50 protein-coding genes (2 of these 50 only partly in view) are annotated in these 57,671 nt (G+C 63.3%); 29 read left to right on the forward strand and 21 right to left on the reverse strand.

The window, feature by feature from the left end:
- Together bcp and ACNKU3_RS05710 are read left to right on the forward strand one after the other, a co-directional pair.
- Nucleotides 1-366 carry the 3' portion of a thioredoxin-dependent thiol peroxidase gene (gene bcp, locus ACNKU3_RS05705; protein ID WP_418258451.1) on the forward strand. 120 nt of this gene lie to the left of the window's left edge, so the window shows 366 of its 486 coding nt (coding positions 121-486); its start codon lies beyond the left edge, outside the window; the stop codon is at nucleotides 364-366.
- A 2-nt stretch (nucleotides 367-368) separates the two neighbouring features.
- Nucleotides 369-1,463: an MBL fold metallo-hydrolase gene (locus ACNKU3_RS05710; protein ID WP_418258452.1), complete on the forward strand. Its 1,095-nt coding sequence runs from the start codon at nucleotides 369-371 to the stop codon at nucleotides 1,461-1,463.
- 56 nt (nucleotides 1,464-1,519) lie between these two features.
- Here the strand turns inward: ACNKU3_RS05710 and ACNKU3_RS05715 are convergent, their stop codons facing one another.
- Entirely contained in the window at nucleotides 1,520-1,975 is a 456-nt protein-coding gene (locus tag ACNKU3_RS05715; RefSeq protein WP_418258453.1) for a MarR family winged helix-turn-helix transcriptional regulator, read from the reverse strand.
- Nucleotides 1,976-2,282: 307 nt separating this feature from the next.
- Between ACNKU3_RS05715 and yajC the strand changes: the two genes are divergently transcribed.
- The 8 genes from yajC (at nucleotide 2,283) to thrH (ending at nucleotide 9,426) form a co-directional block, all read left to right on the forward strand.
- Nucleotides 2,283-2,624 (forward strand): preprotein translocase subunit YajC, encoded by a 342-nt coding sequence (yajC, locus tag ACNKU3_RS05720; RefSeq protein ID WP_418258454.1) that lies wholly within the window; start codon nucleotides 2,283-2,285, stop codon nucleotides 2,622-2,624.
- A gap of 8 nt (nucleotides 2,625-2,632) precedes the next feature.
- Entirely contained in the window at nucleotides 2,633-3,634 is a 1,002-nt protein-coding gene (locus ACNKU3_RS05725) for a 1-aminocyclopropane-1-carboxylate deaminase/D-cysteine desulfhydrase (protein WP_418258455.1), read from the forward strand.
- Nucleotides 3,635-3,694: 60 nt separating this feature from the next.
- Nucleotides 3,695-5,032, forward strand: a complete 1,338-nt coding sequence (locus tag ACNKU3_RS05730) for an alanine/glycine:cation symporter family protein (protein ID WP_418258456.1) — start codon at nucleotides 3,695-3,697, stop codon at nucleotides 5,030-5,032.
- A 95-nt stretch (nucleotides 5,033-5,127) separates the two neighbouring features.
- Nucleotides 5,128-5,769: a DUF1326 domain-containing protein gene (locus ACNKU3_RS05735; RefSeq protein WP_418258457.1), complete on the forward strand. Its 642-nt coding sequence runs from the start codon at nucleotides 5,128-5,130 to the stop codon at nucleotides 5,767-5,769.
- A 23-nt stretch (nucleotides 5,770-5,792) separates the two neighbouring features.
- Entirely contained in the window at nucleotides 5,793-6,650 is an 858-nt protein-coding gene (locus tag ACNKU3_RS05740) for a DUF2182 domain-containing protein (RefSeq protein ID WP_418258458.1), read from the forward strand.
- Nucleotides 6,651-6,659: 9 nt separating this feature from the next.
- On the forward strand, nucleotides 6,660-7,556 hold the full coding sequence (locus ACNKU3_RS05745; RefSeq protein ID WP_418258459.1) for a 5'-nucleotidase: 897 nt from the start codon (nucleotides 6,660-6,662) through the stop codon (nucleotides 7,554-7,556).
- Nucleotides 7,557-7,710: 154 nt separating this feature from the next.
- The gene (gene cysB, locus ACNKU3_RS05750; RefSeq protein WP_418258460.1) at nucleotides 7,711-8,685 is read left to right on the forward strand and encodes an HTH-type transcriptional regulator CysB; all 975 of its coding nucleotides are present in this window, start codon (nucleotides 7,711-7,713) and stop codon (nucleotides 8,683-8,685) included.
- A 123-nt stretch (nucleotides 8,686-8,808) separates the two neighbouring features.
- The gene (gene thrH / locus ACNKU3_RS05755) at nucleotides 8,809-9,426 is read left to right on the forward strand and encodes a bifunctional phosphoserine phosphatase/homoserine phosphotransferase ThrH (RefSeq protein ID WP_418258461.1); all 618 of its coding nucleotides are present in this window, start codon (nucleotides 8,809-8,811) and stop codon (nucleotides 9,424-9,426) included.
- Nucleotides 9,427-10,040: 614 nt separating this feature from the next.
- On the opposite strand, the gene pabB is transcribed toward thrH, so the two are convergent.
- A complete protein-coding gene (gene pabB / locus ACNKU3_RS05760; RefSeq protein WP_418258462.1) occupies nucleotides 10,041-11,396 on the reverse strand; it encodes an aminodeoxychorismate synthase component I in 1,356 nt (451 codons plus the stop codon).
- Between the two features lie 311 nt (nucleotides 11,397-11,707).
- Here pabB and ACNKU3_RS05765 point away from each other — a divergent pair, with 311 nt between their 5' ends.
- From ACNKU3_RS05765 to ACNKU3_RS05795, 7 genes are all read left to right on the forward strand, one after another.
- The gene (locus tag ACNKU3_RS05765) at nucleotides 11,708-13,441 is read left to right on the forward strand and encodes an acyl-CoA carboxylase subunit beta (RefSeq protein WP_418258463.1); all 1,734 of its coding nucleotides are present in this window, start codon (nucleotides 11,708-11,710) and stop codon (nucleotides 13,439-13,441) included.
- Nucleotides 13,442-13,476: 35 nt separating this feature from the next.
- Nucleotides 13,477-16,290, forward strand: coding sequence for a biotin/lipoyl-containing protein (locus ACNKU3_RS05770; RefSeq protein ID WP_418258464.1), 2,814 nt, complete (start codon nucleotides 13,477-13,479; stop codon nucleotides 16,288-16,290).
- An 11-nt stretch (nucleotides 16,291-16,301) separates the two neighbouring features.
- Nucleotides 16,302-16,712, forward strand: coding sequence for a methylmalonyl-CoA epimerase (gene mce / locus ACNKU3_RS05775; RefSeq protein WP_418258465.1), 411 nt, complete (start codon nucleotides 16,302-16,304; stop codon nucleotides 16,710-16,712).
- A 124-nt stretch (nucleotides 16,713-16,836) separates the two neighbouring features.
- Entirely contained in the window at nucleotides 16,837-18,996 is a 2,160-nt protein-coding gene (gene scpA, locus ACNKU3_RS05780) for a methylmalonyl-CoA mutase (RefSeq protein ID WP_418258466.1), read from the forward strand.
- Nucleotides 18,997-19,524: 528 nt separating this feature from the next.
- A complete protein-coding gene (gene meaB / locus ACNKU3_RS05785) occupies nucleotides 19,525-20,484 on the forward strand; it encodes a methylmalonyl Co-A mutase-associated GTPase MeaB (protein WP_418258467.1) in 960 nt (319 codons plus the stop codon).
- A gap of 128 nt (nucleotides 20,485-20,612) precedes the next feature.
- Entirely contained in the window at nucleotides 20,613-21,560 is a 948-nt protein-coding gene (locus ACNKU3_RS05790; protein ID WP_418258468.1) for a PKD domain-containing protein, read from the forward strand.
- A gap of 250 nt (nucleotides 21,561-21,810) precedes the next feature.
- The gene (locus ACNKU3_RS05795; protein WP_418258469.1) at nucleotides 21,811-22,134 is read left to right on the forward strand and encodes a Rieske (2Fe-2S) protein; all 324 of its coding nucleotides are present in this window, start codon (nucleotides 21,811-21,813) and stop codon (nucleotides 22,132-22,134) included.
- 59 nt (nucleotides 22,135-22,193) lie between these two features.
- On the opposite strand, the gene ACNKU3_RS05800 is transcribed toward ACNKU3_RS05795, so the two are convergent.
- Genes ACNKU3_RS05800 through ACNKU3_RS05830 form a run of 7 tightly spaced genes read right to left on the reverse strand, consistent with a single transcriptional unit; the run spans nucleotide 22,194 to nucleotide 28,028 of the window.
- Entirely contained in the window at nucleotides 22,194-22,682 is a 489-nt protein-coding gene (locus tag ACNKU3_RS05800; RefSeq protein ID WP_418258470.1) for a hypothetical protein, read from the reverse strand.
- Nucleotides 22,660-23,796, reverse strand: coding sequence for a JmjC domain-containing protein (locus ACNKU3_RS05805; protein ID WP_418258471.1), 1,137 nt, complete (start codon nucleotides 23,794-23,796; stop codon nucleotides 22,660-22,662). Before ACNKU3_RS05805 ends, ACNKU3_RS05800 begins: the two co-directional genes overlap by 23 nt.
- A 7-nt stretch (nucleotides 23,797-23,803) precedes the next feature.
- Nucleotides 23,804-25,171 (reverse strand): adenylosuccinate lyase, encoded by a 1,368-nt coding sequence (gene purB, locus ACNKU3_RS05810; protein ID WP_418258472.1) that lies wholly within the window; start codon nucleotides 25,169-25,171, stop codon nucleotides 23,804-23,806.
- A 35-nt stretch (nucleotides 25,172-25,206) separates the two neighbouring features.
- A complete protein-coding gene (hflD, locus tag ACNKU3_RS05815; RefSeq protein WP_418258473.1) occupies nucleotides 25,207-25,848 on the reverse strand; it encodes a high frequency lysogenization protein HflD in 642 nt (213 codons plus the stop codon).
- A 1-nt stretch (nucleotide 25,849) separates the two neighbouring features.
- Entirely contained in the window at nucleotides 25,850-26,941 is a 1,092-nt protein-coding gene (mnmA, locus tag ACNKU3_RS05820) for a tRNA 2-thiouridine(34) synthase MnmA (protein ID WP_418258474.1), read from the reverse strand.
- Nucleotides 26,938-27,399 carry an NUDIX domain-containing protein gene (locus ACNKU3_RS05825; RefSeq protein WP_418258475.1) on the reverse strand — a complete coding sequence of 154 codons (462 nt, stop codon included), beginning with the start codon at nucleotides 27,397-27,399 and terminating at the stop codon, nucleotides 26,938-26,940. The genes mnmA and ACNKU3_RS05825 overlap by 4 nt, the downstream gene beginning before the upstream one ends.
- Nucleotides 27,396-28,028: a pseudouridine synthase gene (locus ACNKU3_RS05830; RefSeq protein ID WP_418258476.1), complete on the reverse strand. Its 633-nt coding sequence runs from the start codon at nucleotides 28,026-28,028 to the stop codon at nucleotides 27,396-27,398. Before ACNKU3_RS05830 ends, ACNKU3_RS05825 begins: the two co-directional genes overlap by 4 nt.
- 146 nt (nucleotides 28,029-28,174) lie before the next feature.
- Between ACNKU3_RS05830 and icd the strand changes: the two genes are divergently transcribed.
- The 3 genes from icd to clpA all read left to right on the forward strand — a co-directional run bounded on the left by icd (nucleotide 28,175) and on the right by clpA (nucleotide 32,351).
- A complete protein-coding gene (gene icd, locus ACNKU3_RS05835) occupies nucleotides 28,175-29,428 on the forward strand; it encodes an NADP-dependent isocitrate dehydrogenase (RefSeq protein ID WP_418258477.1) in 1,254 nt (417 codons plus the stop codon).
- Between the two features lie 291 nt (nucleotides 29,429-29,719).
- Complete coding sequence (clpS, locus tag ACNKU3_RS05840; RefSeq protein WP_418258478.1) at nucleotides 29,720-30,046, forward strand: ATP-dependent Clp protease adapter ClpS; 327 nt, start codon at nucleotides 29,720-29,722, stop codon at nucleotides 30,044-30,046.
- Between the two features lie 16 nt (nucleotides 30,047-30,062).
- A complete protein-coding gene (gene clpA, locus ACNKU3_RS05845) occupies nucleotides 30,063-32,351 on the forward strand; it encodes an ATP-dependent Clp protease ATP-binding subunit ClpA (protein ID WP_418258479.1) in 2,289 nt (762 codons plus the stop codon).
- A gap of 38 nt (nucleotides 32,352-32,389) precedes the next feature.
- On the opposite strand, the gene infA is transcribed toward clpA, so the two are convergent.
- The 4 genes from infA to trxB form a co-directional block, all read right to left on the reverse strand.
- On the reverse strand, nucleotides 32,390-32,608 hold the full coding sequence (gene infA / locus ACNKU3_RS05850; RefSeq protein ID WP_027948202.1) for a translation initiation factor IF-1: 219 nt from the start codon (nucleotides 32,606-32,608) through the stop codon (nucleotides 32,390-32,392).
- Between the two features lie 105 nt (nucleotides 32,609-32,713).
- A complete protein-coding gene (locus ACNKU3_RS05855) occupies nucleotides 32,714-33,424 on the reverse strand; it encodes an arginyltransferase (protein WP_418258480.1) in 711 nt (236 codons plus the stop codon).
- On the reverse strand, nucleotides 33,421-34,134 hold the full coding sequence (gene aat, locus ACNKU3_RS05860; RefSeq protein WP_418258481.1) for a leucyl/phenylalanyl-tRNA--protein transferase: 714 nt from the start codon (nucleotides 34,132-34,134) through the stop codon (nucleotides 33,421-33,423). The genes ACNKU3_RS05855 and aat overlap by 4 nt, the downstream gene beginning before the upstream one ends.
- A gap of 151 nt (nucleotides 34,135-34,285) precedes the next feature.
- Nucleotides 34,286-35,233, reverse strand: a complete 948-nt coding sequence (gene trxB / locus ACNKU3_RS05865; RefSeq protein ID WP_418258482.1) for a thioredoxin-disulfide reductase — start codon at nucleotides 35,231-35,233, stop codon at nucleotides 34,286-34,288.
- Between the two features lie 249 nt (nucleotides 35,234-35,482).
- Here trxB and ACNKU3_RS05870 point away from each other — a divergent pair, with 249 nt between their 5' ends.
- Genes ACNKU3_RS05870 through cysG form a run of 6 tightly spaced genes read left to right on the forward strand, consistent with a single transcriptional unit; the run spans nucleotide 35,483 to nucleotide 42,893 of the window.
- Nucleotides 35,483-37,831, forward strand: a complete 2,349-nt coding sequence (locus ACNKU3_RS05870) for a DNA translocase FtsK (RefSeq protein ID WP_418258483.1) — start codon at nucleotides 35,483-35,485, stop codon at nucleotides 37,829-37,831.
- Between the two features lie 8 nt (nucleotides 37,832-37,839).
- Entirely contained in the window at nucleotides 37,840-38,463 is a 624-nt protein-coding gene (gene lolA, locus ACNKU3_RS05875) for an outer membrane lipoprotein chaperone LolA (RefSeq protein WP_418258484.1), read from the forward strand.
- Entirely contained in the window at nucleotides 38,453-39,769 is a 1,317-nt protein-coding gene (locus ACNKU3_RS05880; RefSeq protein WP_418258485.1) for a replication-associated recombination protein A, read from the forward strand. The genes lolA and ACNKU3_RS05880 overlap by 11 nt, the downstream gene beginning before the upstream one ends.
- 14 nt (nucleotides 39,770-39,783) lie before the next feature.
- The gene (gene crcB, locus ACNKU3_RS05885; protein WP_418258486.1) at nucleotides 39,784-40,158 is read left to right on the forward strand and encodes a fluoride efflux transporter CrcB; all 375 of its coding nucleotides are present in this window, start codon (nucleotides 39,784-39,786) and stop codon (nucleotides 40,156-40,158) included.
- A gap of 51 nt (nucleotides 40,159-40,209) precedes the next feature.
- Nucleotides 40,210-41,508 carry a serine--tRNA ligase gene (gene serS, locus ACNKU3_RS05890; protein WP_418258487.1) on the forward strand — a complete coding sequence of 433 codons (1,299 nt, stop codon included), beginning with the start codon at nucleotides 40,210-40,212 and terminating at the stop codon, nucleotides 41,506-41,508.
- A gap of 2 nt (nucleotides 41,509-41,510) precedes the next feature.
- A complete protein-coding gene (gene cysG / locus ACNKU3_RS05895; protein WP_418258488.1) occupies nucleotides 41,511-42,893 on the forward strand; it encodes a siroheme synthase CysG in 1,383 nt (460 codons plus the stop codon).
- Nucleotides 42,894-42,917: 24 nt separating this feature from the next.
- On the opposite strand, the gene ACNKU3_RS05900 is transcribed toward cysG, so the two are convergent.
- Both ACNKU3_RS05900 and nagA read right to left on the reverse strand, forming a co-directional pair.
- The gene (locus ACNKU3_RS05900; RefSeq protein ID WP_418258489.1) at nucleotides 42,918-45,017 is read right to left on the reverse strand and encodes a carboxy terminal-processing peptidase; all 2,100 of its coding nucleotides are present in this window, start codon (nucleotides 45,015-45,017) and stop codon (nucleotides 42,918-42,920) included.
- A gap of 123 nt (nucleotides 45,018-45,140) precedes the next feature.
- Nucleotides 45,141-46,301 (reverse strand): N-acetylglucosamine-6-phosphate deacetylase, encoded by a 1,161-nt coding sequence (nagA, locus tag ACNKU3_RS05905; RefSeq protein WP_418258490.1) that lies wholly within the window; start codon nucleotides 46,299-46,301, stop codon nucleotides 45,141-45,143.
- Nucleotides 46,302-46,460: 159 nt separating this feature from the next.
- On the opposite strand from nagA, the gene ACNKU3_RS05910 reads away from it, so the two are divergent.
- Both ACNKU3_RS05910 and ACNKU3_RS05915 read left to right on the forward strand, forming a co-directional pair.
- Nucleotides 46,461-48,647 (forward strand): FdhF/YdeP family oxidoreductase, encoded by a 2,187-nt coding sequence (locus ACNKU3_RS05910; protein WP_418258491.1) that lies wholly within the window; start codon nucleotides 46,461-46,463, stop codon nucleotides 48,645-48,647.
- A gap of 256 nt (nucleotides 48,648-48,903) precedes the next feature.
- Entirely contained in the window at nucleotides 48,904-51,138 is a 2,235-nt protein-coding gene (locus ACNKU3_RS05915; RefSeq protein ID WP_418258492.1) for an NADP-dependent isocitrate dehydrogenase, read from the forward strand.
- A 1,038-nt stretch (nucleotides 51,139-52,176) separates the two neighbouring features.
- Here the strand turns inward: ACNKU3_RS05915 and ACNKU3_RS05920 are convergent.
- The 6 genes from ACNKU3_RS05920 to ACNKU3_RS05945 all read right to left on the reverse strand — a co-directional run bounded on the left by ACNKU3_RS05920 (nucleotide 52,177) and on the right by ACNKU3_RS05945 (nucleotide 57,349).
- Nucleotides 52,177-52,959 (reverse strand): SDR family NAD(P)-dependent oxidoreductase, encoded by a 783-nt coding sequence (locus ACNKU3_RS05920; protein WP_418258493.1) that lies wholly within the window; start codon nucleotides 52,957-52,959, stop codon nucleotides 52,177-52,179.
- A 202-nt stretch (nucleotides 52,960-53,161) separates the two neighbouring features.
- Nucleotides 53,162-53,563 (reverse strand): nuclear transport factor 2 family protein, encoded by a 402-nt coding sequence (locus ACNKU3_RS05925; RefSeq protein WP_418258494.1) that lies wholly within the window; start codon nucleotides 53,561-53,563, stop codon nucleotides 53,162-53,164.
- Nucleotides 53,564-53,723: 160 nt separating this feature from the next.
- Entirely contained in the window at nucleotides 53,724-55,220 is a 1,497-nt protein-coding gene (locus ACNKU3_RS05930) for a class I adenylate-forming enzyme family protein (RefSeq protein WP_418258495.1), read from the reverse strand.
- Between the two features lie 69 nt (nucleotides 55,221-55,289).
- On the reverse strand, nucleotides 55,290-56,177 hold the full coding sequence (locus ACNKU3_RS05935) for an HpcH/HpaI aldolase/citrate lyase family protein (RefSeq protein WP_418258496.1): 888 nt from the start codon (nucleotides 56,175-56,177) through the stop codon (nucleotides 55,290-55,292).
- 23 nt (nucleotides 56,178-56,200) lie between these two features.
- Complete coding sequence (locus ACNKU3_RS05940; protein ID WP_418258497.1) at nucleotides 56,201-56,500, reverse strand: YciI family protein; 300 nt, start codon at nucleotides 56,498-56,500, stop codon at nucleotides 56,201-56,203.
- A gap of 48 nt (nucleotides 56,501-56,548) precedes the next feature.
- A complete protein-coding gene (locus tag ACNKU3_RS05945; protein WP_418258498.1) occupies nucleotides 56,549-57,349 on the reverse strand; it encodes an enoyl-CoA hydratase in 801 nt (266 codons plus the stop codon).
- Nucleotides 57,350-57,665: 316 nt separating this feature from the next.
- Between ACNKU3_RS05945 and ACNKU3_RS05950 the strand changes: the two genes are divergently transcribed.
- On the forward strand, nucleotides 57,666-57,671 hold the 5' end (the start) of the coding sequence (locus ACNKU3_RS05950) for an OmpP1/FadL family transporter (protein WP_418258499.1). The gene runs 1,212 nt beyond the window's last position; 6 of the gene's 1,218 nt are visible here — the first part of the coding sequence; it begins with the start codon at nucleotides 57,666-57,668; its stop codon lies off the right edge, out of view.

Consider the following 57,671-nt stretch of genomic DNA (forward strand, 5'->3'; position numbering starts at 1 on the left):
AAGGCCATGACCCCCGGTTGCACGGTGCAAGCCTGCGGCATTCGCGACAGCCAGAAAGCCCTGGCCAAGGTGGATACTGTGGTACTGGGCGTGAGCCCCGACCCGGTGGCCCGGCTGGGTAAATTCATCGAGAAGCAGGGCCTCAACTTCACCCTGCTGTCCGACGAGGACCACGCTGTGACCGAAAAATACGGCGCCTGGGGCCTGAAGAAATTCATGGGCCGGGAATTCATGGGCGTCCTGCGCACCACCTTTATCATCGGCAAGGACGGCCGACTCAAGTACGTCATGGACAAGGTCAAGACCAAGTCCCACCACGATGACGTGCTGGCACTGATCAAAGAGCTCGGGCTCGACAAGGCCTGATCGTGCTCGACTACCCCTTTGGCCGGCAGCTGCCGGAGCCTGGCAAACTGCTCGAAGTCGCCAGCGGCATCTACTGGTTGCGCATGCCACTGCCGATGGCGCTGGACCATATCAACCTCTACCTGCTGGAAGACAGCGACGGCTGGTGGGTGGTGGATACCGGGATGTCCCTGCAGCCCACCCAGGAGCTGTGGCAGGAGATCTTCGCCAACCAACTCCAGGACAAACCGATCAAGGCGGTGGTCTGCACCCACTGGCACCCGGACCACACCGGCAACGCCGGCTGGCTGTGTGAGCGCTGGAACGCCCCCCTGTATATCTCGCGCACCGAATACCTGACCGGCATGTTCTACACCCGCTCGGACCCCGAGGACCTGAGCGCCGCCAGCGAACAACACCAGCTGCGGCTCGGGCGCAGGGGAGAGGACATCCACGCCTTCCGCAAGACCATGGGTGGCCTGCGCGACATGGTGTCACCACTGCCGGGGTCCTATCGGCGACTGGTGGACGGTGCCGTGCTGTCCATCAACGGGCAGCGCTGGCGCGTGGTGATCGGCCGGGGCCATTCACCGGAGCACGCCTGCCTGTTTAGCGATTCACTCAACGTACTCATCTCCGGCGACCAGGTGATTCCCCGGATCTCCAGCAATATTGCGGTGGGCCCGGAAGAGCCGGAAGCCAACCCGCTGCGCGAGTGGCTGCAGTCGCTGGAACATTTTCTCGATGTCCTGCCCGCCGACGCCCTGGTGCTGCCGGCCCACAATGTACCCTTTACCGGCCTGCACCACCGCCTGCGCCACCTGATCGAACACCACGAGGACGGCCTGCTCTCGCTGGAGGAGGCCTGCGTGGACCAGCCGCGTGCGGCGCTCGAACTGCTGCCGGCGCTGTTCCAGCGGGAACTCAACGAAGAGCAGGTGAACATGGCCCTGGGGGAGTGCCTTGCGCACCTCAATTACCTGGTGCAGCGCGGGCAGGTGGCCCGCCACAGTGACGAAGCGGGGGTTTACCGCTACCGCTCCGTGGACGATACCCTGCCTCTGCGGCTGCGCCAGCGGAAGACACCCCGGGACGGGCGTCAGCCACTTCAGGTTTGAAAATTCAATAGCTTACGCTGCTTTGTTAAAGCAAGAACTGGCTTGAAGTAGGGGGATCAGCTACCGTCGGCCCAGGATTCCGGCAGGTAATCCAGGTCCAGCCTGGCCACCGCGTCGCGCAGGTTGTTCTCCAGTTCGGCGAGGCGGCGCACGCCAATTTTACTGGCGTAGTAATCGCGTACCTCGTCGACCACTTCGAGGGCGTCGGCAACCAGTTGCAAGCCGCGCGCGGTAAAGCGGATTTCCTTGGCGCGCTTGTCTTCACTGTCGATGGCGCGGTCGACATAGCCCATGCGCTCGAGCTCCTTCAGCAGCTTGCCCATCGCCTGCTGGGTGACCCGGGCCCGTTCCGCCAGCTCAGTGACCCGCACCGAGCCGGTGCCCAGGTTCGCCAGCACCTGGCTGTGCGAGGGGCGGATATCGGTGTAGCCGCGGGCGGCGATGCCGTCCAGGACCCGGCGATCGTAGTCGCGAAAAAATTCCCGCAACAGGCGCGGCAGGTTGTTGGACAAGCGGAAGGCGATTTCCCTATTGGACTCAGCGGCCGATTTTCCCAAGACGTGGTCTCCGTTCCGTGGTGCGGTAAGTGCCCCATTTATTGGAATTCGCGGGCAATTTTCCCAGCGAATAAGTGTAGCCTGTTTCACCCGCCGGCGGTGCGAAAAGATCGCTCCAGTCGCAAAAGAAAGGCCGCGCCACTTCCAGCGGTAGCGGGAACCCGGCCGCTTCAATTGCTAGCGCCAGGGAAACCCGGTAAATTTACCCCGCGAACTATCCCGCGATTCAATTCACTACAATTAATTTATCAAGGTATTTCTCATGAGCCTGTTTATTGCCAGTGCCCACGCCCAGGCCGCCGGCGGCCAGCCCCCGCCCGGCGGCGAACTGTTCCAGATCGGTTTCCTGGTGCTGCTGTTTGTGCTGTTCTATTTCATCGCCATCCGCCCCCAGCGCAAGCGGCAGAAGGAGCACGCGGAACTGGTGTCCAACCTGTCCAAGGGCGATGAAGTGGTTACCAGCGCCGGTATCATCGGCAAGGTAACCGCCCTTGACGACAACTACATGGTGCTCAACGTGGCCAGCAACGTGGATATGAAATTCCAGCGCATCCACGTCCACGCCGTGCTGCCCAAGGGCACGCTGAAGTCCATCGGCTCCTGAGGCCATCCATGGCGCGCGCCGGGCTGAACTTTCCACCCAGGATTTCACTGGCGCGCACCCCGACACCACTGCAGTACCTGTCACGCGCAACCGATCGCTGGGGCGGCGAGCACCGGCTGTGGATCAAGCGCGACGACCTCACCGGCTGCACGCTCAGCGGCAACAAGGTGCGCAAGCTCGAGTTCATCACCGCCTTCGCCCGCGACAATGGCTATGACGTGCTGATGACCTGCGGCGGCATCCAGTCCAACCACGCCCGGGCAACTGCCTTCGCCGGAGCGCAGCTGGGCATGCCGGTGCACCTGGTGCTGCGGGGCGAGGCCTCCGGGCCCGCGGAGGGCAACCTGCTGCTGGACCGTCTCGCCGGCGCGCAGGTGAGCTGCTACTCCCTGCCCGAATACCTTTCCGGCCTCGAGCAGATATTCCGGCACTGGGAATCCCACTACGCGGAGCAGGGCCTGAAAGCCCTGGCGATTCCTACCGGTGGCAGTGACGGGCTCGGCGTCTGGGGTTATATCGCCGCCAGCGAGGAACTGGCGGGCGATTTTGCCCGGGTCGGCATTGAAAACGCCCATATCGTCTGCGCCACCGGTTCCGGCGGCACCCAGGCCGGGCTGACCCTCGGCGTGCAATTATTTGAACTGGATGCCCCGGTCTGGGGCGTCAATGTATGCGATGACGAACAGTATTTCCTGGACAAGGTGGCACACGACACCGCGGACTGGCGCCAGCGGTTTCCGCAGGCACCTGCCATCCATCCCGAAACACGGGTCATCGACGGCTATGTCGGCGCCGGTTACGCGAAAGCCGGACCTGCAATATTCGATCTTATAGCGGAATTCGCCGCACTGGAGGGGATAGTCCTCGACCCGGTTTACACTGGCAAGGCTTTTGCAGGCATGGTTGAGGAAATCGCCGCGGGGCGCTTCGCCGGCGTACGCGATATCGTCTTCGTCCATACCGGCGGCATTTTCGGGCTGTTCCCGCAAAGCGGGGGCTTTCGCTGGTAGGCCCTCGGAACCCGGCAATTCGGGGTTCGATAACAACACATCTGATCAGGGGAATATTTAATGGCGGATATTATCGCTACCATCAACGGCTGGGCCTGGGGACCGGTCATGCTCGTCCTGTTGCTGGGTACCGGGTTCTACCTCAGTCTGGGCCTGGGCTTCCTGACACTGCGCAAACTACCCACGGCATTTGCCATGCTGTTCCGCGGCCGCACCGGCAGCGGTGCCGGCGACATCTCCCCCTTCAGCGCCCTGATGACCTCGCTGTCCGCCACCATCGGCACCGGCAATATCGCTGGGGTAGCCACGGCGGTGGCCCTCGGCGGCCCCGGGGCGCTGTTCTGGATGTGGATGACCGCCCTGGTCGGGATGGCCACCAAGTACTCCGAAGCGGTTTGCGCGGTGACCTTCCGCGAGCAGGACGAGGCGGGGAATTACAGCGGCGGCCCCATGTACTACATCCGCAACGGCCTGCACAAACGCTGGCACTGGCTGGCCTATGCCTTCGCCCTGTTCGGCTCCCTCGCCGGTTTCGGCCTCGCCAATACCGTGCAGTCCAATTCCGTCTCCCACATACTCCACGATTCCTTCGGCGTCCTGCCGATCATTACGGGTGGCGTGCTGATGGTACTGGTGGGCTCGGTCATCCTCGGCGGCATCCAGCGTATCGCCCACGTGGCCAGCGTTCTGGTGCCTTTCATGGCGGTGACCTATTTCGCCGCCAGCCTGCTGGTTATCCTGATGAACATCACTGCGGTACCGGGCGCCATCGTCACCATCGTCGACAGCGCCATGAGCGGTTCCGCGGCGGCGGGCGGCTTTGCCGGCGCCTCGGTCTGGGCGGCCCTGCGCTTCGGTGTCGCCCGCGGCATTTTTTCCAACGAAGCGGGGCTCGGCAGCGCACCTATCGCCCACGCCGCGGCGCGCACCAACCAGCCGGTAGAACAGGGACTGGTAGCGATGCTCGGCACCTTCATCGACACCATCCTCATCTGCACCATGACCGGACTGGTCATCGTGATCATGGATGTCCTGCCCAGCGGCCAGAGTGGCGCGGCGCTGACCGCCATGGCCTTTGCCCAGGCCATTCCCGGCGGCGAATACGTGGTGACCTTCGGCCTGTGCCTGTTCGCGCTGACCACCATGATCGGCTGGTCGTTTTACGGCGAGCGCTGCGTGGTATTCCTGCTCGGCGCCCGCGCCGTGCTGCCGTTCCGCATTCTCTGGGTGCTGGCGATACCGGTGGGCACGGTCGTGCAACTCGACCTGGTCTGGCTGATCGCCGATACCCTGAATGCCTTCATGGCCATCCCCAACCTGATCGCCCTGCTGTTGCTGGGGCCCCTGGTGTTCCGGGTGAGCCGGGAGTACTTCGCCGCGCGGCGCAACAAAGCGTGAACCGCCGCCAGCCAGGGAGCTGGCAGTTTGGCGAGCCTGGCGTATAGTTAGCGGATAAGCGCCTGTCGATGGCCCCTGGCCGAGGAGGAATGGCGATGACGCCCTGGGAAATCGAAGCGGTAGAACTCGTCACCTGCAACTGCGCCTACGGCTGCCCCTGCCAGTTCAATGCACTGCCCACCCACGGCAACTGCGAGGCCGTGGCGGGCATGGAAATCAAGCGGGGATTCTTTGCTGATACCACCCTCGACGGACTGAAGACCGTGGCGGTGATGTGGTGGCCGGGGCCGATCCACGAGGGTGGTGGCAAGGCCCTCATCATCGTCGATGAACGCGCCTCGGATGCGCAGCGCGACGCCTTGCTGGCGATCCTCAGCGGCATGGAGACCGAGCCGGGCGCAACCATCTGGAACGTGTTTGCCGCGACCCTCGAGGAAGTGTTCGAACCGGTTTTCAGGTCCATCGACTTTGCCGCGGATGTCGATGCGCGCCTCGGGCACGTCCGGGTCGAAGGTCTGGTCTCCACCAGCGGCAAACCCATTCGCAATCCCGTTACCGGTGAGGAACACCGCGTGCGGATCGACCTGCCGAACGGATTCGAGTACACCCTGGCGGAAATGGGTGCCTCAACGATCCACACCAACGGGCCGATCAAAATGGATTTCGAAAACCGCTATGCCCAGTTCGCGCATATCCACCTGAACAACCAGGGCGTCGTCAGGGACCGGGCTGCCTGATCCAGCCGGGCAGGGCAGGGCAGGTGAACGTTACACCGGGCAGTCCCCACAGGCAGTTGTCGACAGTCACCGAAAAGCTGCTGCGCCAGGAACGCCTGGTGGTAGTGGCCGGTATCTGCCTGCTCCTGCTGCTCAGTTGGTGGTACCTGCTTGGCGGCGCCGGAACCGGCATGGACCCGCGCCACATGACCACCTCCGCCTTCCCGCCACCACCGTTGCGCGGGCGTACCAGCGCCTGGGGAATCGACTACTGGCTGCTGATGCTGCTGATGTGGTGGGTGATGATGATTGCCATGATGCTGCCCAGCGCGGCGCCCACCGTGCTGCTGTTCGCCCGGGTGCAGCGCCACAACCAGGCCGGCCAGGCAGCGGTCTCCGCGGCGCCAACCGGTAGTTTCCTTGCCGGTTACCTGCTGGCCTGGCTGCTGTTCAGCGCCGCCGCGACATTCCTGCAATGGTTGCTGGAGCGGGCAGGCCTGCTGCACAGCATGCTGATGTGGAGCAGCAGTACCACACTGTCGGCCATCGTACTGCTGCTGGCCGGCGCCTACCAGTTCACACCCGCCAAGCGCACCTGCCTGCGCCACTGCCGCGGTCCGGCGGTGTTCCTCAGCCGCCACTGGCGGCCGGGGGCGAGGGGGGCGCTGGCGATGGGCCTGCACCACGGCCTGTTCTGCGTCGCCTGCTGCTGGGCAATGATGCTGCTGTTGTTTGTCGGCGGGGTCATGAACCTGCTGTGGATCGCGGGCCTTGCCCTGCTGGTCCTGCTGGAGAAACTGCTGCCCAACGGGGAAAGGCTGTCCCGGGTGTTCGGCCTGGCCGCGCTGCTGGCGGGCCTTTACCTGTTGCTGCTATGGACGCCGGCACCGGCAACTGGTTAAGCTCTGCCCATGCCCGAATCTATCTCCGACAAACTGGTACTCGCCATTTCCTCGCGCGCGCTCTTCGACCTGAGCGAGAGTCACCGCGTGTACGAAAACGAGGGGCTGGAAGCCTATTCCGCCTACCAGATCGATCGCGAGGAGGACCCCCTGGGCCCGGGCGAGGCCTTTCCGCTGGTCAATAAACTGCTGCGCATCAACGAATTGCTGGGAGAGCAGCGGGTAGAAGTCGTACTGCTCTCCCGCAACAGCGCCGATACCGGACTGCGGGTGTTCAACTCCATAGAGCACTACGGCCTGGCCATTCGCCGCGCGGCCTTCTGCGGCGGCGAGAGTCCCTGGCGCTACATCCAGGCCTTCGGCTGCCAGCTGTTTCTCTCCAACGAGGCCGAAGACGTCCGCTACGCCCTGGATTGCGGCGTGGCCGCGGCCACCCTGATGTCCGGGCGCAGCCAGGACACTGGCAACGATCAACTGCGCTTCGCCTTCGACGGTGACGCCGTGCTGTTCTCCGACGAGGCCGAGCGGGTGTTCAAGAGCGAGGGGCTGGACGCCTTCACCGCCAGCGAGAAAGCCGCCGCGAGGGAACCGCTGGCCGGCGGCCCGTTCAAGGCCTTCCTCGCGGCCCTGCACCAGTTGCAGCAGGCCTTTCCCGCCAGTGAGGCGCCAATCCGCACCGCGCTGGTCACCGCGCGCTCCGCGCCTGCCCACGAGCGGGTTATCCGCACCCTGCGGGCCTGGAATATCCGCATCGACGAGTCGATCTTCCTCGGCGGCCTGGACAAGGGCGACTTCCTGCGCGCCTACCGCGCCGACGTGTTTTTCGATGACCAGCAGGCCCACTGCAAATCGGCCAGCGCGCATGTCGCCACCGGCCATGTACCCCACGGCGTGGCCAATACCTGAATCCCGGGCTGTAAATGTTATTCCTTTTGCCCGTGGCATATAGCGTCTTCTATGGCTATTCTTTATAAGAATTTTTCGGAATGGGCGCGGTAGCCGGCACCGGCGACCGCGTTTACGTCCACCTTGATCGAAGTTCCTCTTGCCGGAGGGCGGTATGAAGCTACAACAATTGCGGTACATCTGGGAGGTGGCCCACCACGATCTCAACGTTTCAGCCACGGCGCAGAGCCTGTATACCTCCCAGCCCGGTATCAGCAAGCAGATCCGCCTGCTGGAGGACGAGCTGGGCGTGGAAGTGTTCGCCCGCAGCGGCAAGCACCTCACCCACATCACCCCTGCGGGCGAGGCCATACTGGCCGCTGCGGGTGAAGTGCTGCGCAAGGTCGAAAGCATCAAGCAGGTCGCCCAGGAATACTCCAACGAGAAAAAGGGCAGTCTCTCCATCGCCACCACCCACACCCAGGCGCGCTATGCGCTGCCGGCGACCATCCGCGGCTTCATCGAGCGCTACCCGGACGTCTCCCTGCACATGCACCAGGGCACGCCAATGCAGATTTCCCAGATGGCCGCGGACGGCACCGTCGATTTCGCCATCGCCACCGAGGCGCTGGAGTTGTTCTCGGACCTCATCATGATGCCCTGCTACCGCTGGAACCGCTGCATCCTGGTGCCGAAAGACCATCCGCTGGCACAGGTTTCACAGCTCAAACTGGAAGATGTGGCCGCGCACCCCATTGTCACCTACGTATTTGGTTTCACCGGCCGCTCCCGGCTGGACGAGGCCTTCGTCGAGAAAGGCCTGATTCCGCGCGTCGTCTTCACCGCCGCCGATGCCGACGTGATCAAGACCTACGTCCGCCTCGGCCTCGGCATCGGCATCGTCGCCGCCATGGCCCACGATCCGGAAATCGACGAAGATCTGGTGGCGCTGGATGCCAGCCACCTGTTTTCCAGCAGCGTCACCAAGATCGGCTGCCGCCGCGGCACCTTCCTGCGCGGTTACATGTACGAATTCATCGAGGATTTCGCCCCCCACCTGACCCGCGACGTCGTCGACGACGCCTTCCAGAGCCGCACCAAGGCGGAAGTGGAAGAGCTGTTCTCACACCTCGACCTGCCGGTCTTCTGAGCCGGCACGGCCGCGCCCAAAGGCCGGCCGGCGAACGGCCAATTCACCTTTCCCCCTTGTACCGCGCCGCCCAAATCCGTAGATTGGGCGGCTGTTTTGCTACCCCCCTCAAGGAGATTAACTGTGGAACTGGCCTGTCTCGACCTGGAAGGAGTCCTCGTCCCGGAAATCTGGATCGCATTTGCCGAGAAAACCGGCATCGAGGAACTGCGGGCCACTACCCGTGACATCCCCGACTACAACGTACTCATGCGCCAGCGCCTGGCCCTGCTGGACCAGCACAACCTCAAGCTCGACGATATCCAGGCGGTCATCGCCACCCTGGAACCGCTCCCCGGCGCCATCGACTTCGTCAACTGGGTGCGCGAGCGCTTCCAGCTGGTCATCCTGTCGGACACGTTCTACGAATTCTCCCAGCCGCTGATGCGCCAGCTGGGCTGGCCGACGCTGTTCTGCCACCGCCTGATCACCGACGAGTCGGGCAGGGTGGTCGACTACAAGCTGCGCCAGGAAGACCCGAAGCGCGCCTCGGTAAAAGCCCTGCACAGCCTGCACTACCGGGTGATCGCGGCGGGCGATTCCTACAACGACACCACGATGCTGGGCGAGGCGGACGTGGGCATCCTGATCCACGCGCCGCAGAATGTGATCGACGAGTTTCCGCAGTTCCGTTCGGTTGAGTCGCTGGCGGAGCTGAAGGTTGCGTTTGTCGAGGCGAGCCAGCGCGATTTGACTGTCTAGGATTCACCCTCGGCTCAGGGATTTTGTGGCCCGGCCCAAGGTGCAAGGTTCAAGGTTCAAGGTTCAAGGTTCAAGGTTCAAGGTTCAAGGTAATGGTCAGGGCTTTGGGCTGGGCGCGAGAGTCAGGGCCTGAAAACGTAATACGGGTCCCGAAAAACGCAAAAGCGCCATCCATGGCAGCTCGGCCTCGGACATCCGTGTCCTCGGACGTTTTCGTGACCCGTATTACGTCTTCAGACCCGGTCTGGAGTAAACCATAGCCGCTGTGGTATCTGTTCATCTGATTTTGGAGCAATGCATGCTCTGGTCAGTATTCGATGAGCGCTGGAAACCAGCTTTAAATCCGGATTTTTGGAAAAAACGAAGCGCATCCAAACGCTGCGGCAACCAATTCGATATTTGCTTGATACCACGCTTTTGGGAACGCTTGACTGTGTGATCCGTTCGAGGCACACAGGTAGGACTGAATGCGTGGTATGGCCTCACGAAAACGTCTGAGGCCATGGATGGCCGAAGCCGAGCTGCCATGGATGGCGCTTTTGCGTTTTTCGGGAGGCCATACCACGCATTCAGGCCGGCACTCTTCTGCCCAACCAAAATCCACCCAACCAAACCTACATATCTTCAAGCACCCGCAAAAACCGTCCGACCTTGTCGAAGGTCTCCTGGTACTCCGCCTCGCACACCGAATCGGCGACAATCCCGCCGCCGCCCCAGCAGCGAATCTCGCCCCCGGAACACAGCAGCGTACGAATGGCGATATTGCTATCCATCCGCCCATCCGCACTGACATAGAACACGCTGCCACAGTAGGCCTCGCGGGAATCCGGCTCGAGTTCCGCGATGATCTCCATCGCCCGCCGCTTCGGCGCCCCGGTGATCGAGCCGCCGGGAAAGGCGTCGCGCAGCAGGTCGAAGGCGGAGCGGCCGGGGAGCAGTTCGCCGCTGATCGAGCTGACCAGGTGGTGGACCGTGGGGAAGCTCTGCACCTCGAACAGCGCGTCCACGTGGATGCTGCCCGGCAGGCAGTTGCGGCCAAGGTCGTTGCGCAGCAGGTCGACGATCATCAGGTTCTCCGCGCGGTCCTTGACCGACCTGCGCAGCTCCTGCGCGTTGCGCTGGTCGCGTTCGGGGTCGCTGTCGCGGGGCCGCGTGCCCTTGATGGGCGCGGTTTGCACATGGCTGCCGTGGACGGCGATAAAGCGCTCCGGAGACAGGCTGAGCAGTGCTTCGCCGGGCGCTGCGGCCAGGTAGGCGGACCAGGGAGCGGCGGCAGCTTCGCGCAGCAGCAGGTAGGCCGCCCAGGGGTCGCCCTGGCAGGGCGCCTGGAAACGCTGGGCCAGGTTGATCTGGTAGCAGTCGCCGGCCTGGATGTAATCGCTGATTGCGGCAAACGCGGTGCGGTAGGCGTCTTCGCTGAAGTTGGAGCGGAAAGGTTCCAGCAGGCTGAATGACCCCGCCGGGCGTGGCGCCGATTGCAGTCGCCTGCGGATATCGCCGCGTCGCTGTACTGGCACATCCGGCTGGAATACCAGCGTAGCGCGTTGCAGCAGGTGATCCTGGACCACCGCCCAGTCGTAGGCGCCGACGCTGGGGGAGGGTGCGCCGCCGGTTTGCGCTGGCGGCGATCCAATGCCATGCAGCGCGTTGCCGGTGTCGTAGTCCAGAACGCCGAGCAGGCCGCCGCAGAAGGGGATGTCCGCGGAGGCAGTATGCACCTCCCGGTAGCGCTCGCTGTGAAACTCCGCGAGGGCGCTGAACCAGGCCCGCCATTGCGCGGTCGACGCCGCGGCTTGCGGTGCGGCGGGCGCCGGCTCCGGCTGTGCACATATAATGTCGTAGCGCCCGCGCTGGCTGTGGGGCTGGCTGGAATCGAGGAAGGCGGCCCCGGGCAAATCGACGATGGTCGCGAACAACTCGGCCCCGTCCGGTCGGTAGTCGATCTCTTCCAGCGCGACCGTTTTATTCATGCGAGGGGGCTCACTTCATGTTAACAATGATAACAATGCAGCAGTTGCACGCTGTAGTCAGTTTGGGCGGGCGCTATTGTAAACTATCCGCGAATGTGCGTATGTCGGCCAGGTTAATTTGCAGTTAAAACATGGCTTTACGTGCGCTCTGTGATTGACTTTGGGACCCCATGGAAATAAAGTGTGACGCCGAATTTCTGGTGGTTCCGGCAATGTAGCCGAGTCACCTGTCCCGTCTTGCAATTCCAGTGCCTCGTAAGAAGGTCGCGCAAGCTTCCCCGGCCCATGGCCGACTTTTGGATCAAGGAAATATGACAACAGACAGCAGCCAAGACCTGATCGCCAGCCTTGAGAACCCATTTGCGGAAAAGGATGAACAGGAATTCCGTGTTCCAGGACAGGTGGATTCCGAACCGGGCTTGTTCGAGAAGGCGATGAAGCACGGCTGGGACCTGCAGCAGCGTCCCTACGAAGCCGCCGGCGTGAAGAACATCCAGCGCCAGCACCTGAAGAACCGCATGACCGTATGGGAGCGGATCCAGTGCCTCGCGGACGGCGAACCGACAGTCCTCTACCAGAACTGGGGTCCGAACCTCGACGGCGCCTCACTGGTGACCGCGCTGATCAAGGTCAACGGCCGCGACGTGGCGATCTACGGCCACGATTTCACCGTGCGCGCCGGTTCCATGGACGCCACCAACGGCGAAAAGCTGGCGCGCCTGTTTGAACTGGCCGCCAAGCGCCGCATCCCGCTGGTCGGCATGAACGATTCCGCCGGCGCCTACATTCCCGCGGGTGTGGGTGGCCTCGACGGCTATGCCGACGCCTTCACCGCGTTGCGCAAGATTTCCGGCGTGGTGCCCAGCATCATGTGCATGTTCGGCTTCAACGCCGGCGGCGGTTCCTACCTGCCGCGCCAGGGCTCTTTCCTGATCCAGCCGAATGAAACCTTCTTCGGCCTGACCGGCCCCGGTGTCGTGAAGTCGGTGCTGGGTGAAGACGTCACCCCGGACGAACTCGGCGGCCCCGGCGTGCACAGCCAGAGCGGCGTGACCGACTTCGTGGTACCGGACGAAGTGGCGGCCCTGCGCAAGGTGCGCGCGCTGCTCGAATACCTGCCGAGCAACAACGCCGAACTCGCGCCGCACCGCAAGTCTTCCGACCCGGTCTCGCGCAAGACCTGGGACATCGACATCCTGTTGAAGAAAGCCTTCAACTCGCCGACCGGTTTCAACACCCCGTTCGACATCACCATCATGATCCAGCAACTCTGCGACCACGGCGACTTCCTCGAAGTCCAGCCGGAACGGGCGCGCAACACCATTACCGCGCTGGGTCGCATGGGCGGCAACGTGGTCGGCTTCGTCGCCAACAACTCAGCGGTTGCCTCCGGCCAGATCGATATCGCCGCGGCTTACAAGAACGCGCGCTTTATCCGCTTCTGCAACCTGTACAACATCCCGATGATCTTCCTCGAGGACACAACCGGCTTCCTGCCCGGCAAGGAACAGGAAGCGGGCGGTATCGTGCAGGCCGGCCGCGCCATGCTCGACGCCATCGTCGACCTGCGCACCCCGCGCTTCCTGGTGCTGGTGCGCAACGCCTTCGGCGGCGCCTACGCCTCCTACAACAACTACCCCACCGGCGCCGACTTCGTCGTTGCGCTGCCCACCACCCGCGTGGCGGTCATGGGCCCGGCCGGTGTCGACTACGTCTACAAGGACGAACTGAAGAAAATCCGCGGCTCGGTGAAGGAGCGCATCGCCAAGGAGACCGAAGCCCAGAAAGGCGCCGGCCTCAGCGACAGCGAAGCCAAAGCCGCAGCGGAACAACTGGTTGCCGGCTGGGTGAAATCCGAAGAGGCGCTGCTGGCGCAACGCTACGAACGCGAACTCATGAACCCCGACGAAGCGCTGAGCCTGGGATCCATCTCCCAGATCGTCATGCCTTCCGACCTGCGCCAGGTACTGGCGGAGCACATGGACTTCTGCCTGCGTCACTACCAGCCGGAACCGCTGCAGGGTGTGCAGCGCGAATTCCACTGACCGGCCGCCAGAGAACTGATTTCGAGGAATACTACGTGTCCAACGAACACTACCTGAACAACTCGCTGATCCACCGTGACCGCCGGCTGGGCCGTCGCCACAGCGCCTGGGTCAACCAGTTTGACTGCTCGCACATGCGGCCGCTGATCATCTGCCGCGGTCCGATTCGCAAGGAAGCCATGGACGTGTTTGCCGAGATGGGCATCACTGACTACGGCATCCTGCTGTCGGAAAAGGACTCCATCGTCTACCAGAACGCGCTGGCCCCCGAACTGCGCACCCTGACCGAGCCGGAGCGTATCCACCGGGTACCGGATTACACCGGCGCCAACAAGGAGGAGCGCGACCAGCGCATCCGCCAGATCATCTCCATCGCCCGCGAAAACGGCTACAACTCGATCTTCGCCGGCTACGGCTTCATGGCGGAAGACGAGACCATGGTTGCGGCCATGGAAGCGGCCGGCCTCAACTTTATCGGCCCCTGCTCGCGCACCGTGCACGACGCCGGCCTGAAAGACGAAGCCAAGCGCACCGCGCTGAAAGCGGGCGTGTCAGTCACCCCGGGTATCGATAATGGCACCGCGCTGACCCTGCTGAAGAAGCACCCGGATATCGCCGCGCTGAAAGCGCTGGTTGCCGAACACGGCCTCGCCGTCGAGGCTTCCGTACTGGACGACAGCAGCATCGAACTGGCGGACAAGGCGGACATCGTCCTCGCCGCATCCTACGACAAGGGCGTCGACCTCTACACCGTCGACGAACTCTGTGACACGCTGACCGAAGCCGTGCAAAAGATGCAGGCCGACTACCCCGAGAACCGGGTGCGCCTGAAAGCCATTTCCGGTGGCGGCGGCAAGGGCCAGCGTATCCTGGCCATCGGCGAAGCCAGGCGCACCCCGGAAATGGTGCGTGAAATCCTCAACGAGGTGAAAACGACCGGTGTCGGCGACAACAAGAACGTCCTGGTGGAACTGAACATCGAAACCACCCGTCACCAGGAAATCCAGGTGATCGGCAACGGCGAGTGGTGCATGACCATGGGCGGCCGCGACTGTTCCCTGCAGATGCACGAGCAGAAGCTGCTGGAAGTCTCGGTCACCGTCGAATCCCTGAAATCCGCGCTGGCGCAGGCGGAAAACACCGGCAACGCGGTTGAGGCCCGGGTGCTGAAGCAGGACCTCAAGACACTCGAGACCATGGAAGACGAGGCCGCGCGCTTCGGCGCCGCGGTGGGACTGGACTCCGTGTCCACCTTCGAGTGTATCGTCGACCGCGACAAGCACTTCTTCATGGAGATGAACACCCGCATCCAGGTGGAACACCGGGTAACCGAACTGTGCTACGCGCTGGAATTCGCCAACCCGGAAAATCCCGAAGACAACTTCATCGTGGAATCACTGGTTGAAGCGATGGTCCTGCTGGCGGCCCACGGTCCCAAACTGCCGCGCCCGACCCGCATCCTGCGCCACGACGATTCCGTGGAGGCGCGCCTCAACGCCACCAACCAGGCGCTGCAGCCCAGCGCCGGCGGCGTCATCGAGTTCTGGTCCGACGCCTCCGACGGCGAGATCCGCGACGACCAGGGTATCAGTCTGCACAACCCGGATACCGACCAGTTCATGAAATACACCCTGGCCGGCGCCTACGACTCCAACATCGCGCTGTTGCTGACTGTCGGCGAGTCCCGTCTCGATACCTACGAGCGGATGGCCGAGGTGATTCGCCGCACCACCATGCGCGGCAAGGACCTGGCCACCAACCTCGAATTCCACTACGGGCTGGTCAACTGGTTCATCGGCCAGAACATCAACGCGCGCCCGACCACGCGATTCATCGTTCCCTACCTGACCGCGGTGGGCGAACTGAAACAGCAGGCCAACAATATCGATCTCGAGTATGCCTGGAACAAAATCTGCGCTGCCGCGCTGGCGAACGAGGGCGAGGGCGGTACAGCCGCACTGCGCAGGACCCTGGAGCGCAAGCAGACCCTGTTCCTGCGCCCGCTGCAGAAGTTGCTGGCCCAGGCCCACACCCTGAGTGGCTGGCTGAGCGTCAACCGCGACAGCTATACGTTGATTGACGGCAGCGTCAGCTGGAATGAAAACCCGCTGGAACTTCTGGCCGATACCTACCACTTCCTGAACATGGATTACATCCCCGGCGCGCCGGCGGCCAGCATGATCTGGGATCACGACCACGAGGTCCTGCAGTCCGCGCTGGACTTCTACAACGACCTGAACAATCGCCTGAAGGCCGGCGACTGGATCGAGCTGCAATCCATGCTTGCCGAGGCCGAAGCGCCCGAAGGTTTCAGCCCGGAACTGTGGGCCCAGGCCCGCGCGGCACACAAGGGCTACCAGGCCGGCGCCGAGATTCTCGCGGTGCTGCCCAGCATCGCCGAGTTCACCGGCTTCTTCGCCCTGACTGTCAACGAAGACCTGACCATTCACATCCCGGCAAGCCTGCTCGACGGCGACCACCAGAGCGCCATGGCCAAGGTACTGGCACCGCCGCCGGTGGCCAAGTCCGACGAAATCGTCGCGGCCAGCGGCGGCATGTTCTACAGCCGCGAGACACCTGCACACGAGGTGTACGTGAAGAAGGGCGATCACTTCGAGGCCGGCGACCCGCTGTTCATCATCGAAGTCATGAAGATGTTCAACAAGGTCTATGCGCCCTTTGCCGGAACGGTCGACGAAATCCTGGTAGACACCGACGGACTCATCGTCCACAAGGGCCAGGCGATCTTCAAGGTGACCCCGGACGAGAAGATCGTCGTGGAAACCCCAGAGGAAATCGCCAGGCGCCGTCGCAGCGCAACCGATACATTCCTGGCGCAGATTGCCTGAGGAGCACACCCATGATTACAGCACTGGATCATATCGCCATCGCGGTACCCGACCTGGAAAAGGCGATCAAACGCTTCATGGAAGATTTCGGCCTGGATTACAAGGGTTCCGAGGATGTCGAGGCGGCCAGGACCTCCACCGCGTTTTTCCCGGTTCCCCCGACCCAGATCGAACTGGTACACCCGCTGAACGGGGAGGGTCCGATCGCCAAGTACCTGGAGAAAAAGCCCGGCGGACTGCACCACATCTGCTTCCGCTCGGACAACATCGACGAGGACGTGGAGCGACTGAAGGCGAAGGGCTACCAGTTCCTCAGCGACGCACCCAGCCCCGGCGCGCACGGCTGCCAGGTGATTTTCATCCACCCCAAGTGCTGTGACGGGGTACTGGTGGAGATCAACCAACCGGGCGAGGAGCATTGATCAGGGGGTCGATTCCATGGGGTCAGAGCCCTTTTTTGCCAAGCAAAAAGGGCTCTGACCCCAGTACTCCAATCTACACCGCGGGCAGCAGGCCCAGAAGACGCAGCAGCGCAGAGATCGAACGATGAGTGACAAGATTTACGACAAGAGCAAAGCCACCCCGGAAACCTGGGCGGCCCTCGCCGAGAAACAGATGCGCGGCAAGCCGCTCGCCGACCTGAACTGGCAGACTCCCGAAGGAATCGAGGTAAAACCGCTGTATACCGCCGCGGATACCGCCAACCTCGAGTTCGCCGACACCATGCCCGGCATGTCACCCTACATCCGCGGTCCCCAGGCCACCATGTACGCCGGCCGGCCCTGGACCATTCGCCAGTACGCGGGCTTCTCCACCGCCGAGGAATCCAACGCCTTCTACCGCAAGGCGCTGGCCGCAGGCGGGCAGGGCATATCCGTCGCCTTCGACCTGGCGACGCACCGCGGCTACGACTCCGACCACCCGCGGGTGACCGGTGACGTCGGCAAGGCCGGCGTGGCCATCGACTCGGTCGAAGACATGAAGGTCCTGTTCGACGCCATCCCCCTGGACAAGGTCTCCGTCTCCATGACCATGAACGGCGCTGTACTGCCGGTACTGGCCGGCTACATCGTCGCCGCCGAGGAGCAGGGCGTTTCCCAGGACCAGCTGGCGGGCACCATCCAGAACGACATCCTCAAAGAGTTCATGGTGCGCAACACCTACATCTACCCGCCGGCGCCGAGCATGAAGATCATCGGCGACATCATCGCCTACTGCTCCGAGCACATGCCCAAGTTCAACACCATTTCGATCTCGGGCTACCACATCCAGGAAGCCGGGGCGAACGCCGCACTGGAACTGGCCTACACCCTGGCAGACGGCAAGGAATACATCCGCACCGCGATTGCCGCGGGCCTGGGCATCGACCAGTTCGCGCCGCGCCTGTCCTTCTTCTGGGGCATCGGCATGAACTTCTACATGGAAATCGCCAAGATGCGTGCCGCTCGCCTGCTGTGGGCGAAAATCGTCGGCGAGTTCGACCCGCAGGACCCGAAAAGCTCCATGCTGCGCACCCACAGCCAGACCTCCGGCTGGTCGCTCACCGAGCAGGACCCCTACAACAACGTCGTGCGTACCACCATCGAGGCCATGGCAGCCGTGTTCGGCGGCACCCAGTCCCTGCACACCAACGCCCTCGACGAAGCCATCGCGCTGCCCACCGAGTTCTCCGCGCGTATCGCGCGTAATACCCAGCTGATCATCCAGGAAGAAACCGGCATCACCAAGGTGGTCGATCCCTGGGGCGGCTCCTACATGATGGAGAGCCTGACCAAGGAAATCGCCGACAAGGCCTGGGAACTGATCGAGGAGATCGAGGCAGCCGGCGGCATGGCCAAGGCCATCGAAACCGGCATGCCCAAGCTGCGTATCGAGGAAGCCGCCGCACTGAAGCAGGCGCGCATCGACCGCGGTGACGACGTTATCGTCGGCGTCAACAAGTACAAGCTGGCCTCCGAAGAGGAAGTCGACGTCCTCGAGATCGACAACGAAGCCGTGCGCAAGTCGCAGATCGCTCGCCTGGAAAAACTGCGCGCCGACCGTGACGAGGCCGCCGTCGAGGACATTCTCGAACAGATCTACGCCGCCGCACACAGCGGCCAGGGCAACCTGCTGGCACTGGCCGTCGAAGCCACCCGCCGCCGCGCCTCCGTCGGTGAAATCTCCTTCGCCATGGAGCGCGAGTTCGGCCGCTTCAACGCCCAGGCGCAGACTGTTTCAGGCGTCTACGGCAGCGCCTTCCAGGAGGACGAGAGCTGGATGAGTATTCAGAAAGACATCGACACCTTCGTCGAGCAACACGGCCGCCGCCCGCGTATGCTGGTGTGCAAGATGGGCCAGGACGGCCACGACCGCGGCGCCAAGGTTGTCGCCACGGCTTTCGCTGACGTCGGCTTCGACATCGACCTCTCGCCGATGTTCTCCACCCCGGCAGAGGTCGCCCGCCAGGCCATCGAGAACGATGTCCACGTGGTTGGCGCATCTTCATTGGCCGCCGGTCACAAAACGCTGGTGCCGGAACTGATCGCGGAGCTCCGCAAGCAGGGCGCTGACGACATCGTGGTCATCGCCGGCGGCGTGATTCCGCGCCAGGACTACGATCACCTGTACAAGGCCGGCGTGAAGTGCATCTTCGGCCCGGGCACGCCGATTCCGGATTGTGCGCGGCAGGTGCTGGATGCGGTGAACGAGGCGCAGTCGGCTTAAGCATTACGTTGCTGAATGCGGCCGGGGAGTAAAGCGCATTCTACGAGCCCGCGCCGCGTCAACGCAGTTTGGCTGGCCGGACACGCCAAAAAGCGCACATGCCCGAAAAAGAGGGGCAGGCTCTCCATGTGCAGGCTCGGCGGCGGCCGTCCATGGCCGCCGACGGTCCGGCCAGCCAAACTGCGTTGCCACGTCGCTATGTGCTAGTTCCCAGCTTGTTGCGTGTTCGATGTGATTACTCGAACTATGCTTTTTACTGGCTTAACGAGCGCAACAGACCAATCGTTACTTCCGGACCAGCGACCTGGCACCGGCTAATCCCTTGGCGGAACGTCGGCGGCCAAGGATGGCCGCCGCCGAGCCTGTACATGGATGTACGCTTTTTGGCGTTTCCGCCAAGGGATTAGCCGGTGTCAGGGCGCGGCAAAGAATGGGACAATGCCCAACGCAGGTAAACATTTCTAAACTGGTCCACTGAACTGCAATTCAGCCGCAACCAGATATCCAAGAGCGAGTAATAACAACACGATGCAAGTATTCGACCTGGAACAACTCCTCAGCGGCAACCGCCGGGCCCTCGCCAAGGCCATTACACTGGTCGAGAGTAAACTCCCGACCCACCGCGAGCAGGCCCAGCAAATCCTCGAGCAGGTCCTGCCCCACAGCGGCAACAGCATTCGCATCGGCATTACCGGCGTGCCCGGCGTCGGCAAGTCCACCTTTATCGAAGCCTTCGGCCTTTACCTGATCGGGCAGGGCAAGAAAGTCGCCGTGCTGGCCGTCGATCCCAGCTCGCCCATCGCCGGTGGCTCCATCCTCGGCGACAAGACCCGTATGGAAGAACTCTCCCGCGCCGAGGGCGCGTTTATCCGGCCTTCGCCCTCCGAGGGCGCCCTCGGCGGCGTCGCGCAGAAGACCCGGGAAACCATGCTGCTGTGCGAGGCCGCCGGCTATGACGTGATCCTCGTCGAGACCGTGGGAGTAGGGCAGAGCGAGTACGAAGTCGCCGGCATGGTGGATTTCTTCATGGTGCTGATGCTGCCCGGCGGCGGTGACGAACTGCAGGGCATCAAGAAAGGCATCATGGAACTGGCCGACGCGCTGGTGATCAACAAGGCGGACGGCGACAGCGAGCGGCTGGCGCAACTGACCCGGCAGCAGTACACCAGCGCCATGAACCTGCTGCGCCATACCAGTTTCTGGACGCCGCGGGTGATGACCTGTTCCGCGCTGAAAAACATCAACATCGACGCGGTCTGGGGCATGCTGGTCGATTACTGCAGCCAGTCGAAGCAGGAGGGCGCCTTCGACGCCAAGCGCGCCAGGCAGAACCGCGACTGGATGCACCACCTGGTCAGGGAGATGCTGATGCTGAAGCTGCAGCAGAATCCCGCGGTGAAGGGCATGCTGCCCGGCCTGGAAAAGGATGTCGCCCAGGGCCAGACCACCGCCTACGCCGCCGCACGGCAGATCATGGACGCCCTGTAGGACGAGTGACCCGTATGGGTGATATCAGCTAAAACCGGGGCATTTTCCGCTTTGCTCTTTTGAGAATCGCGCCCGCAAGTGCGAAACTGGCGTGTCTGGTGGCAGCTCTGGTGACAAGGATGTCTTGCATGCGTTTCCTCTGTATTTTTTTCCTGGTGATGGCCCTGAACCTGGCAGGTAGCGGGGAGATTTACGCCTTCGGCAATCCCAGTACCAGCGGTGTCACGTACCAGCTGCTTGGCAAGAGCCTGTCGCCCGCCTGCGCCTTCGAACCCCGTAACGATCCCTCCGCCACGGAGGCGGAAATTGTCTTTCATCGTCCAGGGGCGCCGGACAACATGTCCGCCGGCGGGACTTATTATCTCGGCGGTTCCATCCAGACCAGCACCGGCGGCCCGATTATGGCAGGCGCGCTCGCCAGCGATTGTGACTTCAGCAGTGTCACGATCATCTCCCAGAACGGCGCGGACAGCACCTATGCGGCGGACAACTATATTGGGATTGTTTTCGAGGCGATAACCAATGGCGATACCGCCACCTATCGCTACGAGGTGGCGCTGGCGGGCGCTACAAGCACAACGTTCATCATTACCCGAGCACTGGTGCCCGGCAATACCCCTCCCACGGCCAATGCCGGGCCAGACCAGAGCGTCGCATCCGGGGCCGCCGTGTCGCTGGACGGTAGCGGGTCCTCGGCCAACGATGCAGGCCAGAGCCTCACTTACGCCTGGACCCAGACCGGTGGAATGGCGGTCTCCCTCGTCAGCGCGGCGACCTCCAGCCCCGGCTTCACGGCACCGACTCTGGCCGCGGGTGCGCCGACGGAATTGCTGACCTTCGAGTTGGTCGTGAATGACGGCATCGTGGCCTCCGCCGCCGATAGTGTGGAGGTCAGCGTGAGCGCGCCCACCGCGCCAGAGCCAGCAGCGCCTCCACCCGGGGCACCGGGCACGCCGCCAGTGGCAGCGGCGCAGCCAGTACCGCTTGGCGCGCACTGGATGTTGTGGGTCCTGGCATTATCGCTGGGTACATCCGGCATGGCGGTTTCCCGCCGGCGGCGGCGAGCGCCCGAATAGGGCGATAGCATTCGTCTCCGTATCCCGGCGCAAGCTGCCAGACTCACGTCCAGCAGGCTGTCCGGCGCTGCATTGCGGCCATGCCGGGCTCGGCGTATGCTTCCACGCAGGCAGCCTGTAGACGCCTGGTACACAAGGGCCCCTCCCGGTGAGGTGACCGGGGTCGGGCCTCCGGTTCGATCGAGCCCGGACACCGCGGGCTCGCGGACACCACACCTGCAACCGCTAGCGAGTCAGCAGCCAACGAATCATGCGTTTCTACCCGCTGGAAAAACTCATCAACCTGCACGACGGCTATACCGGCCAGTTCAAGATCGATCACCGGCAGATTCTGCTGATGCAGCGCGACAACCGCTGCTACGCCCTCGAAGCCCGCTGCCCGCATCGTGCGCACCCGCTGGATACCGCCAGCATAAGTGGTGAGCTTATCCAGTGCCCCCTGCACCAGTACCGCTTTTCACTCCGCGACGGCAGTCTGATCCAGGCCACGGAGGAGCCCTGCCGGGCCCTGCGCACCTACGAACTGGTCTACGAGGGCAACGAGGTGGGTGTGATGCTGGAGGAAGACGGTTGAGTCTCGCAGGCTTGCCCGCGTCCCACCCGCCGGGGCAAGACTAGCTGTAATCCTGTGGCCTAGACCGACAAGCCGCGGATATCGGGATCTTCCTCCGCGTAGCGCCACAGGCTGTCGAACAGCTCCAGGCGCTGCTGCGCTGACGCCGGCGCCTCCTGCTCCCAGAAGGCACGGTCGAGGGAGCCCGCGGGCTTGAACAGGACCGCGTCGCGGTCGAAGATCATGACGGTCTCGTCCTTCCAGTCCGGGTGCTCGCGCAGACGCCGCACGTGGATACGGCTGGGCAGGCGCCGGGCGAGATAGAGCAGGCGATGGCCGCGACCGAGCATCGCGGCGGGGTTGCGTATGAGGATGCGGACCTCGCTCTGGGCGCTCTCGGTCAGGAGCTTGCGCAGGGCATCCGCCAGCGCCTCGCAGTCGAAGGCGGCGGGATCGAGTTCCGGGCTGAGGATGGCGACGTAGCGGCGGGTCGACTGGCAAAGCCTCGCCGCGGCCTCGTCGAAAGGGTGCGGATAATCTACCGCTTCAAAAGTCGTCTCGTTCTGCATGGATACACCCGACCTCCAGCAGGAAGTCTAGCAGCTCCACAGCGTCTTCGTCGCGGGCCAGTTCGGCCAGTCGTGAGGCTTCAATGATGCCGTTATCCGACAGCTCCCTGAGCAGTGCAAGGTGCTGCAGCGGGGAGGGCACGCTCTCGCCGTTGGCGAACACCGTGAGCTGCCGGTCGTCCGGCAACCAGGCCAGCTTGGCGCCGCCCGCCAGCACTGCCGCGCAGCGGCCCGCCAGCAGATCATCACGGTCCTCCCGCCAGTTTTCGCGGTGCATTTCGTAGCGCGGTTCCGTGACCAGCTCGCCGAACCAGCGGTCGTCACTGCTGTCGTCCAGGGCACGCTGCACCGCCTGCCGGGCGAGTTGCAGGTCCTGAAGCGAGATTTCACCGGTACAGGCCGCCACCGGCCTGCCGGGATCGGTGAAAAATACCTGGTCGTCCAGCGACTCCAGCACGCTGTCGCTCAACCGGCAAACGAGTTCGTTGACCCGCGGCGCACGGAAGCCGATGGAAAAGGTCGTACATTCGCCCTCGGCAATACCCCAGTGGGCGACGCGCGGCGGCACGTACAGCACATCACCGGGTTCCAGCAGATATTCCTCGGTCTGCTCGAAATGCTCGAGGATACGCAGCTCCTCATGGGGAAGCAGTCCGGACTGCGGGCCGCAGGTCTGGCCGATACGCCAGCGGCGCCGGCCCTCGCCCTGCACCAGGAAGACATCGTAGTTGTCGTAATGGGGGCCGACACTGCCGCCGTCCACCGCGTAGCTGACCATGACATCGTCCATGCGCCACTGGGGGATGAAACCGACACTGCGACGCAGGGCTTCCACTTCCGGCAGGTAGTGATCCACCGCCTGGACCAGCAGGGTCCAGGGCGTATCGCGCCGGAAGTCCTCGACGGCAAAGGGGCCGTGGTGGAGCTGCCAGCGGCCCGCGGCAAACTCGATGATCCGCGATTCGATGTCCTCCTCCAGCGCGAGGCCGGCGAGGGTATCGCTGTCGATGGGCGGTTCGAAGTCGCGGAAGCCACCGCGAATCAGCAGGGGCTTGCGCTGCCAGTAGCGGGCCAGAAACTCCTGCGGAGAAATGCCGAGCTGAAGAACGTCCACCGCGGGATTACTCGATGGCCGAGGCCTGGCTGACCGCGTTGCCGATATAGCTGGCCGGGGTCATCGCCAGCAGTTCCTGCTTCGCGGCCGGGGGAATATCCAGCTTCTCGACGAAGTCCTGGATGGTCTGTTTGTTCATGGCCTGGCCGCGGGTGAGCGCCTTGAGTTTCTCGTAGGGCTTCTCGATGCCGTAGCGGCGCATGACGGTCTGGATCGGCTCGGCCAGCACTTCCCAGCTGTTGTCGAGATCCTCGGCCAGGCGGTTGGCGTCCAGTTCCAGCTTGCCGATACCCTTGAGGCAGGCCTGGTAGGCGATCATGCCGTAGCCGAAACCGACACCCATGTTGCGCAGCACGGTGGAATCGGTGAGGTCGCGCTGCCAGCGGCTGATCGGCAGTTTGGCCGACAGGTGGCCGAACACCGCGTTGGCAATGCCGAGGTTGCCCTCGGAGTTTTCAAAGTCGATGGGGTTGACCTTGTGCGGCATGGTGGATGAACCCACTTCCCCGGCCACGGTTTTCTGGCGGAAGTAACCGAGGGAGATATAGGCCCAGATATCCCGGTTGAAGTCGACCAGGATGGTGTTGAAGCGGGCCACGGCGTCGAACAGTTCGGCCATGTAGTCGTGGGGTTCGATCTGCGTGGTATAGGGGTTCCAGGTCAGGCCCAGCGAACTGACGAACTGTTCCGCGTTGGACTGCCAGTCCACCTCGGGATAGGCCGAGAGATGGGCGTTGTAGTTCCCCACCGCGCCGTTGATCTTGCCGAGGAATTCGACCCGGCCGACCTGTGCCAGCTGGCGGCGCAGGCGCGCGACCACGTTGGCGATTTCCTTGCCCATGGTGGTGGGGCTGGCGGTCTGCCCGTGGGTGCGCGACAGCATCGGCACCGCCGCGTGTTCGCGCGCCAGGGCAGCGAGGGCATCGGCGATTTTTTCCATGTCCGGCAGTACCGCCGCCAGTCCGTCACGCAGCATCAGGGCATGGGACAGGTTGTTGATGTCCTCGGAGGTGCAGGCGAAATGCACAAATTCCTCGATCGCCTCCAGTTCCTCGTCGCCGGCGAAACGCTCCTTGAGGAAATACTCCACCGCCTTGACGTCGTGGTTGGTGGTCGCCTCGATATCCTTGATGCGGCGCGCATCCACCTCGCCAAAACCATCGGCAATGGCGTTGAGGCGTTTGCGAGCGGCGGGGGAGAGCGGCGGCACTTCGCTGATGCCCGGGTGCGCGGCGAGGCATTCCAGCCAGCGCACCTCGACCAGCACCCGGCGCTGGATCAGCCCGAACTCACTGAAAATCCCGCGCAGGGCAGCGGTTTTCCCGGCGTAGCGACCGTCGATGGGAGAGATGGCGGTGAGGGCTGAAAGATCCATGGGGGAGGTTGCTCCGTTGAATGCGGGGGCGGATTTTACACCACCGGCAGATTGCGTGACAGTTCCTGGCTGGCGGCGAGCAGTTGCTTGCGCTGCAGCAGGAGTTTCCAGCGGCGCCCGCCGAGCTGCCGCCAGAGAAAGGCGGAGCGAATCCCGGCCAGCAGCAGGGCGCGAATGATGTCCGCATTGGACTCATCCTGCAGGTGCTGGGCGGCCCCGGTGACCTTGATGCGGAAACGCAGCTTGCTGAGCGTGTCCTGGTAGATACCGGAAATGCTGTGGCAGGTCGCGGTGACATTGGTGGAGAAATGTTCAGCGCGGAAACTGGCGTGTTCCAGCCGCGAGTGCACGACCGACATCATCTGCGGATTGGCGGCGAACTTGCGCTCGAGGTAGAGCAGGCTGAACACGTAGCGCACAACATCGCGGGCCTCTTCGTCGCGCCGGCTGGAGAGCATGGCACTGAGATTGATCAGGCCAAGTTTGACGTTGGCAATGCCGCCGTAGACCGCGATGACGTCGTCGGCATCGAAAGTAAACAGGCTGTTCACCGAGGCCTCGAGGAACTCCAGCGGGTAGGTGCCGGTGCGGGAGACCTGGTCGACGATGCGCGCCGCCTGGGTGACACCGGCGAGGGCCACGGCCTGTTGTTCAATTCGGCTAAGTTCGCGGCTCATCTCAACGGGCACTCTCGATCACACCGCCACCGAGGCAGATTTCACCGCTGTAAAATACGGCGGACTGCCCGGGCGTCACCGCGCGCTGCGGTTCGGCGAACTCGACGCGGTAGCCAGCGCCTTCCGCGTACACTGTACAGGCCTGGTCAGCCTGGCGGTAGCGGACCTTGGCTGTGCAGTGCAGGGGCATGGCCGGCGCCTCTCCCGCCACCCAGTAGACTTCGCCGAGGCGCAGGCTGTCGCTGTACAGCGCGGGGTGCTCGTTGCCCTGGGCAACCAGCAGCACATTGTTGTCGAGATCCTTGCCCACCACGTACCAGGGCGCGTCGCCGTGATTGGCCAACCCGCCGATGCCGAGGCCCTGGCGCTGGCCGATGGTGTGGTACATCAGGCCCTGGTGCCTGCCCAGGTACTCGCCGTCCAGCGAATGGATGTCGCCGGGCTGCGCCGGCAGGTACTGCTGCAGGAAGTCCTTGAAACGCCGCTCGCCGATAAAGCAGATACCGGTGGAATCCTTCTTCTTCGCGGTCGCGAGGCCGTGCTGTTCCGCCAGCGCGCGCACCGCGGGCTTTTCCAGTTCGCCCACGGGAAACAGGCTCTCGCCAATTTCCTCGTGGCCCACCGCGTGCAGGAAGTAACTCTGGTCCTTGTTGACGTCCAGGCCCTTGAGCAGGGCAGCGCGCCCGTTCACCTCGCCGCGGCGGACATAGTGGCCAGTGGCGATGCGGTCGGCACCGAGCATCCTGGCGTAATCGAGGAAGGCCTTGAACTTGATTTCACGGTTGCACAGGATGTCCGGGTTCGGCGTGCGACCGGCGCGGTATTCGGCGAGGAAATGCTCGAACACGTTGTCCCAGTACTCGGCGGCAAAATTGGCGCCGTGCAGGGGAATTCCGAGATTGTCCGCCACGGCCTGGGCGTCGGCAAAATCCTCCTTCGCGGTGCAGTACTCGGTGCCGTCGTCCTCTTCCCAGTTCTTCATGAACAGGCCTTCCACGGTGTAGCCCTGCTCCAGCAGCAATACGGCGGAAACAGAGGAGTCGACACCGCCGGACATGCCGACGATGACTTTTGTGGAGGCGTTAAAGCTCATGCGTAAATGAGATCCATGGGGGCGCACAGTCCCTTGCGGTGTTGCTCGATAGCCGCCAGTACCAGCGGGCTGCGCATTCTAGCAGAATTGGCGAGGATTGCCTCGTAACTGAGCCAGTGAATCGCGTGAATATCCGGGTCCAGCCGGGCCGTGGAATCCTCTGCCAGCGGCTCCGCGAGGAAGGTGGTGCGGTAGTAGAGCACCCCGTTCTGCGCGGGGTAGAGGGCCATGCCCAGCACTCCCGTGAGCCTGACCTCCCAGCGGGTTTCCTCGCGGGTCTCGCGCAGCGCAGCCTCCGCCAGGCTCTCGCCCGGGTCGAGGTGGCCCGCGGGCTGGTTGAACACCAGTTCCCCGGTGAATTTATCGCGCTCCTCGACGAGCAGGTACAGCCCGTCCCGCTCGACCACGGTGGCCACCGTGACATGCGGCGGCCAGTGGCATTCGGTGTTTTCGTTCATCGGCGTTTCCCCCGCTTCGATCGCGCGCCGCCAGCGCGGTTGTGCGGCGCATTGCCGGCGGGTTTCGCCGGGCCAGGTGTACGTGGAAGGTGGATGTGGACTTCCCGGTATTCGCCCGGGGCCAGGCCGGCCAGTTCCCAGTCGCCGATGGACCAGCGCACCAGCCGCAGGGTGGGCAGGCCAACCGCCGCGGTCATGCGCCGCACCTGCCGGTTGCGGCCCTCGCGGATGGACAGTTCCAGCCAGCTGTCGGGAACCGACTTGCGCTCGCGGACCGGCGGGTCCCGCGGCCACAGTTCCGGCGGGTCGACCTGCCGCACCCGGGCGGGCAGGGTGGGGCCGTCCTGCAGTACTACACCAGATTCCAGTTTCCTGAGCATGTCCGGGGCGGGCTCACCCTCCACCTGTACCAGGTAGGTTTTCCAGAGTTTGTGCCGCGGGTTGGCGATGCGCTGTTGCAGGGCGCCATCGTCGGTCAACAGCAGAAGCCCCTCGGAGTCGTAGTCAAGGCGGCCGGCGGCGCGAAAACCCGGCGCCCGCAGGTAGTCGCCGAGGGTCTTGCGACCTTCGCTGTCGGTAAACTGGCTGAGTACCCGGAAGGGCTTGTTGAACAGCAGGATGGTGGCCATGGTCGAGGCAGGATGAAATTTCCGTCAGGTCAGGAGAAAACAGGGCTATCGTGGTAAAATACGTGCCGCTTCCAACGACGGGGCGCCCAAGGGGAGTCCCCGCATTTCCAACGAACCCTGTCTAAAATAATGAATGGAGTACATACATGGGCTATAAGCATATCCAGGTTCCATCCGAGGGTGAGAAAATCACTGTCAACGCGGACCACAGCCTCAGCGTCCCCAACAATCCTATCATTCCTTTTATCGAAGGGGATGGTATCGGCGTCGACATCAGCCCGGTCATGATCGACGTGGTCGACGCGGCGGTTGCAAAAGCTTACGGCGGTGCGAAGAAAATCTCCTGGATGGAGATCTACACCGGCGAAAAAGCCGCAGAACTGTATGACGGCGACTGGTTCCCGGAAGAGACCCTGGACGCGATCAAGGAATACTCTGTGGGCATCAAGGGCCCCCTGACCACCCCGGTCGGCGGCGGTTTCCGCTCCCTCAACGTGGCCCTGCGCCAGGAACTGGACCTCTACACCTGCCTGCGCCCGGTGCGCTGGTTCGAGGGCGTACCTTCACCGGTAAAAGATCCCGGCGCCTGCAACATGGTGATCTTCCGTGAAAACTCCGAGGACATCTACGCCGGCATCGAGTACAAGGCCGGTTCCGAGGAAGCCCAGAAGGTCGTCGACTTCATCATCAACGAAATGGGCGCCACCAAGATCCGTTTCCCCACCAACGTCGGCATCGGCATCAAGCCGGTCTCCGAGGAAGGCACCAAGCGCCTGGTGCGCAAAGCCATCCAGTACGCCATCGACCAGGACCTGCCCTCCGTGACCCTGGTGCACAAGGGCAACATCATGAAGTTCACCGAAGGCGCCTTCCGCGACTGGGGCTACGAGCTGGCCCAGCAGGAATTCGGTGGCGAGCTGCTCGACGGCGGCCCCTGGGTATCGGTGAAAAACCCCAATAACGGCAAGGAAATCGTCATCAAGGACGTGATTGCCGACGCCATGCTGCAGCAGATACTAACCCGCCCGAGGGATTACAGCGTGGTCGCCACCCTGAACCTGAACGGCGACTACCTGTCCGATGCGCTGGCTGCCCAGGTCGGCGGTATCGGCATTGCTCCGGGCGCCAACCTGTCAGATACCGTGGCCCTGTTCGAGGCGACCCACGGTACCGCGCCGAAGTACGCCGGCCAGGACAAGGTGAATCCCGGCTCCCTGATCCTCTCCGCGGAAATGATGCTGCGCCACCTGGGCTGGAACGAGGCCGCCGACCTGATCATCGACGGCATGAACGGCGCCATCCAGGCGAAAACCGTCACCTATGACTTCGAACGCCTGATGGAAGGGGCGACCCTGCTGTCCTGCTCGGAGTTCGGCAAGGCAATCATCGCGGCGATGTAGGCGGGGCGATAAAGCCACCGCGGAAATGGCTCGCCCCGGCGGGCCATTTTTTTGCCCGGGGTTTTCCGGCGATGAAGGGGAGACTGCGGGGAAGAACGCCACTATAGCATTAAAAATATTCCCCCTGTCCAGTTTGCGGGCCTTTAAAAACCCGAGTATCGTAATCATATAGAACCGAGTGCCAGCGCAACCCGGAGGGAGGTTTCGACCATCACCTGCAGGCACCGGAATCCCCCAAGACCCGGATTGAGTAGTCCCGTGAGATATATCCACACAGGTAAGCACTGGCTGATGAGCGACGAACCACAGCGCAGTGATGACGGCGATACCGCGCTGCAGGAATCGAAGCCAGAGCTCAAGCGCCCACCCCTGTACAAAGTGGTGCTGATCAACGACGACTACACGCCGATGGAATTCGTGGTGGAAGTGCTGGAAATGTTTTTCCGTATGAACCGTGAACAGGCTACCCATGTGATGCTTACGGTGCATACCCAGGGCAAGGGCGTCTGCGGTATTTTCACCCGTGATATCGCCGAGACCAAGGCCGCGCAAGTCAACCAGTACGCCAGGGAGAACGAACACCCCCTGTTGTGCGAAATCGAAGCATCTGAGGGCTAGTCCCCGGGAGTGGTATATGCTGAGCAAAGACCTTGAACAGTCGCTGAACGATGCATTTCGCGGCGCTAAGGCCAAGCGGCACGAATTCATGACGGTCGAGCACCTGCTACTGGCGCTGCTCGACAACAATGACGCGATTCGTGTGCTCAAGGCCTGCGGCGCAGACATTGGCGCCCTGCGCGGCGACCTCACCGAGTTCGTCGATGCCACCACCCCCCTGATCCCGGATGACGACGAAGAGCGCGAAACGCAGCCGACCCTCGGCTTCCAGCGGGTGCTGCAGCGCGCGGTATTCCACGTACAGTCCTCGGGCAAGAGCGAAGTTACCGGCGCCAACGTGCTGGTCGCCATCTTCAGCGAATCCGAGAGCCAGGCGGTATTCTTCCTGAAAACCCAGAGTGTTGCCCGGCTCGACGTGGTCAACTACATCACCCACGGCATCTCCAAGGTGGCCGGTGAAGGCGAATCATCCGACCCGGAATCCTCCGCGGAGAACGAGGCCGGCGCTACTGGCGAGGACGGCGAGGGCAACCCGCTGGACAACTTCGCCACCAACCTGAACCGGGAAGCCGCGGAAGGCCATATCGACCCCCTGATCGGCCGGGTTCCGGAAGTCGAGCGGGTGGCACAGATCCTGGCCCGCCGGCGCAAGAACAACCCGCTGCTGGTGGGCGAATCCGGCGTCGGTAAAACCGCCATCGTTGAGGGCCTGGCAAAGAAAATTATCGATGGCGACGTCCCGGAAACCCTGAAAAATGCCGTGGTCTACTCCCTCGACCTCGGTTCGCTGCTCGCCGGTACCAAGTACCGCGGCGACTTCGAGAAACGCTTCAAGGGCCTGCTGGCGGAGCTGAAAAGGCGCGACCACGCCATTCTCTTCATCGACGAGGTGCACACCATCATCGGCGCCGGCGCGGCCTCGGGCGGCGTCATGGACGCCAGCAACCTGCTCAAGCCCCTGCTCAGTTCGGGCAAGCTGCGCTGCATCGGTTCGACCACCTTCCAGGAATACCGGGGCATCTTCGACAAGGACCGCGCGCTGTCGCGCCGTTTCCAGAAGATCGACGTGATGGAGCCCAGCACCGAGGACGCCTACAAGATTCTCAAGGGCCTCAAATCCCGCTTCGAGGAGCACCACGGGCTGCGCTACACCGACAAGGCACTGAAGGTCGCAACCGATCTCTCCGCGCGCTATATCACCGACCGTTTCCTGCCGGACAAGGCCATCGACGTCATCGACGAGGCCGGGGCCTACCAGCAGCTGCAGCCGGTGTCCAGGCGCAAGAAGGTTATCGGCCCCTCGGATATCGAGGCGGTGATCGCCAAGATTGCACGCATTCCCCCGAAAACTGTCAGCAGTGACGACAAGGAAACCCTGCAGAAGCTGGAGCAGAACCTGCGCATGGTGGTGTTTGGCCAGGACCAGGCGATCTCCAGCCTCACCACCTCGATCAAGCTGGCCCGCGCCGGCCTGCGCTCCGGCGACAAGCCGATCGGCTCCTTCCTGCTGGCCGGGCCCACCGGGGTGGGCAAGACCGAGGTGACCAAGCAACTGGCGCGGCAACTGGGGCTGGAGCTGATCCGCTTCGACATGTCCGAATACATGGAGCGGCACACGGTTTCCCGCCTGATCGGCGCGCCCCCCGGTTATGTCGGTTTCGACCAGGGCGGCTTGCTCACCGATGCGGTCACCAAGCACCCGCACTCGGTGGTCCTGCTCGACGAGATCGAAAAGGCCCACCCGGAAGTCTTCAACCTGCTGCTGCAGGTCATGGACCATGGCACCCTGACCGACAACAACGGCCGGCAGGCGGATTTCCGCAACGTGATCCTGGTGATGACCACCAACGCCGGTGCCGAGAGCATCAGCCGCCGCACCATCGGCTTTACCACCCAGGACCACAGCACCGACGGCATGGAGGCGATCAACCGCATGTTCACCCCGGAATTCCGCAACCGGCTGGATTCCATCGTGCAGTTCGAACCGCTGGGCGAGGACGTCATCCTCACAGTGGTCGACAAGTTCCTCACCGAACTGCAGGGCCAGCTGGACGAGAAGCGGGTGATGCTGGATGTGGATGAAGAGGCGCGGCTGTGGCTGGTCGAGAAGGGCTACGACCGGCACATGGGCGCGCGACCGATGGAGCGGGTCATCCAGGAGCACATCAAGAAGCCGCTGGCGGAACTGGTGCTGTTCGGGGAGCTGGCACACGCAGGCGGCACGGCGGAGGTCCACCTCAACAAGGCGGAAGATCGCCTTGAAGTGCGGGTCAGGGAAGAGGAATCGGTACTCGAGGAGAGCTGAGTGCCTGGGGCGGGCCAACAGCCCGCCCTGCGCCCAACTTAACGTTCGCGGTAGGTAATGCGGCCTTTGGTAAGGTCATAGGGCGTCAGCTCGACGCGAACCTTGTCACCGGTAAGAATACGGATGTAGTTCTTGCGCATCTTGCCCGAAATATGGGCAGTCACCACGTGTCCGTTCTCGAGCTGGACACGAAAAGTCGTATTGGGAAGGGTGTCGATGACTTCCCCTTCCATTTCAATCTGGTCTTCCTTCGCCATTCTAGTGGCTTTCCTCAGTCTGGAACCGGGGCGCATTTTGCCTCAAACCCGCGCACGATTCTACCTCCGGGGTAAATAAGCCCGGAATTCGTTTCCCGGGGCGTGTTAGAGGAGGGCGGTCCAGCGACCGTTGATGAACAGTTCGAGGGGCCGGTATTCGGATTTGTAGGCCATCTTGCGGCAGTTTTTGATCCAGTAGCCGAGGTAGAGATAGTCCAGGCCCAGTTCGGCGGTGTGCTCGACCTGCCAGAGAATCGCGAAGCGACCGAGGCTGCGGTCGGTCGCCGCGGGGTCGAAAAAGGTATAGATCGCGGACAGGCCGTCCAGCAGTTCGTCCACCACCGCGATGGCCGTCAGCTTGCCGCCGGTGTAGAAACGGTAGTAGCGGGTGCAATCCCAGGCGTTGTTGAGGAACGACAGGTACTGCTCACGGTCCGGCGGGTACATGTCGCCGTCCGAATGGCGCTGTTCGATATAGCGGCGGTAGAGGTCGTAGGCGGCCTCGTCGCGAATATCCGGGGTGCATTCGACCTCGAGGTCGCGGTTGTCGCGCAGGGTCCGCCGCTGGGCCCGGTTGGGGGCAAAATCCGCCACCGGGATACGCGCCGGGATACAGGCCTGGCAGTGGCTGCAGTGGGGGCGGTAGAGATGGTTGCCGCTGCGCCGAAAGCCCAGCAGGGACAGGTTGCTGTACAGCGACTGGTCGACTTCCTGGCGCGGGTCCACGAACAGCGTGGTGGCTTCCCGGTTTTCCAGGTAGCTGCAGCTGTGGGGATAGGTGGTATAGACCTTAAGGTCCCGCAATGACGAGGTCACGACAGTTCTCCGCAGGTGTCCGGCAATGTCCACACCGACTGATCGTGCGGCACATCGGCAAATTCGTCAAGCAATCCCTCAAATTCCGCGCGACTGATGTTGCAGGCCCCCAGGGAATTCAGGTGTGCGCTCTCGACCTGGCAGTCGATCAGGCGGAAACCGCCACGGCGCAGGATGTCCACCAGCCCCACCATTGCCACCTTGGACGCGTCACTGACCCTGCTGAACATGGACTCGCCAAAAAATACCCGCCCCAGGGCGATGCCGTAGAGGCCGCCGACCAGCGCACCTTCGCCGTCGTAGACTTCAATCGAGTGGGCATGGCCGATGGCGTGCAGGTCGCAATAGGCGCCGATCATGTCGCTGCCGATCCAGGTGCCGAGGCCGTCGCCGCGCAGTTCGGCACAGGCGGCCATCACCTGGGGAAAGCGCTGGTCGACCGCCAGCCTGAAGTGATCCCGGCGCAGGGTGCGGCGCAGGGAGCGGGATACCCGCAGGTTTCCGGGAAACAGCACCGAGCGTGGGTTCGGGGTCCACCAGAGCACCGGCTGGGGCTCCTCATACCAGGGAAAAATTCCCCGCCGGTAGGCCCCAAGCAGTCGTTTGGCGCTGAGATCGCCGCCCACGGCGAGCAGCCCGGAGGGATACTCCAGGGCCTCGCTGGAGGGCGGGAAATCGTCCCCGCTGTGCAATTGGGTCAGGTGGCGCATGACTTCAGTTTAGGATCGGGAGTGCGCCTCCACCAGTCGGCGGGGGCTTCGTCGGGTCACAATTGGGATGTGAGTCACGGCGGGAAGTTCCGCCGGGGGAATCGCGGGAGCCGGACCGCAGAAGAGGGCGATACGGCTCCGCGCGAGTGCTTTACAGGTTGTCGAGGTACTTCTCCGCGTCCAGCGCGGCCATACAGCCAAAGCCTGCGGAGGTGACCGCCTGGCGATAGACGTGGTCGCCCACGTCACCGGCGGCGAATACACCGGGTACGCTGGTGGCGGTGGCGTTGCCCTCGAGACCACTGCGAATCACGATATAGCCGTCTTTCATCTCGATCTGGCCGGCGAAGATATCCGTGTTGGGCTTGTGGCCGATGGCAACAAAGACGCCGGCCACGTCCACATCCTGGGTGGCGTCAGTCTTGGTGGATTTCACCCGCATGCCGGTGACGCCGGTCTCATCGCCCAGTACCTCGTCGAGCACGTGGTCCCAGAGAATGGTGACCTTGCCTTCCTTTTCCTTGGCGAACAACCGGTCCTGCAGCACTTTCTCCGAGCGCAGGGCGTCGCGGCGGTGTACCAGGGTCACGTGGCTGGCGATATTGGCCAGGTAGAGCGCCTCTTCCACGGCGGTATTGCCACCGCCGATCACGGCGACCTTCTGGTTGCGGTAGAAGAAGCCGTCACAGGTCGCACAGGCGCTGACGCCCTTGCCCATGAACGCTTCTTCCGAGGGCAGGCCGAGGTACTGGGCGGAGGCGCCGGTGGCGATGATCAGGGCATCGCAGGTGTAGCTGCCGCTGCCCTTGAGTTGCATCGGGCGGGTGGACAAGTCCACCGAATCAATATGGTCGAAGAGCACTTCAGTGCCAAAGCGCTCGACGTGCTCCTGCATGTTCACCATCAACTCGGGGCCCTGGAGCTCGGCGTGGCCGCCCGGCCAGTTTTCGACCTCGGTAGTGGTGGTCAGCTGGCCACCCTGTTGCATCCCGGTAATCACCACCGGGTTGAGGTTGGCGCGCGCCGCGTAAACCGCCGCCGTGTAGCCCGCGGGTCCGCTGCCGAGAATGATCAGGGGGATATGTCGTACATCGCTCATCTATCGCGTTTCCTTAAGTCAGACTGGTTCCATCCCACAGTTTAGCGTGGCTGTGGGCGTGGCGGGCGAACCCGTGGATTCGAGAATTCTTTCCCGTATCTGGGGGCGACTTATGGTACTTTAAAGGGCAGAGGGCAGCAAAGCCTATCCCATTTCTAAATAAACCCTTTAAGCCTTTGAAAATAATCAGGATATGAGGGAAAATTAAAGTACTTTATAAAGGTCGTGCCAGCGCTGCGCGACCTGTGTATGCCAGGGGCCAGTGTAAGGACGAACCGCAGCGTGCCAGATACACCCAGTAGTGAAAACTTTCTCGGCACCCGCCTGCGCGAAGGGGCCTTCATCGGCGTCAGCGCAGTGTGCCTGTACCTGCTGCTGGCGCTGTTCACCTACAGCCCCCGGGACCCGGGCTGGTCCGCCAGCGGGGCGGGCACCCGCATCGCTAACCTCGGCGGCCCCACCGGCGCCTGGCTGGCAGATGTCTTTTTCTCCCTGGTTGGTTACGCCGCCTACCTGTTCCCCCTGTTGCTGGCCTACCGGGCGCTGGTCATCCTGCTGGAGCGCCACGAGGCCAAGCCCTTCGACTGGGTGACCCTGGGTATCCGCGCCCTCGGCCTGGTACTGGTGATGATATCCGGCACCGCCCTCACGGCGATCAACGATGTCGGCGGCTCCGGCCTGCCACAGGGCGCCGGGGGCATCCTCGGACAGGCCATCGGCCACTCCTTTGTCGCCGCCTTCAGCGACGTCGGCAGCCGGCTGATCCTGGCCGCGGTATTCCTCTTTGGCATCACCATCTTCACCGATCTCAGCTGGCTCGCCCTGATGGACCGCATCGGCGCCTTTGCGATACAGGCATTTACCCGCTCCCGCGACTGGGCAATGACCACCGTGGACAATTTCCGCGACCGGCGCGCCCGGGAAAAAGCCGTGGAAGCGCGCAAGATCGTCATCGAAGAGCATGTCGAAAAGGAAAAAAAGCGCAAACCGCCGAAGATCAAATCGCTCAAGCCGAAGGCCGAGATGTCCGAGCGGGTGGAAAAGGAGAAACAGCAGCCACTGTTCGACGCCCCGGTCACCGGGGAACTGCCGCCCCTGGAACTGCTCGACCCCGAGACCCGGGACCCCAGCCTCGGCTACTCCCCCGAGGCGCTCGAGGCCCTGTCCAAGTTGCTGGAACTGAAGCTGGCGGACTTCGGGGTGACTGCGGAAGTGACCGCGGTCTATCCCGGGCCGGTGATCACCCGCTTTGAAATCCAGCCCGCGCCGGGGGTCAAGGTGTCGCGCATCTCCAACCTCGCCAAGGACCTGGCGCGCTCGCTGGCGGTCATTTCCGTGCGCGTGGTGGAAGTCATCCCGGGCAAGTCGGTCGTCGGCATCGAGATCCCCAACGAACACCGCGAGATCGTCAATTTCCGCGAAGTCCTGTCCTCCCGCGCCTTCGACCAGTCGCGCTCGCCGCTGACCCTTGCGCTGGGTCACGACATCTCCGGTGAACCGGTGGTGGCGGATCTCGCCAAGATGCCGCACCTGCTGGTGGCGGGCACTACCGGCTCCGGTAAATCGGTGGGCGTGAACGCCATGCTGCTGAGCCTGCTTTACAAGTCTGGCCCGGATGATGTGCGCCTGATTCTCGTCGACCCCAAGATGCTCGAACTCTCGGTCTACGACGGCATTCCGCACCTGCTGACGCCGGTGATTACCGACATGAAAGACGCCGCCAACGGCCTGCGCTGGTGCGTGGCCGAGATGGAGCGGCGCTACAAGCTGATGGCCCAGCTGGGGGTCAGGAACCTTGGCGGCTACAACCGCAAGATCATCGACGCCAATAAGGCGGGCACCCCGATTCCGGACCCGCTGTGGAAGCCGGACCCGATCTTTGCCATGACCGAGGAAGAACAGACCCCGCCCAACCTGGAGAAGCTGCCCTCGATCGTCGTCGTCATCGACGAGTTCGCCGACATGATGATGATCGTCGGCAAGAAGGTCGAGGAGCTGATCGCGCGGATCGCGCAGAAGGCGAGAGCCGCGGGCATCCACCTGATCCTCGCCACCCAGCGTCCCTCGGTGGACGTGATCACCGGTTTGATCAAGGCCAACGTGCCGACGCGGATCGCCTTCCAGGTGTCCTCGAAGGTCGACTCGCGGACCATCCTCGACCAGGGCGGGGCAGACCAGTTGCTCGGCCACGGCGACATGCTCTACCTGCCGCCGGGCTCCGGCGTGCCCAACCGGGTGCACGGCGCCTTCGTCTCCGACGAGGAAGTGCACCGCGTGGTGGCCGACTGGAAGCGCCGCGGCGAACCCCTGTACATCGACGGCCTGCTCGACGAGGGCGGCCAGACCCCGGTCACCGCCGGGGAACTCCAGGCCAGTAACGGGGACGAAGGTGAGGAGGAGGATGCGCTGTACGACGAGGCCGTGCACTACGTGACCCAGAGCCGCAGGGCGTCGATTTCCAGCGTACAGCGCAAGCTGCGCATCGGTTACAACCGCGCCGCCCGCCTCATCGAAACCATGGAAGCTGCCGGCGTGGTGAGCGCCATGGGCAGTAACGGCCAGCGCGAAGTGCTGGCGCCGCCACCACCCGAGGATTGAGATTCCCAATGCGACGTTTTCTACTGCTCGGCGCGCTGACCCTGTGCCTGGTCATCGGTGTTGCGCGCTCCGAAGAAGATGCCACAGCCCAACTCGCCCAGCAACTGACCGCCATCTCGCAGCTCAGCGGACATTTCAGCCAGAGCCAGCGCGGCGCCGGCGCAGAGGGCGAACTGACCTACGCCAGCGGCAGCTTCCGCCTGCTGCGCCCGAGCTATTTCGCCTGGATCATCAGCGCCCCCGACGACCAAGAGATCATCGCCGACGGCGACACGTTGTGGCACTACGACCGCGACCTCGAAACGGTTACCCGGCGTCCCCTCGGCGGCGCGCAGATGCAATCGCCACTGCAGGTGCTTTCCGGTGACTACCAGGCCCTGCGCCGCGACTACGAGGTTACCGCAACTGGACAGGGCCGTTTCCAACTGGTGCCGAAATCGGCGCAACCGGCTTTTCGCGAGCTCACCCTTGTATTCAGCGACGGCACCCTCGGCGGCATGGAAATCCTCGACAACCTGGGCCAGCTGCTGCTGATCGAATTCACTGACCTGGACCGCAATCCCGGCCTGACACCGGCAGACTTTGTCTTCAAGGTCCCGGAGGACGCCGACTTCTTCGACTATGCGCAGTGATCTGTTCAGCGGCGAAGAGGACAGCGGTTACCAGCCCCTGGCCTCGCGACTGCGCCCCACCGACCTCGGCGCCTATGTCGGCCAGAGTCACCTGCTGGCCCCCGGCAAACCCCTGCGCCGGGCACTCGAGCAGCGGCAACTGCATTCGATGATTTTCTGGGGGCCGCCCGGGGTGGGCAAGACCACCCTGGCGCGCATCGCGGCCCAGTCTGCCAACGCCCAGTTCCTGCAACTCTCCGCCGTGCTCTCCGGGGTCAAGGACATCCGCGAGGCGGTGGCCCGCGCGCGGGACTTTCGCGCCCGCGGCAGCGACACCGTGCTTTTCGTGGATGAAGTGCACCGCTTCAACAAGGCCCAGCAGGACGCCTTCCTGCCCTACGTGGAGGACGGCACGCTGATCTTCATCGGCGCCACCACCGAAAACCCGTCCTTCGAACTCAACAACGCCCTGTTGTCGCGGGCCCGCGTCTACAAGCTGCGCTCCCTGCAACGGGATGAAATCCTCGACGTGCTGCAGCGCGGCCTGGCGGTGCTGGACAGTGACCTCAAGGCGGCTCCCGGCACACTGGACCTGCTCGCGGCCCAGGCCGACGGCGACGCCCGCCGGGCCCTGAACCTGCTGGAACTGGCCGCCGACCTGGCGGAGCAGGGCGAGATCACCGAGCGCACCATCGCCGAGGTCCTGCAGGATTCCCTGCGCCGTTTCGACAAGGGCGGCGACGTGTTCTACGACCAGATCAGCGCCCTGCACAAGGCGGTGCGCGGCAGCGCACCTGACGCGGCCCTGTACTGGTTCTGCCGCATGCTGGACGGCGGCTGCGACCCCCTGTACATCGCCCGGCGCGTGGTGCGCATGGCCAGCGAGGATATCGGCAACGCCGACCCGCGGGCCCTGACCATAGCTCTGGACGCCTGGCAGGTACAGGAGCGCCTCGGTAGCCCCGAGGGCGAACTGGCGATTGCCCAGGCGGTGATCTACCTCGCCTGCGCGGCCAAAAGCAATGCGGTCTACACCGCCTACAATGCCGCCAGGGCGGAAATCGCCGACAGTGAAAGCCTCGAAGTGCCCCTGCACCTGCGCAACGCCCCCACCGCACTGATGAAGTCGCTGGACCACGGCGCCGAGTACCGCTACGCCCACGACGAGGAGGGCGCCTACGCCGCCGGCGAGAACTACTTCCCGCCGGAACTGCAGGACCGGGTCTACTACCACCCGGTGGATCGCGGGCTGGAACAGAAGATTCGTGAAAAGCTCGCTTACCTGCGCGAACGGGACAAAACCAGTACAATACGCCGCTACGACTGAGGCCCCGGGGAAGCATGAAATACCTGCTGTTCATAGCGTTGGGTGGCGCCGGCGGTGCCGTGTCCCGCTACCTGATGGCCAACTGGGTGCACCAGCTGTGGGAGGGCAAGTGGCCGCTGGGCACGCTGCTGGTCAACATGATCGGCTCTTTCGCCATCGGGGTCATATTCGTGCTGATTGAACGCCAGGTGATTCACCCGGACTGGCGCAGTGTATTGATGGTGGGCTTCCTCGGCGCGTTTACCACCTTTTCCACATTCTCGCTGGAAACGGTCGCGCTGCTGGAACAGGGCCACTACACCCACGCGTTCGGCTACATGTTTGCCAGCGCAATCCTCTGCGTGGCGATGGCGGGCCTGTCCGTCTACCTGACCCGCGCATTGATTTGAGTGACGTTCCGCAGTGTCGGGACACCGGATTAACGACAGGAACACACACCTATGTTGGATGTAAAAGCCGTCAGGCAGGACCCGGAGGCGGTAGCCGCGGTATTGAAGAAACGCGGTTTCGAGTTTGATGTCGCGCAGTTCCAGGCGCTGGACGCGCGGCGCAAGCAGGCCGATATCGACAGCCAGAACCTGCTCGCCGAGCGCAAGGCGGCATCGAAGCAGGTCGGCGTGCTGATCCAGCAGGGGGTCAGCGTGGAGGCGGCGAAGGCCCAGGTCGAGGAGACCCTGCAAAAAATTGCCGGCCAGATCGAAGCCCTGACCAGCGAAGCCAAAGAGGCCCAGGCGGCCCTGGAAGAACTGCTGCTGTCGGTGCCCAATATCCTCGACGAGGCGGTGCCCGAGGGCGCCTCGGAAGCCGACAACACCGAAATCAGCCGCTGGGGCGAGCCGCGCCAGTTTGATTTCGAGGTGCGCGACCACGTCGCCCTCGGCGAGGGGCTCGGCGACATGGATTTCGAAACCGCGGGCAAGATCACCGGTTCGCGCTTCAATGTCATGTACGGCCCCCTGGCGCGCATGCACCGGGCCCTGATCCAGTTCATGCTGGACCTGCACACCCGCGAGCACGGCTACCGCGAGATCTACGTGCCCTACATCGTCAACCGCGACTCCCTGCGCGGCACCGGCCAGCTGCCGAAGTTCGAGGAAGACCTGTTCCGGCTGGAGGGGGAGCAGGGCTACTACCTGATCCCCACCGCCGAGGTGCCGGTGACCAACGTCGCCCGCGACCGCATCTTCGAGGACGGCGAACTGGGCGGACAGGGCGTGCGCTTCACCTGCCACACGCCCTGTTTTCGCAGCGAGGCGGGCAGCTACGGCCGCGACACCCGGGGCATGATTCGGCAGCACCAGTTCGAGAAGGTCGAGCTGGTGCAACTGGTGCGTCCCGGCCAGTCCGACGCCGCGCTGGAAGAACTCACCGGTCACGCCGAACAGGTACTGCAGCGGCTGGAATTGCCCTATCGCAAGGTGCTGCTGTGCAGCGGCGATATCGGCTTCTCCGCGCGCAAGACCTATGACCTCGAGGTCTGGCTGCCGGCGCAGGACACCTATCGCGAGATTTCCTCCTGCAGCAACTTCGGCGACTTCCAGGCGCGCCGCATGCAGGCGCGCTGGCGCAACCCGGAAACCGGCAAGCCGGAACTGCTTCACAGCCTCAACGGCTCCGGCCTCGCCGTCGGCCGGACACTGGTGGCAATCATGGAGAACTACCAGCAGGCGGACGGCAGCATCACGGTACCTCTGGCCCTGCAGCCCTACATGGGCGGCGTTGAAGTCCTGAGTCCCTGACCATGCGCTACCTGCCGGTCTGTCTCTCCCTGCAGGACGCCCCGGTTACCCTGGTCGGCGCCGGGATTGTCGCCACCCGCAAGGCGCGCCTGCTGTGCCGCGCGGGGGCGCAACTGACGGTCATCGCGCCCGAGGCCACCGGTGAACTGCAACAGCTACTGGCGCAACACGGGGGAAAGTGGCAGCAGCGGGCCTACGCTTCCGGGGACCTCGCCGGCAGCACCCTGGTGGTGGCGGCGACGCCGGATAGCGCTGTCAATGCCCAGGTCTCCCGGGACGCCGGTGGGCTCAACCTGCCGGTCAACGTGGTGGATTCACCCGAGCTGTGCAGCTTCATATTCCCCTCGATTGTCGACCGCGACCCGCTGTTGATCGCCATCAGCAGCAGCGGGCAGTCGCCGGTGCTGGCGCGCCTGTTGCGGCGCAAAATCGAGTCCCTGGTCCCGGCGGCCTATGGCCGGCTGGCGCAGTTTGCCGGCCGTTTTCGCGACCGGGTCAAGACGGCCCTGCCCGAAGATACCCCGCGCCGCCTGTTCTGGGAGCAGGCGATGGAGGGCACCATCGGCGAGCAGGTCATGGCCGGCCGCGAACAGCGCGCGCAGGAGCTGCTGGAGCAGCGCCTGGCCGAGACCGACGGCCTGTACACCGGCGAGGTCTACCTGGTGGGGGCAGGGCCCGGCGATCCGGACCTGATGACGTTCAAGGCGGTGCGCCTGTTGCAGAGCGCGGACGTGGTGCTGTACGACGCCCTGGTGTCTGCGCCGATACTGGAAATGGCCCGCCGCGACGCGAAGATGATCTATGTCGGCAAGCGCCGCGCGGACCACGCGGTACCCCAGGAACAGATCAACCAGCTGCTGCTCGACCTGGCGCTGGAGGGCAAGCGGGTAGTGCGCCTGAAGGGCGGGGACCCGTTTATCTTTGGCCGCGGCGGCGAGGAAATCGAATTGCTGGCACAGCACCGGGTACCCTTCCAGGTGGTGCCGGGCATCACTGCCGCCAGTGGCGCAGCCTGTTACGCGGGCATTCCACTGACCCACCGCGACCACGCCCAGTCGGTGCGCTTCGTCACCGGGCATCTCAAGGATGGCAGCAGCAATCTCGACTGGGATTCATTCCGCTCCACCACCGAGACCCTGGTGTTCTACATGGGCCTGGTAGGCCTGCCGCAGATCTGCGCACAACTGACCGCTCACGGCCGCAGTGGCGACACCCCGGTGGCGGTGGTGGAACGCGCCACGCTGGACGAGCAGCGGGTCCTGACCGGGACGCTGGCAACGATAGGCGGGGTAGTGGAGCGCGAGCAACCAAAGGCGCCCACGCTGATCATCGTTGGCAGTGTGGTGCAACTGCACCAGTCACTGGCCTGGTTCGGGGAGGCCTGAGGGGCCTCCCGGCAGGGAGTTCGCTTACTTGGGTTCCTCGTGCATAGCGAAGCGCTCCTGCTTCATCACCAGCGCATCCACCAGCACGTTGCCTGCCTCCTGCAGCAGGACATCGTCATCTTCCTCTTCTTCATCTGCTGCCTGCTCGACGCCGGCCTCGACCGCCAGTTCGTCATCGGCGGCTTCTGCGTCTTCGTCGTCGAGGTTAGCCAGCGGTTCTTCGCCCAGCGCAGCGCGACGCTTGTTGACGATCGCCAGGGCCTCGGCTTTCTGCTGGTCGCGCATGGCGATGCGGGCTTTCTCGTTGAGGGGCAGGGAGGTCAACCCGCGGTTTTCCTCTGCCAGGCCGATCTGGTCCTCGAGGTAGATGAAATCCGGGTTGTTGTGGCTGCGTTCCTCAAACAGCGAGGTCAGCCGCGGCAGCACCGTGCTCAGGTCGTTGTAGCGGCGGTGGCGCACGGGGTTGATCTGGTCCCAGGGCAGGGCGTGGTCGAGGGCGCTCTCGCCGATCTCCTCCGGATCGTAGAGGGAGGGGAAAGCGATGTCCGGAATGACGCCACGGTGCTGGGTACTGTCACCGGAGATGCGGTAGAACTTGCTCTCGGTGATCTTCAGCTGGCCTTCGGTCAGCGGGGTCAGGGTCTGGACGGTGCCCTTGCCGAAGGAGCGATCGCCGACGATGATGCCGCGCTCGTAGTCCTGGATGGCGCCGGCAAAAATCTCCGAGGCGGAGGCTGAGAGCCGGTTGATCAGGATCACCAGCGGGCCCTCATAGAAATTGCTCTTCAGGCGCTTGCCGTCGCGCCAGACCCGGCGGGAGGAGTGGCGGATCTGTACGGTTGGCCCGTACTCGATGAACAGGCCGGTCAGTTCGTTGGCCTCCTGCAGGGAACCGCCGCCGTTGTTGCGCAGGTCGATAACCAGGCCGTCGATTCCCTCGGTTTGCAGCTCGCCGAGCAGTTTGCTCACATCCCGGGTAGTGCTCTTGTAGCTGTCATCCCCGCGACGCATGGCTTCGAAGTCAATGTAGAAGGCGGGGATATCAATTACCCCGATCTTCAGCGTTTCATCGCCGCTGGGGATCTCCAGCACCTTCTTCTGCGCCGCCTGTTCCTCCAGCTTCACTTCATTGCGGACGATGGTGACGGTCTTGCGCTCATCGGCAGCGGCCTTGGCGGGAATCACCTGCAGGCGCACGGTGGAGCCCTTGGGGCCGCGAATCAGGTCGACAACGTCATCCAGGCGCCAGCCGATCACGTCGACGATATCCCCGTCGTCATCCTGGCCGACACCGACAATACGGTCGGAGGGTTTCAGCTCACCCTGCTTGTCCGCCGGGCCCTTGGGCACCAGGCGGGCCACCTTGGTGTACTCGTCCTCCGCCTGCAGCACTGCGCCGATGCCTTCGAGCGACAGGCGCATGTTGATGTTGAAATTCTCCGAGCGGCGCGGGGAGAAGTAGTTGGTGTGCGGGTCGTACAGCTCGGTCAGGGCGTTGGCGTAGATCTGGAACACGTCCTGGCTGTTGTACTGCTTCACCCGGTTGAGCTGGTTCTGGTAACGGTGGGTGAGGGTCTCCGGGATATCCTCCAGCGCCTTGTCGGCCAGCTTCAGGCTGAGTACCTGGTTCTTGAGATGCTTGCGCCAGCGGTCGTCCAGTTCCTTTTCACTGGTCGCCCAGTCGCGATCCTCTACGTCCAGGTCGTAGTACTCATCGATGCTGAAATCCATCGCGGCAACCCGCTCCGGCATGCTGTCGATGAGGTCCTGCAGGCGGGTTTCCAGGCGCTGCTGGAAACGGTTGAAAATCGCATAACCTGCATCGAGGTTACCCTTGTGCAGTTCCTCATCCATCTTGTTGCGGTACTGCTGGAACTCGGCAATATCCTGGGCGGTAAAGAACATCTTGCCGCCATCCAGCGCATCGATATAGGCATCCAGGTGCTGGGCGGACAGGGTGTCGTCGTAGGGCAGCTTGGAGTAGTGGTTCTCTTCCAGTTGTTCGACGAGCTCGACAATCGTATCCCGCTGCTGGTCGGTGTATTCGATCAGCGCCTGGCTGGGCAGTGAAATACCGAGCAGGCAGAACGTCAGGAGGAGAGGGCGGACGGGCGCCCGCAGCATTTGCAATTTCATCTGGATATTATCAACCGCGTTATCAGGACAGCGTTCACTAACTTACCCCTCGACGGGACCGTGTTCAAGACGCATACAGCGATTAGTTTGAGTGTAGCTCAGGCGACAAGTTCACTGTGCGAATTCTGTCACGCAATCACCTTGCAGGCCCGCGACCCAGGAAGCGCGTGGCGAACCCTGGCTATCGAGGGCCAGGAGGTTGGCGCGATAGCCCGGTGCAAGGCGTCCCAGCTGGTCCTCGAGGCCGAGGACGCGGGCCGGATACAGGCTTGCCATACGCGCCGCCTCGAACCAGTCGATGCCGGCAAAGGCAGCGGCGTTGTTGACCGCAGCCAGCATGTCGAGGTGCGAACCCGCCAGGGTACCCCCGGGATTCAGCAGCCGGCCATCGCACAGGGAAATCGACTCGCTGCCCAGTTCAAATTGCGTGAGGTCGCTACCCACCGTGGGCATGGCATCGGTGACCAGCAGCGCCGCCCCCGCTTCCCGGGCGCGCACGGCAACCCGCAGGGCCGCGGGGTGTACGTGATAGCCGTCGGCGATAATGCCGAACCAGCCGCGATCCGCCGCCAGCGCAGCGCCGACAGCACCGGGCGCCCGACTCTGCAGGGGCGACATGGCGTTAAACAGGTGGGTAAAGCCGGTGAGCCCGGCATCCATGGCGTCGCAGACCTGCTCGTAACTGGCCCCGGTGTGACCGGCGGCAACAATCACGCCATGCTCTGCCAGCCGGCGTATTTGTTCGGGGCGACAACACTCCGGAGCGATCGTGACCAGGGTGCAGCCCGGGGATTGCCGGGTCAGCAGGCTGAACAGTTCCTCATCCAGCTGGCGGAACCACCGGGCGTCGTGGATGCCGCGCCGATCCGGGTTCAGCAGGGGCCCCTCGAGGTGGATGCCGAGCACGCCCGGCACCTCCTGTGCGATAGCTTCATCGACCGCGGCAATGGCCCGGCGCATGGTGTCGAGGTCGGCGGAAATCAGTGTCGGCAGGAATCCCGTCGTGCCGAATTGTCGATGGGCCTCGCCCATGATGCGCAAGGTCCCGATATCCGGGCTGTCATTGAAGAGGACTCCGCCGCCGCCGTTGACCTGCAGGTCGATAAACCCCGGGAGCAGGGTGCCCCCCTGCAGGTCGTAGCGCGACGCTGTGATGGCCTGCGCCTGGGCGCGGGGCAGCAGCGCAGCGATGCGCCCGTTCTCGAGCAACAGGCTGTATCCCTCGAGATGTTGCTCGCCGGTGAAAATCCTGCCGTTTTCGATCAGTTGCATCGGCTGCTGCTGTCCTGTGCATTGCGCGGGAGGGCCAAAGGCTGCCATCTTAGCGCAGCGCGGGTCACCGCGTATAATGTGTTGGTCAACAGCGACAATCCCGCTCGCTGCGAGGGCCGGAAACGCTGGAACAAAGAAAACCGGACTGGAGAATGCCCGATGGCCCAGGTGGGTGGCGGCGGCAAGAAAATACTGTATACCCTGAATACGGCGCGCCGTATCGGCCTGATCAATTCGGCGCGGGCGCTCAAGTCCCACAATGCCTGCAAGGCCTGCGGGCTTGGCATGGGCGGGCAGCGTGGCGGCATGACCAACGAACTCGACGAGTTTCCCTCGGTCTGCAATAAAAGTGTACAGGCCCAGTCCACCGACATTCAGCAACCGATACCCGGGGAGGTCTTTGCGCACACGCTCACCGAATTCCGGGAGCTGTCCGCCCACCAGCTCGAGCACCTCGGCCGCCTCGGCCAGCCGCTGTACAAGGCGGCCGGGGAGGACCGCTACCGGGAGGTCGACTGGGACTGGGCCCTGGCGCGGGCCGCCGACGCCTTCCGCAAAACCCGCCCCGACAGGTCCTTTTTCTACAGCTCCGGGCGCTCCTCCAACGAGGCCGGTTTTGTCCTGCAGTTGCTGGCCCGGCTCTACGGCACCAACAACATCAGCAACTGCTCCTACTACTGCCACCAGGCAACCGGCGAAGCGCTGGCCTCGACCATTGGCACCGGCACCGCGACGGTCGAGCTGGCTGACCTCAAGGGCTGTGACCTGTTCTTCCTGATCGGTGCGAACCCGGCCTCCAATCACCCGCGCCTGCTGCACAAACTGATTGAACTGCGTCGCCGCGGGGGCCAGGTCGTCGTGATCAACCCGCTGCGGGAGGCGGGACTGGTGCGATTCGCGGCGCCGAAAATGCCCAGTTCCCTGTTGAAGGGCGGCGACGAGATTGCCAGTTTCTACCTGCAGCCGCGCATCGGCACCGACATCGCCCTGTTTACCGCGCTGGCCAAAACCGTGGTGGAGCGGGGCGGGACAGCGATGTCATTTATCGAGCGGTATTGCAGCGATTACCCGGCCTTCGAGCGCTACCTGCAAAGCGTCGATAAAAGCACGCTGCTGGAGACCTGCGGGATCGCCAGCGAGGACCTGGATGCCGTTGCCGAAGCCTACCTGCAATCGGAAAACTGCATCTTCGCCTGGGGCATGGGCATGACCCACCACCGCCACGGCGTGGAGAATATCGAGTGGATCAGCAACCTCGCCCTGCTGCGCGGCATGGTGGGCAAGCCCCACGCCGGCCTGCTGCCGCTGCGCGGCCACAGCAATGTGCAGGGCATCGGCACCATCGGGGTAAAACCGGTGCTTGCTGAAGAGGTTTTCCAGCGCATACAGGATACCTTCGGCGTCAGCCTGCCGCGCTCGCCCGGCATGCACACCCTCGCCTCACTGGAGGCGGCGCACCGCGGCGAGATCGACGCGGCACTGCTGCTGGGCGGCAACCTGTACGAAGCGACACCGGACAGCGCCTGGGCGCAACAGGCCCTCGACAACATCGGCTTCAAGCTGTTCCTGACCACCACCCTGAACCGGGGCCACGTCACCGGGGTAGACGCGGGGGAAGTTATCATCCTGCCGGTATGCGCCCGGGACGAGGAGCCCGAACCGACCACCCAGGAATCGATGTTCAACTATGTGCGGCTCAGCGACGGCGGCATCACCCGGATAGCCTCGGTGCGCTCCGAGATCTCGATCCTCGCCGACCTCGCGACCCGGGTGCTGGCCGGCTCGCCGGTCGATTTCCAGCAGTTCAAGTTGCATGGCAAGGTGCGGCAGGCGATCGCCAGGGTAGTGCCGGGTATGGAGGAACTGGCCAGCATCGATGTCGCCCGGCAGGAGTTCCATATCCGCGGACGGATCAAACACAGCCCCGAGTTCAATACCAGCGATGGCAGGGCCCGCTTCAGGACCCCGCCGGGGCCCGCAAGCGACCCGGCCAACCTGCGCGACTTCACCCTCATGACGCTGCGCAGCGAAGGACAATTCAATTCCATCATCTACGAGCAGGCGGACAGCTACCGGGGCACCAGCCATCGCTGGATCGTGTTCATCAGTCAGCAGGATGCGCTCGAAATCGGGGTGGGAGAGGGCGAGACGGTCGACCTGTCCTCCGACTGGGGGGAAATGCTGGCCGTCCAGGTCAAGCTGGCCGAGCTGCCAGCGGGCAGCGTGGCGGCTTACTACCCGGAGGCGAACATCCTCACATCCCGGCTCTGTGACCCGCGCAGCCATACCCCGCAATTCAAATCGGTACCCGTTTCCCTGCGCCGGCATGGCAGCGCCGCCACCTGAGTAATCCACGCCCGCGCCGTTGCGGACAAAAAATCGCCCATCATCCGCATTTGCCCATACAACGAAGCCAGTTATTTCGGTACAATACCGACGCTCCAAACTACCCGTACCATAGAAACCTGCGAATACTTCCTGCAGCGTTTGCCTCCCCAGGAATTGTTCACAGACCCCTGAACATAAGGCTCGACAGGGTGACCAAAAGTCTCCCTTTCCGGGTTTCGTCGGCCACATCATCCACTCACCACTTGGGAAAAGAATGACGACTTCAAACCAGAAAATCATCTACACCATCACGGACGAAGCACCGGCACTGGCCACCCACTCCCTGCTGCCTATCGTGCGTTCTTTCGCTGCCGCCGCCGGCATCGAAGTTGACACCAGTGACATTTCTGTCGCGGCGCGTGTACTGGCCGCGTTCCCGGAGCGCCTGAGCGAAGAGCAGCGCGTTCCCGATGCACTGGCCGAGCTGGGCGAACTGACCCAGGACCCCGACGCCAACATTATCAAGCTCCCCAATATCAGCGCCTCTGTCCCGCAGCTGCGCGCCGCCATTGCCGAACTCCAGTCCCAGGGTTACGACGTGCCGGAGTACGTGGAAGAGCCGAAGAACGACGAAGAGAAAGAGTACAACGCCCGATACAGCAAAATCCTTGGCAGCGCTGTCAACCCGGTTCTGCGGGAGGGCAACTCCGACCGCCGCGCGCCACCGGCGGTGAAAGCCTTCGCCCGCAAGTTCCCGCACTCCATGGGCAAATGGAGCAAGGCCTCCCAGTCCCACGCCGACTACATGCGCGGCGGCGATTTCTTCTCCAGCGAACAGTCCTTCACCATGCCGCAGGCCGGCGCCGTGCGTATCGAGTTTGTCGGCAAGGACGGCAGCGTCGAGGTCAGGAAGGAGCTTTCCCTGCTGGATGGCGAAGTGTTTGACGGCATGTTCATGAGCGCCGCCAAACTGCGCGCCTTCTTCGAAGAGACCCTCAACGATTGCAAGGAAAGCGGTGTCATGTGGTCCCTGCACGTCAAGGCCACCATGATGAAGGTGTCCCACCCGATCGTTTTCGGCCATGCCGTGACCGTCTACTACCGGGACCTGTTCGACAAGTGGGGCGAGACCTTCCACGAGATTGGCGTCAACCCGAACAACGGCCTTTCCAGCGTGTACGACAAGATCAAGCAGCTGCCCAAATCCCAGCAGGAAGAAATCCTGCAGGACATCCACGACTGCTACGCCGGGCGGCCTGAGATGGCGATGGTCGACTCGGTCAAGGGCATTACCAACCTGCACATCCCGAGCGACGTAATTGTCGACGCCTCCATGCCGGCCATGATCCGCAACTCCGGCCAGATGTGGGGCCGCGACGGCAAGCAGAAGGACACCAAGGCGGTTATGCCGGAGTCCACCTACGCCCGCATCTACCAGGAAGTGATCAACTTCTGCAAAACCAATGGCGCCTTCGACCCGACCACCATGGGCAGTATCCCCAACGTCGGCCTGATGGCCCAGAAGGCGGAAGAGTACGGTTCCCACGACAAGACCTTCGAGATGAAGGCCGATGGCACCATGCGGGTTGTCGATGCCGCCACTGGCGACGTGCTGATCCAGCACGAAGTGGAGCAGGGCGATATCTGGCGCGCCTGCCAGACCAAGGATGCGCCGATCCGCGACTGGGTCAAGCTGGCCGTGACCCGCGCCCGCAACTCCGATACCCCGGCAATCTTCTGGCTGGACCCGGAGCGCGCCCACGACATGCAGCTGAAGGCCAAGGTCGACACCTATCTCCAGGACCACGACCTGGCGGGTCTCGACATTCGCATCATGGATTACAACAGCGCGATCCGCGAATCCATGGAGCGCGCTATCCGCGGCCGCGACACCATTTCGGTCACCGGCAACGTGCTGCGCGACTACCTCACCGACCTGTTCCCGATCATGGAACTGGGAACCTCCGCAAAGATGCTGTCCATCGTTCCGCTGATGGCCGGCGGTGGCCTGTACGAAACCGGCGCCGGTGGTTCCGCGCCGAAACACGTGCAGCAGCTGGTCGAGGAAAACCACCTGCGCTGGGATTCGCTGGGCGAGTTCCTGGCACTGGCGGCCTCCCTGGACGACATGGGCATGAAGTACGACAACCCGCGAGCCCGCGTACTGGGCCAGGCGCTGGACAAGGCCACCGGCCACATCCTGGAGGAGAACAAGTCACCTTCGCGCAAGGTTGGCGAGCTGGATAACCGCGGCAGCCACTTCTACCTGGCCATGTACTGGGCGCAGGAACTGGCAAACCAGACTGACGACGCGGAACTGGCAAAGGTCTTCAAGCCGCTGGCAGAACAACTGGGCGCCAACGAGCAGAAGATCGTCGCTGAGCTGAACAGCGTGCAGGGCGAACCGGTCGATATCGGCGGCTACTACCACGCCGATCCGGTCAAGGCTGCCGCGGCCATGCGCCCCAGTGGCACCTTCAACGACCTGCTGGGTTCACTGTCGGTGTGATTGACCGCGCCTGAACAGCCAGCGCCTTATCGGGCGCACAGCACAAGCCGGCCTCCCTGAGGCCGGCTTTTTTTTGCTCCTGGAAAAGGGCAATCACTCATTGCGAGGGCAGGGGTGGTCAGGGTGACCGATGAGCCGATTGTCGGCAGGACTCTGGCTGATACTTCGAGCCACCTCTACTGAGCCGCCCGTCAACAGGGGCAAAATCCCGGCTGCCTGCCATTACTCAGTGTTGCTGGATGCCTTGTAGTGAACCGGGCGCGTGCTCACGGCAGGCGTCAAGGCGGCTACGCAAACCTTTTCCGCCACAACGTGGCCCGAAAGCTCCCGAGGTCGCGCCAGCACCCGTAGACGGCGAAAGCGAACGCCAAATCCGAACCTAGCGTCCAATCCGGTTTCGCCCGGTTCAGTCCGTTACCCGCTCACAGGACCCAAGCGGGGCCTCCGCATAACCTGGAGCGCCAGGCCGTTTCGGGATCACTGGTCTTTCAATCCACAGTATCCATCTTTCAATCAACAGACAGCAGGCCCTGGCTGGAAGAGGGCTGTGGACAAATATGCGGGCAAATATATTATTTAACATAATATATATTATGCGCAATGTGGATAATTCTATCCACGCCGCGGGACAAGCGAAATTCCGCGCCTTATTCCCTGTTTAAGAGATTTCAGAAGGAATTGGCTGTGCAGACAGGTTAACTGCCTGAATGTCACGCTCGTGAGACAATCGAACTAGGGGCAAACCTGCGACAGCAAATCGCCGTCGAGGTCGTATGAATGTATGTCGCTGTATAAAAAGGACGGCTAGCAGACCATCCTCGATGCAATCAGGGAATGACGGCCGACTCTGACAGCCGGTGCCGATACGAAAAATCGGGAGCCCATACCACATTACCGCTATCAGGCAGTCGCAAATTCCAATAAGCAGCAACTATTGAAACGTTGAAGAAGGCTGGTATCAAAAAGGACTTTGGGGTTGGCGGCTCCAATGCTGATGACTGGAGCCTGTAAATCTATGAACAGTCCGGGCTTAGTGCCTCAGCGCGGCGGCATCCTGATAGCGCCGTCGAGACGCAGGCACTGGCCGTTGAAATAGGAGTTTCGCACCAGTTCCAGGGCCAGCGAGCCAAATTCCTCCGGCTTGCCCAGGCGCTTCGGGAAAGGCACGGAGGCGGCCAGAACTTCAAGCACTTTCTCGGGTACACTCAGCATGGGCGGCGTAGCAAAAATCCCCGGCATGATCGAATTGACACGGATGCCGAGATCCATGAGGTCACGGGCCATCGGCAGAACCAGGCCATTAACGCCTGCCTTGTTGGCGCCATAGGCGACCTGCCCGATCTGGCCATCCTGCGCAGCGGCGCTGGAGGTCAGGGTAATCACCCCGCGCTCGCCGTCTTCCAGGGGCTCCAGTTCCGCCATGCCGAGTGCCGAAATTGAGGCCACGCGATAGCTGGCGACCAGGATTCCCTCTGCGGAGAATGCGAAGTCCTCGGTGGACATGCGCTTGAATCCGCCATTTTCCTTGTCCCTGCCGACGGTTTTCCCGCCCTTGCTGGCCATGGCGCAGTGCACCAGCACCCTCTCCTGCCCATGGGCGGCGCGCGCTTTCTCAAAGCCCTGCAGGACACTGTCCTCGTCGAGGATGTTGACCTTGCAAAAAACCCCACCGAGTTCCTCAGCAACCTGCTGCCCTACTTCCTCGTTCAGGTCGAAAATGGCGACCTTGATACCGACACCAGCGAGTGCTGTGGCGGCCGCGCGGCCTAAACCGGAGGCGCCGCCAGTTACAATTGCGGCGGTATCGTTATTGATTTGCATGTTGTTTTCTCCCGTCGAAATAATTGGGTTGAGACAATACCATTAAAAAAGCCCTGATCTCACCTTTCGCACGCAACCTCGTTGCCACGCATTCCCGGCTAGCCAGGGCGCCGCGGGATTTTGCCAATATCTCCACGAATCCCGCATAAACTGTCGGATCGTTGGCCTGGTCGTAATGCGTGACAGGTGTTCAGGACCGCGGTTACGCCCCCTGGGACATCGCCGCCTGCAACAGGGGCAGGATTTTCTCGTTCACTGTGTTCTGGTTCATGAACTCGCCCAGCCACGCGACCCGGTCATCGCGAATGCGAAACAGGAACACGTGGTCGTTGCGGAAATCATCACCGTTGCTGAGAGTACCGGTGGAGGTTACCTGCGCCGCGACACGCTCGTCCTCGATGGTCAGGGCGTCGATATGATAGGTCAGCGAGCCATTGAAGATAGACGCGAGAAAGCTGACCCCCTGCAGGAAGCGCTCCCGGTCCGCATCGCCGGATGAGACGATCCACGCGCTCATATCGTCGGTGATATAGGGGCCGAGGTCGTCGCCCCTGCCGAGGGCGCGGAAGAAGTCCGCTACCAGCTGTCGCTTGTCATTATTCATTGTGTCGGCCTGTTCAGGGGGCTACCAGGGTGATGCGAGAGCCCGGCAGGGGCATCGCTATTAGATAGCAGATACTATCATCTGGCCGGCAAATCAATCCAGCCGGCGGGGGTTGCCACAGCAGTGGCTCCCCCGCCCCGCTCCGGGTTCTGGCGCGGTATCAGGCGGCCCGGCCCAGGCGCTCAGCGAGCATCTGCGCCAGTTGGCGGCGGGCTACCTTGTTGCTGTGCAACATGGGAATTTCTTCCCGGCTGATAAATACGATAGCGCGCGGCACCTTGAAGGACGACAGGCGGTCCCGCAGTTCTGCCTGCAGGGCTTCCGCCTCCAGCACGGCGCCATCCCGGGGAACCACCGCCGCGACCACCAACTGGCCGCGCTCTTCGTCGGGTATGCCCAGCACATAGGCGGTGTGTACCCCCTCGAGATCCTGCAGCTCCATCTCCACTTCCGCGGGTGAGACATTGGCGCTGGCGGTCTTGATCATGTCACCGTCGCGACCGACGAACAGGATTCGCTCGCCCTGGCGAATGCCCATGTCGCCGGTGTGGTAGAAACCGTCGGCGGTAAAATAGCCCTCCCGCTCCAGCTTGTGCAGTCCCGGCGTCAGCGCGTAACCGCGAACCTGGATTTCACCGCGCTCGCCCTCGGGCATCGGATTACCCTGTTGGTCCGCGACCCGCACCTCGAAACCCTCGGCAAAATGGTCGAGGGGCGGACACAGGGGGTAGCCAGGTACCCGCAACTCATCGCCGTAGGAATAGGGTCCGATGGTCTCGGTCATGCCCAGCGCCCAGACCGGCCAACCCTCGGGCGGCGCCATGACCTCGCCCTTTGCCGGCACCGAGCCCATCGCGAAGCGGCTGTCACTGAGCGTACGATCGGCGCAGCGGGTGCGCACCCCGGCCAGCAGGTTGGGCATGAAATACATGATTAACCCACCAATCCAGAACATGGGCATGAGCACCGCCTGCTCGTCGCCGCGCTTGAGGGGCTGCATCGAGTGGATATAGCGGGCGCGGGATAGCAGCGGGCCCTGATTGTGCCTGACCCCCTTGGGCATTGCCATGGAGCCGGAAGTATAGATTTCCATCACCTGGTCAGTGGGATAGACCTCGGCTTCGATAACCGCGAGCAGCCCCTCCGAAATGTCCTGCGCGCCACCCTCCAGCCAGTCCCAGCTGCGGACGGAGGACGGCAGGGCCTCGCCGTCGGATACAATCCAGCGCAGGTAAGGTACATCCTCGAGGCGCAACTCGGGACCGGGAGCATTCGCCAGATCCGGCAGCGCATCGACCATGCGCCCGACATAGTCCTTGCCCAGCAGATTGCGTTGCACTACCAGGCCGGCGACATCGGACTGGCGCAACACCCGCACCAGTTCGTTGGACTTGATCAGGGTACTGATGGGAATCGCAATGGCGCCGACACGGGTGATCGCCGCGAACAGGACGGCGAAAGTCGGTGAATTGCCGTAAATAAAACCGACCCGGGTGCCCTTGCCCACGCCCCGCGCCACCAGCCCCCGCGCCAGTTCCGCGGAGCGCTGCTCCAGTCCGGCAAAGCTGATGGACGTCTCCCGGCCCGCATCATCCTGGTAGACCATCGCAGTCTCGTCGCCATAGGCGGCGGCGATACTGTGCAACAGGGCCGGCATCGTCGTGCACTCTATCGGGTTCCCACCTGAATTGCTCTGCGTGTTCAACTCACTGCTTCTCCTGTGTTGTTATTGGTCTTCACCCAGGGCGGCTATCGCTGCGGCCAGGGCGAGGGTGCGCCGGGCCTCCTCCACGTGCAGGGCCTCGACCAGGCGGCCATTGACCACCACCACCCCCTGCCCTGCTGCGCTGGCTGCCTCGTGGGCATCGATGATCTGCCGGGCGCTGGCCAGTTCTGCCGCGTCGGGCGCGAAAGCAGTATTCGCCGCTTCGATCTGTCGCGGATGGATCAGGCTCTTGCCGTCGAAACCCAGGTCGCGCCCCTGCAGGCAGGCGGCCGCCAGCCCCGCGTCGTCCTCCAGGTCGAGGTGAACACCGTCGATCACTACCAACCCGTTGGCCCGCGCCGCGTACACGCACAGGTTGAGCGCCGCGATAAAACCCAGACGATCGGGTGTGTGGCGCACGCGGGTATCCTTGGCCAGGTCCGATGTCCCCAGTACGATGCCGGCCAGCCGCGGGTGCGCACTGGCGATGGCGTAGATCTGCAGGATGCAGCGCGGCGTCTCGGCCATGATCCAGACCGGGATGCTGTCGACACAGCCGGCGGAGTCCAGCGCGTCAATGGCCACCAGCAGGTGCTCGGGGGAATCGATCTTGGGGAACAGGATTGCATCCGGTTCGACGCGCGCCGTGGCCAGCGCGGCCAGGTCATCGCGCCACCACTCGGTGCCCTGAGCGTTGACCCTGACGATCAGTTCCCGCTGGCCAAAACCACCCTGTTTCAGCGCGCTGATCACCTGCTCCCGGGCACTGGCCTTGGCCTCCGGCGCCACCGCATCTTCCAGGTCGAGGATCAAACCGTCCGCGGGCAGGCTGCGGGCTTTTTCCATGGCCCGCGCATTCGAGCCCGGCATGTAGAGTATGGAACGTCGGGGCCGTACCGCGTCTGTCATTGCATTTGTTCCTGCAGCTGATTTCAGGGCAGTGCCTGCTTGAAGGGTTTGACCTTGACGCTGCTGTGCACGCCATTGATCACGTAGGGGTCCGCCTCCGCCCAGGCCTGCGCAGCCTCCAGCGAATCGAACTCGGCGATAATCAGACTGCCGGTGAACCCCGCTTCGCCGGGAGTTTCACAATCGACGGCGGGGTGTGGGCCAGCGACCAGCAGGCGGCCCTGCTCTACCAGTTCTTCCAGCCGCGCCAGATGGGCGGGCCGATTGGCCTGTCGCAGGGCCAGGCTGTCGTCAATATCCTGGCTCAAAATGGCGTACCACATGGGTTTTGCCTCCTATGCAATTAGTTGAATAAGGGGTCGGGGGCTGTCTCAGGCCTTTTTGCTGCGCTGGCGCAGCTGGGCGAGGCGCTCCTCCATGACCGAGACATCGACCCGGCTGTTGTAATCGCGGGACAGCCGGCCCTCGAGTTCCAGGCCATCGGCCAGGCTGGTGTCCCAGCCGTCGTTCATCAGGGCCTTGATACGCTGCAGGGTATCGGGAATACAGGTGGCGATATCGCGGGCGCAGGCAAGGGAGGCCGCGACTAATTCCTCCGGGGCAAACACCCGGTTTACCAGGCCCCAGGCACTGCCCTCGGCGGCGCCGAAATAGTCGCCGGTGAAGCTGATCTCCCGCGCCCGGTTTATGCCCACCAGCCGTGGCAGCTTTTGCGACAGGCCCCAACCCGGGATCAGCCCGACCCGGGCGTGGGTGTCGGCGAAGCGGGCCTTTTCCGAGGCGTAGATAAAGTCGCAGGCCAGAGCCAGTTCAAAGCCACCGGTGACAGCGACGCCGTTGACCGCGGCGATCAGGGGCTTGCGACAGCGGGAGAAGGCGCGCAGCAGGGGCGTGTCGTAGCCGAGGAAGTCGTCGCGGGCGAGCAGGCTGTTATCTTCAGCCAGGGCGTTGAGATCCAGTCCGGCGCAGAAAGCCTTGCCACGGCCGGTCAGCACGATGGCGTTTACCTGTTCGTCCACAGACAGTGATTCGAGGGCCTCACGCAGGGCATCCAGGGTCTCCAGAGTGAGCGCGTTATACTGTTCAGGCCGGTTCAGCTCAACCAGGGCGATGCCCTCCCCGCGGCTGACCAGTAGTTGGCCACGGGCCAGTTCGTCGGTTATTTGCAGCATGTTATTGCGGTATCCTGTTTTTAGTGGGCGTATTATGCGCTGCAATTCACTGCGTTAACACCCGTAGCCTGCCGGGCCTGCGGAGAATCCCCCCTCGCCAGGGTCGCAACTGCCGCGCAATGCGGCACGGGATGACCTCTCCTGCGACATCAATGGACGGGCTGTCGCGCAGTCCCGGACGGCAAATTTTCACCCCGACAACTCTTCCTCCCGAATTCCCGGATGCGGTCTATACTGGCTCGATATACCACCACTTCCACGCCGCGTGACAGAGACTGGAATCATGCTATCGATGTATGACAGGGGGCGAACCAGTATGCGC

This window comes from Haliea sp. E17 (assembly GCF_048323675.1).
Lineage (GTDB): Bacteria > Pseudomonadota > Gammaproteobacteria > Pseudomonadales > Halieaceae > Mangrovimicrobium.

Coding starts and splice junctions, on each gene's coding strand:
- yajC (WP_418258454.1), top strand. CDS start 2,283: ATGAGCCTGTTTATTGCCAGTGCCCACGCCCAGGCCGCCGGCGGCCAG.
- ACNKU3_RS05725 (WP_418258455.1), top strand. CDS start 2,633: ATGGCGCGCGCCGGGCTGAACTTTCCACCCAGGATTTCACTGGCGCGC.
- ACNKU3_RS05730 (WP_418258456.1), top strand. CDS start 3,695: ATGGCGGATATTATCGCTACCATCAACGGCTGGGCCTGGGGACCGGTC.
- ACNKU3_RS05735 (WP_418258457.1), top strand. CDS start 5,128: ATGACGCCCTGGGAAATCGAAGCGGTAGAACTCGTCACCTGCAACTGC.
- ACNKU3_RS05745 (WP_418258459.1), top strand. CDS start 6,660: ATGCCCGAATCTATCTCCGACAAACTGGTACTCGCCATTTCCTCGCGC.
- cysB (WP_418258460.1), top strand. CDS start 7,711: ATGAAGCTACAACAATTGCGGTACATCTGGGAGGTGGCCCACCACGAT.
- pabB (WP_418258462.1), bottom strand. CDS start 11,396: ATGAATAAAACGGTCGCGCTGGAAGAGATCGACTACCGACCGGACGGG.
- ACNKU3_RS05765 (WP_418258463.1), top strand. CDS start 11,708: ATGACAACAGACAGCAGCCAAGACCTGATCGCCAGCCTTGAGAACCCA.
- mce (WP_418258465.1), top strand. CDS start 16,302: ATGATTACAGCACTGGATCATATCGCCATCGCGGTACCCGACCTGGAA.
- scpA (WP_418258466.1), top strand. CDS start 16,837: ATGAGTGACAAGATTTACGACAAGAGCAAAGCCACCCCGGAAACCTGG.
- meaB (WP_418258467.1), top strand. CDS start 19,525: ATGCAAGTATTCGACCTGGAACAACTCCTCAGCGGCAACCGCCGGGCC.
- ACNKU3_RS05790 (WP_418258468.1), top strand. CDS start 20,613: ATGCGTTTCCTCTGTATTTTTTTCCTGGTGATGGCCCTGAACCTGGCA.
- ACNKU3_RS05795 (WP_418258469.1), top strand. CDS start 21,811: ATGCGTTTCTACCCGCTGGAAAAACTCATCAACCTGCACGACGGCTAT.
- ACNKU3_RS05800 (WP_418258470.1), bottom strand. CDS start 22,682: ATGCAGAACGAGACGACTTTTGAAGCGGTAGATTATCCGCACCCTTTC.
- purB (WP_418258472.1), bottom strand. CDS start 25,171: ATGGATCTTTCAGCCCTCACCGCCATCTCTCCCATCGACGGTCGCTAC.
- hflD (WP_418258473.1), bottom strand. CDS start 25,848: ATGAGCCGCGAACTTAGCCGAATTGAACAACAGGCCGTGGCCCTCGCC.
- mnmA (WP_418258474.1), bottom strand. CDS start 26,941: ATGAGCTTTAACGCCTCCACAAAAGTCATCGTCGGCATGTCCGGCGGT.
- ACNKU3_RS05825 (WP_418258475.1), bottom strand. CDS start 27,399: ATGAACGAAAACACCGAATGCCACTGGCCGCCGCATGTCACGGTGGCC.
- ACNKU3_RS05830 (WP_418258476.1), bottom strand. CDS start 28,028: ATGGCCACCATCCTGCTGTTCAACAAGCCCTTCCGGGTACTCAGCCAG.
- icd (WP_418258477.1), top strand. CDS start 28,175: ATGGGCTATAAGCATATCCAGGTTCCATCCGAGGGTGAGAAAATCACT.
- clpS (WP_418258478.1), top strand. CDS start 29,720: ATGAGCGACGAACCACAGCGCAGTGATGACGGCGATACCGCGCTGCAG.
- clpA (WP_418258479.1), top strand. CDS start 30,063: ATGCTGAGCAAAGACCTTGAACAGTCGCTGAACGATGCATTTCGCGGC.
- infA (WP_027948202.1), bottom strand. CDS start 32,608: ATGGCGAAGGAAGACCAGATTGAAATGGAAGGGGAAGTCATCGACACC.
- aat (WP_418258481.1), bottom strand. CDS start 34,134: ATGCGCCACCTGACCCAATTGCACAGCGGGGACGATTTCCCGCCCTCC.
- trxB (WP_418258482.1), bottom strand. CDS start 35,233: ATGAGCGATGTACGACATATCCCCCTGATCATTCTCGGCAGCGGACCC.
- ACNKU3_RS05870 (WP_418258483.1), top strand. CDS start 35,483: ATGCCAGGGGCCAGTGTAAGGACGAACCGCAGCGTGCCAGATACACCC.
- lolA (WP_418258484.1), top strand. CDS start 37,840: ATGCGACGTTTTCTACTGCTCGGCGCGCTGACCCTGTGCCTGGTCATC.
- ACNKU3_RS05880 (WP_418258485.1), top strand. CDS start 38,453: ATGCGCAGTGATCTGTTCAGCGGCGAAGAGGACAGCGGTTACCAGCCC.
- crcB (WP_418258486.1), top strand. CDS start 39,784: ATGAAATACCTGCTGTTCATAGCGTTGGGTGGCGCCGGCGGTGCCGTG.
- serS (WP_418258487.1), top strand. CDS start 40,210: ATGTTGGATGTAAAAGCCGTCAGGCAGGACCCGGAGGCGGTAGCCGCG.
- cysG (WP_418258488.1), top strand. CDS start 41,511: ATGCGCTACCTGCCGGTCTGTCTCTCCCTGCAGGACGCCCCGGTTACC.
- ACNKU3_RS05900 (WP_418258489.1), bottom strand. CDS start 45,017: ATGCTGCGGGCGCCCGTCCGCCCTCTCCTCCTGACGTTCTGCCTGCTC.
- nagA (WP_418258490.1), bottom strand. CDS start 46,301: ATGCAACTGATCGAAAACGGCAGGATTTTCACCGGCGAGCAACATCTC.
- ACNKU3_RS05910 (WP_418258491.1), top strand. CDS start 46,461: ATGGCCCAGGTGGGTGGCGGCGGCAAGAAAATACTGTATACCCTGAAT.
- ACNKU3_RS05915 (WP_418258492.1), top strand. CDS start 48,904: ATGACGACTTCAAACCAGAAAATCATCTACACCATCACGGACGAAGCA.
- ACNKU3_RS05920 (WP_418258493.1), bottom strand. CDS start 52,959: ATGCAAATCAATAACGATACCGCCGCAATTGTAACTGGCGGCGCCTCC.
- ACNKU3_RS05925 (WP_418258494.1), bottom strand. CDS start 53,563: ATGAATAATGACAAGCGACAGCTGGTAGCGGACTTCTTCCGCGCCCTC.
- ACNKU3_RS05930 (WP_418258495.1), bottom strand. CDS start 55,220: ATGCCGGCCCTGTTGCACAGTATCGCCGCCGCCTATGGCGACGAGACT.
- ACNKU3_RS05935 (WP_418258496.1), bottom strand. CDS start 56,177: ATGACAGACGCGGTACGGCCCCGACGTTCCATACTCTACATGCCGGGC.
- ACNKU3_RS05940 (WP_418258497.1), bottom strand. CDS start 56,500: ATGTGGTACGCCATTTTGAGCCAGGATATTGACGACAGCCTGGCCCTG.
- ACNKU3_RS05945 (WP_418258498.1), bottom strand. CDS start 57,349: ATGCTGCAAATAACCGACGAACTGGCCCGTGGCCAACTACTGGTCAGC.